The 57,671-nt window shown below is 70.5% G+C and carries 42 protein-coding genes (1 of these 42 running past the window's edge); 14 read left to right on the top strand and 28 right to left on the bottom strand.

Annotated elements, in window-relative coordinates:
* From uca to ahcY, 3 genes are all read left to right on the top strand, one after another.
* Positions 1–1,249: the end of an urea carboxylase gene (gene uca, locus ACFQO7_RS24465; protein WP_376808552.1), read on the top strand. 2,318 nt of this gene lie to the left of the window's left edge; 1,249 of the gene's 3,567 nt are visible here — the last part of the coding sequence; its start codon lies off the left edge, out of view; it ends in the stop codon at positions 1,247–1,249.
* Positions 1,246–2,913: an allophanate hydrolase gene (atzF, locus tag ACFQO7_RS24460; protein ID WP_376808551.1), complete on the top strand. Its 1,668-nt coding sequence runs from the start codon at positions 1,246–1,248 to the stop codon at positions 2,911–2,913. The genes uca and atzF overlap by 4 nt, the downstream gene beginning before the upstream one ends.
* Before the next feature lie 256 nt (positions 2,914–3,169).
* Entirely contained in the window at positions 3,170–4,630 is a 1,461-nt protein-coding gene (gene ahcY / locus ACFQO7_RS24455) for an adenosylhomocysteinase (RefSeq protein ID WP_376808550.1), read from the top strand.
* 74 nt (positions 4,631–4,704) lie between these two features.
* Here the strand turns inward: ahcY and ACFQO7_RS24450 are convergent, their stop codons facing one another.
* The 3 genes from ACFQO7_RS24450 to ACFQO7_RS24440 all read right to left on the bottom strand — a co-directional run bounded on the left by ACFQO7_RS24450 (position 4,705) and on the right by ACFQO7_RS24440 (position 6,722).
* Positions 4,705–5,298, bottom strand: a complete 594-nt coding sequence (locus tag ACFQO7_RS24450) for a P-loop nucleotide/nucleoside kinase family protein (protein ID WP_376808549.1) — start codon at positions 5,296–5,298, stop codon at positions 4,705–4,707.
* 120 nt (positions 5,299–5,418) lie between these two features.
* Entirely contained in the window at positions 5,419–6,102 is a 684-nt protein-coding gene (locus ACFQO7_RS24445; protein ID WP_376808548.1) for a putative Ig domain-containing protein, read from the bottom strand.
* 59 nt (positions 6,103–6,161) lie between these two features.
* Positions 6,162–6,722 (bottom strand): TetR/AcrR family transcriptional regulator, encoded by a 561-nt coding sequence (locus tag ACFQO7_RS24440; RefSeq protein WP_376808547.1) that lies wholly within the window; start codon positions 6,720–6,722, stop codon positions 6,162–6,164.
* A gap of 213 nt (positions 6,723–6,935) precedes the next feature.
* Here ACFQO7_RS24440 and ACFQO7_RS24435 point away from each other — a divergent pair, with 213 nt between their 5' ends.
* Together ACFQO7_RS24435 and ACFQO7_RS24430 are read left to right on the top strand one after the other, a co-directional pair.
* Positions 6,936–9,245, top strand: coding sequence for an MMPL family transporter (locus ACFQO7_RS24435; protein WP_376808546.1), 2,310 nt, complete (start codon positions 6,936–6,938; stop codon positions 9,243–9,245).
* A gap of 95 nt (positions 9,246–9,340) precedes the next feature.
* Positions 9,341–10,690 carry a hypothetical protein gene (locus tag ACFQO7_RS24430; protein ID WP_376808545.1) on the top strand — a complete coding sequence of 450 codons (1,350 nt, stop codon included), beginning with the start codon at positions 9,341–9,343 and terminating at the stop codon, positions 10,688–10,690.
* Positions 10,691–10,747: 57 nt separating this feature from the next.
* Here ACFQO7_RS24430 and ACFQO7_RS24425 read toward each other — a convergent pair whose 3' ends face one another.
* The 10 genes from ACFQO7_RS24425 to kduI form a co-directional block, all read right to left on the bottom strand.
* Positions 10,748–11,125: a hypothetical protein gene (locus tag ACFQO7_RS24425; RefSeq protein WP_376808544.1), complete on the bottom strand. Its 378-nt coding sequence runs from the start codon at positions 11,123–11,125 to the stop codon at positions 10,748–10,750.
* 114 nt (positions 11,126–11,239) lie between these two features.
* On the bottom strand, positions 11,240–11,851 hold the full coding sequence (locus ACFQO7_RS24420; RefSeq protein WP_376808543.1) for a hypothetical protein: 612 nt from the start codon (positions 11,849–11,851) through the stop codon (positions 11,240–11,242).
* A gap of 159 nt (positions 11,852–12,010) precedes the next feature.
* Entirely contained in the window at positions 12,011–16,312 is a 4,302-nt protein-coding gene (locus ACFQO7_RS24415; protein WP_376808542.1) for a LamG-like jellyroll fold domain-containing protein, read from the bottom strand.
* Between the two features lie 370 nt (positions 16,313–16,682).
* Positions 16,683–18,176 carry an aldehyde dehydrogenase family protein gene (locus tag ACFQO7_RS24410; RefSeq protein WP_376808541.1) on the bottom strand — a complete coding sequence of 498 codons (1,494 nt, stop codon included), beginning with the start codon at positions 18,174–18,176 and terminating at the stop codon, positions 16,683–16,685.
* 53 nt (positions 18,177–18,229) lie between these two features.
* Entirely contained in the window at positions 18,230–19,225 is a 996-nt protein-coding gene (locus ACFQO7_RS24405) for an ABC transporter permease (protein ID WP_376808540.1), read from the bottom strand.
* On the bottom strand, positions 19,222–20,775 hold the full coding sequence (locus ACFQO7_RS24400) for a sugar ABC transporter ATP-binding protein (RefSeq protein ID WP_376808539.1): 1,554 nt from the start codon (positions 20,773–20,775) through the stop codon (positions 19,222–19,224). Before ACFQO7_RS24400 ends, ACFQO7_RS24405 begins: the two co-directional genes overlap by 4 nt.
* Complete coding sequence (locus ACFQO7_RS24395; RefSeq protein WP_376808538.1) at positions 20,772–21,671, bottom strand: ABC transporter permease; 900 nt, start codon at positions 21,669–21,671, stop codon at positions 20,772–20,774. The genes ACFQO7_RS24400 and ACFQO7_RS24395 overlap by 4 nt, the downstream gene beginning before the upstream one ends.
* A gap of 95 nt (positions 21,672–21,766) precedes the next feature.
* Positions 21,767–22,813 carry a sugar ABC transporter substrate-binding protein gene (locus ACFQO7_RS24390; protein WP_376808537.1) on the bottom strand — a complete coding sequence of 349 codons (1,047 nt, stop codon included), beginning with the start codon at positions 22,811–22,813 and terminating at the stop codon, positions 21,767–21,769.
* Positions 22,814–22,988: 175 nt separating this feature from the next.
* Positions 22,989–23,768: a 2-dehydro-3-deoxy-D-gluconate 5-dehydrogenase KduD gene (gene kduD, locus ACFQO7_RS24385; RefSeq protein WP_376808536.1), complete on the bottom strand. Its 780-nt coding sequence runs from the start codon at positions 23,766–23,768 to the stop codon at positions 22,989–22,991.
* Complete coding sequence (gene kduI, locus ACFQO7_RS24380; protein WP_376808535.1) at positions 23,765–24,544, bottom strand: 5-dehydro-4-deoxy-D-glucuronate isomerase; 780 nt, start codon at positions 24,542–24,544, stop codon at positions 23,765–23,767. The genes kduD and kduI overlap by 4 nt, the downstream gene beginning before the upstream one ends.
* A gap of 202 nt (positions 24,545–24,746) precedes the next feature.
* Between kduI and ACFQO7_RS24375 the strand changes: the two genes are divergently transcribed.
* Positions 24,747–25,538 carry an IclR family transcriptional regulator gene (locus ACFQO7_RS24375; protein WP_376808534.1) on the top strand — a complete coding sequence of 264 codons (792 nt, stop codon included), beginning with the start codon at positions 24,747–24,749 and terminating at the stop codon, positions 25,536–25,538.
* A gap of 147 nt (positions 25,539–25,685) precedes the next feature.
* Here the strand turns inward: ACFQO7_RS24375 and ACFQO7_RS24370 are convergent, their stop codons facing one another.
* Positions 25,686–25,910, bottom strand: coding sequence for a tautomerase family protein (locus ACFQO7_RS24370; RefSeq protein WP_360527108.1), 225 nt, complete (start codon positions 25,908–25,910; stop codon positions 25,686–25,688).
* A gap of 213 nt (positions 25,911–26,123) precedes the next feature.
* On the opposite strand from ACFQO7_RS24370, the gene ACFQO7_RS24365 reads away from it, so the two are divergent.
* The 4 genes from ACFQO7_RS24365 (at position 26,124) to ACFQO7_RS24350 (ending at position 29,741) form a co-directional block, all read left to right on the top strand.
* Positions 26,124–26,894 (top strand): YcnI family copper-binding membrane protein, encoded by a 771-nt coding sequence (locus ACFQO7_RS24365; protein WP_376808533.1) that lies wholly within the window; start codon positions 26,124–26,126, stop codon positions 26,892–26,894.
* Positions 26,891–28,564, top strand: coding sequence for a copper resistance CopC/CopD family protein (locus ACFQO7_RS24360; RefSeq protein WP_376808532.1), 1,674 nt, complete (start codon positions 26,891–26,893; stop codon positions 28,562–28,564). The genes ACFQO7_RS24365 and ACFQO7_RS24360 overlap by 4 nt, the downstream gene beginning before the upstream one ends.
* Before the next feature lie 120 nt (positions 28,565–28,684).
* Positions 28,685–29,344: a hypothetical protein gene (locus ACFQO7_RS24355; RefSeq protein ID WP_376808531.1), complete on the top strand. Its 660-nt coding sequence runs from the start codon at positions 28,685–28,687 to the stop codon at positions 29,342–29,344.
* A 43-nt stretch (positions 29,345–29,387) separates the two neighbouring features.
* Positions 29,388–29,741, top strand: a complete 354-nt coding sequence (locus tag ACFQO7_RS24350; RefSeq protein WP_376808530.1) for a hypothetical protein — start codon at positions 29,388–29,390, stop codon at positions 29,739–29,741.
* Between the two features lie 65 nt (positions 29,742–29,806).
* On the opposite strand, the gene ACFQO7_RS24345 is transcribed toward ACFQO7_RS24350, so the two are convergent.
* The 3 genes from ACFQO7_RS24345 to ACFQO7_RS24335 form a co-directional block, all read right to left on the bottom strand.
* Positions 29,807–33,685, bottom strand: coding sequence for a ThuA domain-containing protein (locus tag ACFQO7_RS24345; protein ID WP_376808529.1), 3,879 nt, complete (start codon positions 33,683–33,685; stop codon positions 29,807–29,809).
* 328 nt (positions 33,686–34,013) lie between these two features.
* The gene (locus tag ACFQO7_RS24340; protein WP_376808528.1) at positions 34,014–35,534 is read right to left on the bottom strand and encodes an arabinofuranosidase catalytic domain-containing protein; all 1,521 of its coding nucleotides are present in this window, start codon (positions 35,532–35,534) and stop codon (positions 34,014–34,016) included.
* Between the two features lie 40 nt (positions 35,535–35,574).
* A complete protein-coding gene (locus ACFQO7_RS24335) occupies positions 35,575–38,445 on the bottom strand; it encodes a PQQ-dependent sugar dehydrogenase (protein ID WP_376808527.1) in 2,871 nt (956 codons plus the stop codon).
* 708 nt (positions 38,446–39,153) lie between these two features.
* Between ACFQO7_RS24335 and ACFQO7_RS24330 the strand changes: the two genes are divergently transcribed.
* Together ACFQO7_RS24330 and ACFQO7_RS24325 are read left to right on the top strand one after the other, a co-directional pair.
* Positions 39,154–40,926 carry a family 43 glycosylhydrolase gene (locus ACFQO7_RS24330; protein ID WP_376808578.1) on the top strand — a complete coding sequence of 591 codons (1,773 nt, stop codon included), beginning with the start codon at positions 39,154–39,156 and terminating at the stop codon, positions 40,924–40,926.
* Between the two features lie 366 nt (positions 40,927–41,292).
* Complete coding sequence (locus tag ACFQO7_RS24325) at positions 41,293–43,599, top strand: RICIN domain-containing protein (protein ID WP_376808526.1); 2,307 nt, start codon at positions 41,293–41,295, stop codon at positions 43,597–43,599.
* Between the two features lie 83 nt (positions 43,600–43,682).
* Here the strand turns inward: ACFQO7_RS24325 and ACFQO7_RS24320 are convergent, their stop codons facing one another.
* From ACFQO7_RS24320 to ACFQO7_RS24305, 4 genes are read right to left on the bottom strand one after another with little or no spacing between them, the layout of a single operon-like run.
* Positions 43,683–44,654, bottom strand: a complete 972-nt coding sequence (locus ACFQO7_RS24320; protein WP_376808525.1) for an aldo/keto reductase — start codon at positions 44,652–44,654, stop codon at positions 43,683–43,685.
* Between the two features lie 35 nt (positions 44,655–44,689).
* Entirely contained in the window at positions 44,690–44,992 is a 303-nt protein-coding gene (locus tag ACFQO7_RS24315; RefSeq protein ID WP_360527143.1) for an L-rhamnose mutarotase, read from the bottom strand.
* Positions 44,993–45,023: 31 nt separating this feature from the next.
* A complete protein-coding gene (locus ACFQO7_RS24310; RefSeq protein ID WP_376808524.1) occupies positions 45,024–45,791 on the bottom strand; it encodes an SDR family oxidoreductase in 768 nt (255 codons plus the stop codon).
* Positions 45,788–46,780, bottom strand: a complete 993-nt coding sequence (locus tag ACFQO7_RS24305; protein ID WP_376808523.1) for a zinc-dependent alcohol dehydrogenase — start codon at positions 46,778–46,780, stop codon at positions 45,788–45,790. Before ACFQO7_RS24305 ends, ACFQO7_RS24310 begins: the two co-directional genes overlap by 4 nt.
* Positions 46,781–46,955: 175 nt before the next feature.
* On the opposite strand from ACFQO7_RS24305, the gene ACFQO7_RS24300 reads away from it, so the two are divergent.
* Positions 46,956–47,846: an amidohydrolase family protein gene (locus ACFQO7_RS24300; RefSeq protein ID WP_376808522.1), complete on the top strand. Its 891-nt coding sequence runs from the start codon at positions 46,956–46,958 to the stop codon at positions 47,844–47,846.
* A 68-nt stretch (positions 47,847–47,914) separates the two neighbouring features.
* On the opposite strand, the gene ACFQO7_RS24295 is transcribed toward ACFQO7_RS24300, so the two are convergent.
* From ACFQO7_RS24295 to ACFQO7_RS24270, 6 genes are all read right to left on the bottom strand, one after another.
* A complete protein-coding gene (locus ACFQO7_RS24295) occupies positions 47,915–48,766 on the bottom strand; it encodes an amidohydrolase family protein (RefSeq protein ID WP_376808521.1) in 852 nt (283 codons plus the stop codon).
* A 418-nt stretch (positions 48,767–49,184) separates the two neighbouring features.
* Complete coding sequence (locus tag ACFQO7_RS24290) at positions 49,185–49,994, bottom strand: FadR/GntR family transcriptional regulator (RefSeq protein WP_376808520.1); 810 nt, start codon at positions 49,992–49,994, stop codon at positions 49,185–49,187.
* Between the two features lie 313 nt (positions 49,995–50,307).
* On the bottom strand, positions 50,308–51,456 hold the full coding sequence (locus tag ACFQO7_RS24285; RefSeq protein ID WP_376808519.1) for a mandelate racemase/muconate lactonizing enzyme family protein: 1,149 nt from the start codon (positions 51,454–51,456) through the stop codon (positions 50,308–50,310).
* 1 nt (position 51,457) lies between these two features.
* Positions 51,458–52,285, bottom strand: a complete 828-nt coding sequence (locus ACFQO7_RS24280) for a carbohydrate ABC transporter permease (RefSeq protein ID WP_360527164.1) — start codon at positions 52,283–52,285, stop codon at positions 51,458–51,460.
* Positions 52,285–53,247: a carbohydrate ABC transporter permease gene (locus tag ACFQO7_RS24275; protein ID WP_376808518.1), complete on the bottom strand. Its 963-nt coding sequence runs from the start codon at positions 53,245–53,247 to the stop codon at positions 52,285–52,287. The genes ACFQO7_RS24280 and ACFQO7_RS24275 overlap by 1 nt, the downstream gene beginning before the upstream one ends.
* 5 nt (positions 53,248–53,252) lie before the next feature.
* Entirely contained in the window at positions 53,253–54,512 is a 1,260-nt protein-coding gene (locus ACFQO7_RS24270) for an ABC transporter substrate-binding protein (RefSeq protein ID WP_376808517.1), read from the bottom strand.
* A 531-nt stretch (positions 54,513–55,043) separates the two neighbouring features.
* Between ACFQO7_RS24270 and ACFQO7_RS24265 the strand changes: the two genes are divergently transcribed.
* A complete protein-coding gene (locus ACFQO7_RS24265; RefSeq protein WP_376808516.1) occupies positions 55,044–56,684 on the top strand; it encodes a glycoside hydrolase family 27 protein in 1,641 nt (546 codons plus the stop codon).
* 376 nt (positions 56,685–57,060) lie between these two features.
* On the opposite strand, the gene ACFQO7_RS24260 is transcribed toward ACFQO7_RS24265, so the two are convergent.
* Positions 57,061–57,671: RICIN domain-containing protein (locus ACFQO7_RS24260; RefSeq protein WP_376808515.1), on the bottom strand; the 611-nt coding region annotated here is incomplete at its 5' end.

Here is a 57,671-nt window from a genome sequence, read left to right as displayed (position 1 = left end):
CCGCCGGGAGCCGACCGGCACCGGACCCGCCGTCACCTACCGGCGCAGCGGCGACGACAACCTGCTCGTCGAGTACGGCCCGATGACCCTCGACCTGGGCCTGCGGCTGCGCGCCCACGCGCTCATGGATCGGCTGCGGGCCGAGCGGCTGCCCGGCGTCGTGGACCTGACCCCCGGCATCCGCTCGCTGCAGGTCCACGTCGACCCGGACGTGCTGCCCGTACGGCGGCTGCTCGACGTGGCCCGCAGCGTGGAGGACGCGCTGCCCGCGACCTCCACGCTGCAGGTGCCCAGCCGGGTCGTGCACCTGCCGCTGTCCTGGGACGACCCGGCCACCCGGGAGGCGATCGCCCGCTACATGGCCGGGGTGCGCGACGACGCGCCGTGGTGCCCGTGGAACATCGAGTTCATCCGTCGCGCCAACGGGCTGGACAGCGTCGACGACGTGTACCGCACCGTCTACGACGCCAGCTACCTCGTGCTCGGCCTCGGCGACGTGTATCTCGGCGCGCCGGTCGCCACGCCGCTGGACCCCCGGCACCGCCTGGTCACCACGAAGTACAACCCGGCCCGCACCTGGACCCCGGAGAACGCCGTCGGCATCGGCGGGGCCTACCTGTGCATCTACGGCATGGAAGGGCCTGGCGGCTACCAGTTCGTCGGACGCACCGTGCAGGTGTGGTCGCGGTGGCGGCAGTCCGGCGGCTTCGAACCCGGCTCGCCGTGGCTGCTGCGCCACTTCGACCGGATCTCCTGGTATCCGGTCGGTGCAGAGGAACTGCTCGACCTGCGCGCCGACGTCGCCGCCGGACGCCACGACCTGCGTATCGACGACGGCGTGTTCCGGCTGGCCGACCACGAGACGTTCCTGGCCGACAACGCGGCGTCCATCGCGGACTTCCGCGCCCGGCAGGCCACGGCGTTCACCGCCGAACGCGACGCCTGGGCCGCCGCCGGCGAGTTCGACCCCCGGCCCGAGCCCGAGGCCCCGGCCGCCGCGGCGAACGTCGCGGTGCCCGACGGCGGCGCCCTGGTCGAGGCGCCGATGCTGTCCAGCGTATGGCGGGTCGACGTGCGCCCCGGCGACCGCGTCCGCGCCGGGCAGCCGTTGCTGGCGCTGGAGGCCATGAAGCTCGAAACGGTGATCGTCGCCCCGCAGGACGGCCAGGTCACCGACATCCTCGTCACCCCCGGGTCCCAGGTGGCCCCGGGCAGCCCGCTGCTCGTACTCACCGGGAGTAACCGATGACCCCGCAGGACCGCGTACACGACGCGTACGCCCGGCTCGCCCGCGGCGAGCGCCCCGAAGCGTGGATCACGCTGCGTGCCGAGGAGGACGTCCTGGCCGACGCGGCCGCCCTGGAGCAGCGGCTGGCGGCGGGTGAGCTGCTGCCGCTGGCCGGGTCGCTGCTGGCGGTCAAGGACAACATCGACGTCGCCGGGCTGCCCACCACCGCGGCCTGCCCGGAGTACGCGTACCTGCCCGAGCGCAGCGCCCCGGCCGTGCGGCGGCTGGTCGACGCGGGAGCGCTCGTGCTCGGCAAGACCAATCTGGACCAGTTCGCCACCGGCCTGGTCGGCACCCGCAGCCCGTACGGCGCGGTCCGCGACGTGCGCGATCCGGCGCGGGTGTCCGGCGGGTCGAGTTCGGGCTCGGCCGTGGTGGTGGCGCTGGGCATCGCCGATCTGGCGCTCGGCACCGACACCGCCGGGTCGGGGCGGGTGCCCGCCGCGTACCAGGGCGTCGTCGGGGTGAAACCGACCCGGGGCCTGGTCCCGACCGACGGCGTGGTGCCCGCCTGCCGCAGCTTCGACTGCGTCACCGTCTTCGCCCGCACGCTCGGCGACGCCCGGCAGGCGATGTCGATCATGAGCGAGCCCGCGGGGCGGCCCTGGCCTGCGGATGCGCCGCTGGCCGCGCCGCCCGCGCCCGTCGTCGCGGTGCCCGACCGCGACGAGCTGGTCGGCATGTCCGGGCCATGGCTCGACGCCTTCGAGCAGGCCGCCCAGGCGCTGGTCAAGGCCGGGGCGCGGCTGCGGCCGATCCGGCTGGCGCCGTTCCTGGCCGCGGCGAAGCTGCTCTACGGCGGCGGGTTCGTCGCCGAGCGGTACGCGGCGGTCGGCGCCTTCCTCGACGGGCATCCGGCCACCGCCGATCCGACCGTCGCCGGGATCATCACCGCCGCCCGGGACGTGCCCGCGCATGTGCTGGTCGCCGACACCGAGCGCCTGGAGCGGCTGCGTGAGCAGGCGATGGCCGAGTGGGGCGACGCCGACGCGCTGCTGCTGCCGACCGCCCCGGTCCATCCCACGATCGCGCAGGTCGCCGCCGACCCGGTGGGCGTCAACGCGCTGGTGGGCACGTACACCAATTTCTGCAACCTGTTCGACCTCGCGGCGGTCGCCGTTCCGGCCGGGGAGGTCGAGGGCGGGCATTTCGGCGTACAGGTGATCGCCCGTGGTTTCGCCGACGCCGTCGCCGCCGACGTCGCGGCGCTGATCCTGGACGAGCCCGCGCCCGCCCCGCCGACGGGTGGGCTGCCGCTGCTGGTCATCGGCGCGCACCTGACCGGCCAGCCGCTCAACGTGCAGCTCACCTCGGCCGGCGGCCGGTGCGCCGCCCAGGTCCGCACGGCAGCGGAGTACCGCCTGTACGCGCTGCCGACGCAGCCGGCGAAGCCGGGCCTGGTCCGCGTCGGCTCCGGCGGAGGCAGCATCGACGGTGAGGTGTGGCTGCTGCCCCCGGCGGCGCTCGGCCGGTTGCTGGCGGCGCTGCCCGAGCCGATGACGCTCGGCAAGGTCCGCCTGGCCGACGGCAGCCTCGTGACCGGTTTCCTCTGCGAGTCGGCGGCCACCGAGGACGCCCCCGACATCACCGAGCACGGCGGCTGGAGGTCCTATCTGGCGTCCTGACCCGTGGCGAAGCCTCGCGGCCCGGTCGTGTCGTATAGTTGAACCGCGCGTATTCGCGCGGTCGAGGTCGAGAGGCGCTGCGACGGACCGGCGGTCTTCGGGCCGCGGCCCGCCACGCTCGGCCTCGGCTTCTCCCCAAGGGCGCCTCCGAACGCGGAGGTGCCCTTCTTGCTGTGCTCGACCGGCTCTCGCCACGGGCTCACGCACCTCACCTCCGCTCGGGACCGACCGTCGATCCTTTCCTGAGGGAGGAACCATGCACGCGAAACCGCAGCACCGCAATGGCATCGACTTCGCCGTCGCGGACCTGTCGCTGGCCGAGGCGGGCCGCCACCAGATCCGGCTGGCCGAGCACGAGATGCCCGGCCTGATGGCCGTGCGCCGCGAGTTCGCGGCCGCCCAGCCGCTGCGCGGGGCCCGCGTCGCGGGCTCGCTGCACATGACGATCCAGACCGCCGTCCTCATCGAGACGCTGGTCGCCCTCGGCGCGGAGGTGCGCTGGGTGTCCTGCAACATCTTCTCCACCCAGGACGACGCCGCGGCCGCCGTGGTCGTCGGCCCGACCGGCACCGTCGCGCAGCCGTCCGGCATCCCGGTCTTCGCCTGGAAGGGCGAGTCGCTGGAGGACTACTGGTGGTGCACCATGCGGCTGTTCGACTTCGGTGACGGCCAGGGACCGAACATGATCGTCGACGACGGCGGCGACGTCACCATGCTCGTGCACCTGGGAGCCGAGTTCGAAGCCGCGGGTGCGGTCCCGCCGCCCGCCGACGACGACCACCCCGAGTATCGGCTGATGCTGCAGACGCTGCGGGCGAGCATGGACGCCGACGGCAAGCGCTTCACCCGGATCGCGGCACAGCTGCGCGGCGTCAGCGAGGAGACCACCATCGGCGTCACCCGCCTGGCCAAGCTCGCTCGGGAAGGCCGCCTGCTGTTCCCGGCGATCAACGTCAACGACTCGGTCACCAAGTCCAAGTTCGACAACAAGTACGGCATCAGGCACTCCCTGGCCGACGGCCTGAACCGCGCCACCGACGTCATGATCGGCGGCAAGCTGGCCGTCGTCTGCGGTTATGGAGACGTCGGCAAGGGCGCGGTCGAGGCCCTGCGCGGTCAGGGCGCCCGGGTGGTCGTCACCGAGGTCGACCCGATCTGCGCGCTGCAGGCCGCGATGGAGGGCCTGCAGGTGGTCCGGCTCGACGACGTCGCCGCCACGGGCGACATCTTCATCACCACCACCGGGGGCACGGACATCATCACGGTCGAGCAGCTGGCCAGGATGAAGCACAACGCGATCGTCGGCAACGTCGGGCACTTCGACGACGAGATCGACATGGCCGGGCTGGGCCGGGTGCCCGGCATCGTCAAGGTCGAGATCAAGCCGCAGGTGCACGAGTGGCGTTTCCCCGACGGCCATTCGATCATCGTGCTGTCCGAGGGCCGCCTGTTCAACCTCGGCAACGCCACCGGCCACCCGAGCTTCGTGATGTCGAACTCCTTCACCAACCAGGCCATCGCGCAGATCGAGCTGTTCACCCGGCCCGAGATGTACGAGCGGCGCGTTCACATGCTGCCCAAGCACCTCGACGAGAAGGTAGCCCGGCTGCACCTCGACGCGCTCGGGGTGCAGCTGACCACCCTGACCAAGAAGCAGGCCGACTACCTGGGCGTCGACGTCGAGGGTCCGTACAAGCCGGACCACTACCGGTACTGAGCAAACGGCTGGGGCCGGCCGGCCGGCAAGGCCTGGCCCCAGCCGTTACGAAACCCATGGGAGCACCACGTCGACTATCTGTCGCGACTCGACGCGGTACGCCTCACCCAGGCGGCGAGCTGCTGCGCAGTCTGAGCCGGGGTATCCGTTCCGGTGTGCAGGACGGTCGGGATGGTGCGGCGCAGGTGCGCGGCGAAGAGCAGGTGCTCGTCGACTGCGTGCTCCCGCCATGACGGCCTGGCCTGAAGCCGGGTGCGGCGCTGCTCGTCCGTGCAGTCCAGGACGGCGAAGTGAATCGGTCCGATCCAGCGCCGCGACGGCAGGTCCGCCAACTGCTCAGGCATCAGCGGCCCGAGCAGGACAGTGCTGCGGCCTCCCTGCGCGATCCCGTGCGCGACACTCAGCCAGGCATCGCGGAACGCGTCCCAGTCGACCGATCCGTCGGTCTTCATCGGGTCGATCAGCCAATCCACATCGAATACGACGCACTCGGGCAGCGCAGCGGCCAGCGGGGTGAAGATCGCCGACTTTCCGGCACCGGAGGCTCCGGTGACGACGTACAGCGGCTCGCGGCGTGCGGGTTCGGTCCAGCCGCAGTGTGCGCAGACCGCGGCATCCGCGGCCGGTTCGAGAACGACCGCAGGTTCACAACGCTGGCAGAAGTGCATCCCGCGACTCTCCTCGACCGCGTGACTCGACGTAAAGCGGAATACCGCGAGGCCTCGGGCACGTTCGGCTGCTCACCGAACGGCTTGCCGGAGACCTCGCGGTCTGTTCAAAGCGATGGGTCAGTATGCCGGGAAGATGAACCAGTAGAAGGTGGCCTTGGCGGTCCGGCCCGCCGCGTCGGTCACGGTGACCGTGGGATTGGCGTTCTGCCAGGTCGTCGGGGTGCCGGAGACGACCCCGGTGGACTGGTTGATGCTCAGTCCGCTGGGCAGCCCGGTCGCGGTGAACCGGTACGGCGTAGTGCCGCCCGAGGCTGCGATCGGGAGGCTGACGGGCCGTCCTACGTAGGAGGTCTGTACGCCGGGATTGGTGATCGTCAGGATGCCGGGCGTGCCGCCGCCCTGGACGGTGAGGGTGAGAGTGGTCTGGGCGCTGGACGTGCCGTCGTTGCCGGTCACGGTGATGGCGTACGTCCCGGCGGGGGTGCCGGCGGTGGTCGCCACCGACAGCGTCGACGAGCCGCCCACATCGATCGACCCCGGGGCGAACGAAGCCGTGGCCCCGCTCGGCAGACCGCTCGCGCTGAGGGTGATGTCGCCGGCCGGTGGCGGCTCGTTGCCGCCGGGCAGGTGCGGGGCGATGTCGGCGGCGTAGGCCGACACCCGTGTGTAGACCGCGTACCAGTCACAGGCCGTCGACATCCAGGAGAAGACACCGACGACGGTGCCGCCGACCAGGAACGGCCCGCCCGAGTCGCCCTGGCAGGCGGCGGCGTGGCCGTCGGCGTACCCGGTGCAGATCATCGCGGGGGTCTTGTACTGCAGCTCCCCGAGTGACCTGAGACACGGGCAGTCGCCGGGCGTCAGTCGCGTTGCAGGAGGCGGCGGCCGCATTCGAGCAGGGTCTGCCGCCGGGTGCGGTCGTCCAGGTCTGCCATCGCCGGGTCGCGGCTGGCGCCGACCAGGCCGCTGATGAACATGGCCAGGCCGATCCGGGTCTGCGGGTCCGGGTCCGGCCCGAGCATCAGGGCGCTGGTCTCGTCCCACCACTGGCGCATGGATTCCTGCTGGCCGAGCAGCCGGGTGAGGTACGGGTCCTGCATCAGCACCACGAAGCCGGAGTGCTCGTGCAGCGCGATCTCGATCAGCCCGCCGAGGACCTCGTCGACTCGGGCAGCCCGGGTGCGGTGCGCCTCGGCGCGGCGAGTGACGGCGGGCAGGGCGTCGAGCAGGGGCTTGAGCACGTCGAGGACGATCTCGTCCTTGGTCTTGTAGTGGTAGTAGAGCCCTGCCTTGGTCACCCCGGCCTCGTCGGCGATGCCCTGCAGCGAGGTCGCCTGGATGCCGTCACGGGCGAACAGCCGAAGCGCGACGGCCAGGAGCTGGTCGCGCCCGCCGCGGCGGCGCTGCGGCATGGCGCTCATTGCGGTCGGCCTCCTCGCCAGTCATCGAAAGGCCGCCACCCAGGGCCGTGAGCTGCGAGTATGCGTCGCCTCGGACGGGACTGCCATCAGAATGTGGGGTATACCTCTCGGGTAACCAAATGTTAGCCGCTCGGCTTAGTCGGCTTCTATCGTTCCTGGTCAACCAGTCGGCACACCCCCGCTGCCGCCCCCGGACACGGCAAGGAACTGATCATGGCGACGCTGCTTTACCGACTGGGACGGTTCTCCTTCCGGCGCCGCGGGCTGGTCACCGCCCTGTGGCTGGTGCTGCTGGCTGCCCTCGGCACCGGGGCGGCGACCCTGTCCGGGCCGACCAGCAACGCGTTCTCCATCCCCGGCACCGAGTCCTCCGAGGCTCTCACCGTGCTACGCGAGAAGATGGGGGTCGGCGCGGACGACGCAGCCGCCCAGGTGGTGTTCACCGCCCCGGACCAGGCGACGCTGACCGGCCCGACCCAGCAGGCCGCGATCGCCGAAGCGGTGTCGGCGCTGCGTGCCGCGCCGCACGTGGCGCAGGTCAGCGACCCGTTCCAGAGCCAGACGGTGTCGCCCGACCAGCGCACCGCGTTCGCGTCGGTCTCCTACGCGGTGCCCGCGGGCGATCTGACCGACGCCGACCGGCAGGCCCTGTACGCCGCCGGCCGCACGGCCGAGCAGGCCGACCTCGGGGTCGAGTTCGGCGGCACGGCCACCCAGCAGCAGTCCGCGGGCGGCGCAGCCGAGGCGATCGGCATCGCCGTGGCCGCGTTCATCCTGCTCATCACCTTCGGTTCGCTGGTCGCGGCCGGTCTGCCGCTGCTGACCGCGGTGCTGGGCGTCGGTTTCGGCATGGCCGGCATCCAGGTCGCCACCGGCTTCTTCGACCTGTCGTCGTCGACCTCGGCCCTGGCGACCATGCTGGGCCTGGCCGTGGCCATCGACTACGCGCTGTTCGTCGTCTCGCGGTTCCGCAACGAGCTGGCAGACGGCCACGAACCCGAGCAGGCCGCCGGACGGGCCGTCGGCACCGCCGGGTCGGCGGTCGTGTTCGCCGGCCTCACCGTCATCATCGCGCTGGTCGCCCTGTCGGTCACCGGCATCCCGTTCCTCACCGCGATGGGCGTGGCCGCCGCCGGCACCGTGGCGGTCGCGGTCGCGATCACGCTGAGCCTGGTGCCCGCGCTGCTCGGCTTCGCCGGACCCAGGATCCTCACCAGGGACAACCGCCGGGGTATCGGCCGCCACCGCTCCCCCGGCACGATGCCGATGGGTGGGCACTGGGCGCGCGGAGTGCTGCGCCGCCGCATCCCGGCGCTGCTGCTGTCCCTGGGCGTGGCCGGTGTCATGGCCATCCCGGCCCTCGACCTGAACCTCGCCCTGCCCGACGACAGCACCGCCGCCGCCGACTCCACCCAGCGCCGCGCCTACGACCAGCTCAGCGAAGGCTTCGGCGCCGGCTTCAACGGCCCCCTGCTGCTGGTCGTCGAGGACAACCTCGGCGACGTCGGCACCGCCGCCCAGCAGTCCCAGCAGATCGTCTCCCAGCTGCCCGACGTCGTCATGGTCACCCCACCGACGATCAACGCCGCCCGCGACACGGCCATGCTGACCGTGATCCCGCGCAGCGGACCCGGCACCCAGCAGACCAAGGACCTGGTGGCCGCGATCCGCGACCACGCTCCCGAGGTGACCGCGTCGACCGGAGGAGACCTGGCCGTCACCGGCACCGCCGCGCTCAACATCGACGTGTCCGACAAGCTGACCGCGGCCCTCGGCCCCTACCTGGCGATCGTCGTCGGGTTGGCGTTCGTGCTGCTCATGCTGGTTTTCCGCAGCGTGCTGGTGCCGCTGAAGGCCACCCTCGGCTTCCTGATCAGCGTCGCGGCCGCGTTCGGCGCCCTGGTCGCGGTCTTCCAGTGGGGCTGGCTCGCCGACCTGTTCGGGGTCGAGTCCACCGGACCGATCGTCAGCGTCATGCCGATCTTCCTCATCGGCGTGCTGTTCGGCCTGGCCATGGACTACGAGGTCTTCCTGGTGACCCGTGCCCGCGAGGAGTACGTCCACGGCGCGACACCCGACGAGGCGATCGTCACCGGCACCCGCCACGGCGCCCGCGTCGTCACCGCCGCCGCCCTCATCATGATCTCGGTGTTCGCCGGGTTCATCCTCACCGACGACACCATCGTCAAGTCCCTCGGCTTCGCGCTGGCCGTCGGCGTGGCCGTCGACGCGTTCCTGGTGCGTATGACGATCGTGCCCGCCGTCATGTCGCTGCTGGGCAAGGCCGCCTGGTGGCTGCCCGCCTGGCTCGACCGGCTCCTGCCCGATATCGACGTCGAAGGCGAGCAGCTCGCCCGCCGACTGGCCGCCGAGCAGGCACCCGCCGGTCCGGTGCCTGCCGAGGCGGGGTCGCCTGCGCCCCCCGTCGCCGGTATCGACGAGCGGGCTGCGGGCTGCGACAGCGACAGCGGATGCGGTGCCTGCGCTGGGCTCGCCGAGCCGCGGCAACTCGTCGCTGTCTGACCGGCGGGACGGCAGGGCGGGTGCCGAGTAGGTTGGCGGCAGTCCAGGAGAGGGGTCGCCCGGTGTGGGCTGAGATCCACGTGTTCGAGGGTCGTATGTACGTCACCCGGCAATGGGGATCGACGGGCGTACGCGTCGACGACGACGCCTCCGATGAAGACCTGGGGCAGGCAATCCTTGACTGTCTGAGCGGTCCCGCCCTTTCCGGCCTGGCCGCACTGGTGCCCGCGGACGGGGGGCGCACACCGTGGCAGATCTTCTGTGAGGACGTCGCGGGCGTCTCGACGAGCCGCTTCCGCCCCGAGAAACGCGTACGAGCGTTAAGGGTCGGCGACGGATGGCGGGTGGACGCCGTGCCGTATGCCATCGACTCCATGGCCACGAATGTCCCCGACACCGAAGGTCTGCGCGGACTGGGCACCGCGGTGCGCCGCGAACTGGCCTCGTTCCAACCGCGCTGGCCCGCGATCCGGCAAACCACGGTCATGACCACGGCGACACGCCGACTGGTCGTCATGCCGGACCTCGACGGCCACCTCGTCGGGCCGGCACGCGTCCTCGGCCCGGACGCCACGGCGGCAGAACTCTGCGACGCCGTCCGGGCAGCCGTCCCCGACGCCATCACCCACCGCGCGAGCGTGGACGCGTATCCGAGCGCGCTGTCGGCTGTCGGGGTCGACCAGCGGTGGCTCGACGGCGGCGCTCAGGTGACGGTCTCGGAGCTGTCCGATGGCACGGTCCGGTTGACCGGCCACGGCACCTCCGGCAACAGACTCACGGACGAACAGACGTGGCTTGGCCGAGTCGATGACATGGCGGCGGCCTGCGGGGTGGCATTGAAGATGATCCGAAGGCTGCCGACCCAGCACCTCCCGCCGGACACGCCCACCGGCGTCTCGTTCGGTTACAAGTGCTGCTGGCTCGCTGTGCGCAGCAGCGACTCGGCCGAGGTCGCCGACGCCGTCCGGCTTGCCGACGAGCGTACGGTCGACTGGGGCGCAGGTGTGCACGCCGCCTACGCCGGCGAGGTGTTCGTCTCGCCGCCGACCCGGGAATGGGTGTTCGTCGTCAGCGCGATGCTGCCGTTCGACGGGCTATCCGTCGCGGCGTTGAGTGCCCAACTCGCCACGGAGGTGCAGTACTTCGGCACCCACCGGATATCGGATTGTCACGAATGGGCGTACGCCAACGGCGGCTCACTTGTCCGGCGGATGGTGTGCGACGGGTCCAGCGGCGTCTTCGAGCAGCGAGGCACGCCCACCCAGGTGGAGATCGAGTTGGGTATCCCGGCGATGAACCTGGACTACTGGCAGGTCAGCGAGGATGACGTCATGCAGGTCGCGGCCGCCTGGAGCTTGGACCCGACCACGTTGCATCTCGTCGAGTCAAGCGCACCAACCGGTGTCCGCGGCACGGTCCGGAGAAGGCCGTGGGCCGAGCGGTGATCGCCACGGCGGGTACGGGCGTGGGAGACGGCGACCTGTGCTGCCCCACCACCGCGGTCACCGGGTTGACGGTGCGCCTTCGGGGACCACTCTCTTCATGAGAGCGAAGGCAGGGTGGCGTTTGCGCCACCACACCGCCGCGAACATGATGAGGCCGACAGCCAGCGCGGCCCGGCTGATGTCCTTGCCAGTCCACCTGGCGTCGGTGACGCAGGCTTCCTCGGTCTGGCAATAAAACACCGAGCCGACCCGGGGTTGTTGGACCTGGCAGGAGTCAGGGACATTGCAGTTGTAGGTGGGACCTGTCGATCGCTGACCGACTGCGGCAGGCCGGGGCGGCTGGGGGCGTTCGCCGAGCGTCAAGAAGACTTCGGCTGACAGCAAGGCACCGGTCAACAGCGACGCTCCGATCAGCGCCACTTTGCGAAGGATCATCGCCGAACTCCACCCCGTCGAAGGTCCGCGAAACTATGGACTGCCCGACCATGCGAAGTCAAGGTCGTCCCGTCGCCGTGCGGAACATGTCGCCGGAGCCGCGCAACGCGCCGATCACCCTGAAGCTGGTGGCAGCGAACGTGGGGCCGGGCGGATTCTCAGCCGTAATGCGCAGTCGTGTACCAGGAGGTCCGGGCGTTCCATCGCCCAGGCTTTGGCCACCGCTCCGACGCGATACCTCCGCAAGGGCTTGCCGGTCTCGGTTTCGATGTGCGGCGACGTGACCTTCTGCAACGCCTTCCAGGCCTGGCCGGCCAGGATGGCGAAGTCTCGCCGTACGCAATCGGGTTCCTCCCCGGGGAACCACTTGAAGGCCAGCCGGCCCGGCGACAGAGCTTCGGGCCGTTCGGGCGTCGCCCGGTACCACCCTCCGGTGGCGGCGAGCACGGTGTCGTCCGTGGTCACCACGGACGTGCGTAGATACTGGATGAGAGGTCCCACGGTGCCGCCGTCACGGCCGAGCAGCCGTAGGAATGCCTGGGTTCTGTCGTGCTGCATCGCCGCGGGTAGCGACTCATGCAGCGTGACGGTCCGGGCCCGCTGGTCGTGGGTCTCCCATCGCGCGAGGTCGGCGATCAACGGTGCCAGCGCCTTGCCGAACGCCGTCTCGTCCTCGGGCAGCATGAAGGTGCCGACCTGCTTGGAAGACGAACCTGTCTCGAACACCCGGCCATGATCGCAGAAGCCGCGGCGCCTCACCGACCTGAATGACGCCCCACGGCGAGCGTGGGCCCCGGAGGATTCTCCGGGGCCCACGTCGTCATGTCATCCACCAGGTGCCGGATCGATCAGCAGCCGGTGTGGATGATCTGGCAAAGCGTCACCTCATCGGCGACCCTGATACACCTGCGTCACCTGGTCGGCGGTGAGCTCGTAACCGTAGAGCCGGAAGTCGTCGATCAACCCGTCGAAACGGGAATCCCCCCAGCTCGTGCCGCCGATGAAGTTGGCCGTGGTGGTGCCGCCCACGCCGACGTCACCGATGCCGATGGTGAAATCGGTGCGGGTGGCCCGCAGGACGCCGTCGAAGTAGATCTTCCCGGTCGAGCCGTTCATCGTGAACACCACGTGCGTCCACGCGTTGAGCGGCAGGTCGTTGCCCGCACCGAGCAGAAGCCGTTCCTGCGTGGCTACTCCGGCCGCCTTGAACGTCGCCCCGAATCCGGTGGTCGTGCCGTTCGTGGACGACTGGAGCAGGAAGAACGTGTCCGTGCTGCTGCCGATCTGGACCAGTGGGACCCAGCTCGGCAGCGTGTCCGGACGCGCCCAGAAGGACACGGTGAACTGCTCGTCCAGTCCGGACGCGATGTTGTCGGCCATCTTGACGTGGTTGTTCGTGCTCGCGGCACCGCCCGGCAGCGACACCGCGCTGCCGTACTTGCCGGCTGCGTTCCAGCCGGTCGTACCCAGGAAGGAGGCCGCGCCGATCGACGACTTCGCGCCGGTGTTCGCGGCGGTGGTCCCCGTGTTCTCGTCGAAGGTGTAGCGGACGGCGACGCCTTCGTTGTACGCCTTGGCGATGTCCGCCGCGGTCAGGGTGGACGTGTACAGGCGCACGTCGTCGATGAGACCGTCGAACGCCGCGTCCCCGTAGCCGTTGCGGCCCAGCCAGTTGTTGGCCGTCGGGCCGACCTCGGTCATGCCGACGGTGAGGTCGGTCCGGGTCGCGATCACCACGCCGTTGAGGTACAGCGTGCCGATCGGGCCCTGCCGGGTGAAGGCCACGTGGTTCCACTGGTTGACGGCCACGTCCTGCGCCGGGGTGGCGAAGACGCGCTCCTCGGGGCCGGTCTTGCCCTTGAAGGTGACGGCGAGTCCGGTGCTGCCACTGGCCTGGGTCTGCATCTGGATCTGGTAGTAGCTCCCGGCTGAGCCGAGTCCGTCACCGATGTGGAACAGGCCGGTCCAGTTGGACTTCGTGTCGGGGCGGACCCACAGGCTGGTGGAGAAGTTCGCCGCGCCCTGCAGCAGGTTGTCCGGCAGGTCCACCGCGTTCGCGGTGCTGCCGCCGGGCAGGTTGACGGCCTTGCCGAGCACGCCGTTGACGGACCAGCTGGTGGTGCCGGTCAGGACGGCGGACCCGATCGAGCCGACGGAGCCGGTGTTGGCGGCGGTGGTGCCGGTTCCCTCCTCGAACTCGTACCGCACCGGGATGCCCGTGGCGGGCGGCGGGGCGTTGTCGCCGACGATGACCAGGTCGTCGATCATCAGGCTGGCGCCACCGGTCCCTGCCAGCGTGAGCGCCTGCGAGGCGGTCGCGGCGGTGAAGGTGCCGGAGTAGGTGCCGTAGGCGGCTGTCGACGGCTGGGCTGTCGTGGCGGTGAGCGTGGTGCTCAGGCTGCCGATCGACAGGCTGGCCGTCGCGGCGGCGGTCCCGGAGGACCGGGCGTCGCGGGCGTAGCGCAGCGATATCCGGTAGGTGGCTCCGGGGGTGAGGTCGCTGACGGTGCGCCTGATGTTGCCCGCGGTGCCCAGCGACAGCTGGTAGCCGGTGAAGCCGAGGCCGCCCTGGCCGGTGGCGTTGCCACGCACCAGCTGGACCTGGCTCTGGACGGTCCACGGCACCATCCGGCTGTTGCCGGCGGCGACGTCGACCGTCGCGGGCGGGTTGTTGGTGCGCCACTCGGCGGGCAGGCGCGGGTACTCGAACTGGTCGACGACCCGAGGGTTGAGCTGCGTCATGATGACCGCGGGGTCGATCTTGATGATCTTCGCGACCGACGGGGTGCCGGCGGCGTCGAAGACGAACAGCATGTAGGCGCCGGCCGGGGCGTAGTTGCCGTTGAGCGGCGAGTTGATGGTCACCGTGCCGCCGGACTGGGTGAACGCCAGGTTCTGGAAGTTCTGGTCGTTGTTGAACCCGTGCGTCACCGAACCGTTGCGGACCAGCGCGACCTTGGAGACGGTGCCCGTCGCGGTGATCTGGAAGGTGCCGTTGTAGCCGATCTTCGCCGGCGCGGTGTTGATCACCGGGCGAGGGGCGGCGTTGTTGCCGTCGAACAGGTACGACGGGGAGTAGTACTCCACATCGGTGTAGTTGCGCGGGCCGGGCGCGCCGCCGCCGCCGATCATGACCCGGCCGTCGGGCAGGAGCAGGGCGGTCGAGTGGTAGAGCCGGGCGTGCTCGGCCGGGATGACGACCTCGGTCCAGGCGCCGGTGTCCGGGTTCCAGATCTCGGGGTTGGTGACGTAGCCGCTGTTGCCGTTGTTCTCCCGGCCACCGCCGGTGACCAGCACGCGGCCGTCGGGCAGCAGCGTCGAGGTCGCCCAGTGGCGCTGGTACTTCATCGGCTGGGTCGCCGTGACGACCGGGTTGGCGGTGCCGCCGGTGATGTCGACGACGAAGCCCGCGCGGGCGCCGTCGGGGCCGCCGCCGTTGCCCCACCAGCCGCCGCCGACCTGCAGGATCTTGCCAGGGCGGAACATCGTGGCGGTGGAGGTGGCACCGACCGGGTTGCCGTTGGCGCCCTGGTTGGAGATGTTGGTGGGCAGGGTGCCGCGCAGCGTCAGCTGCCCGGTGCCGCTGTTGCCGTACGGGTTGAGCTCGTACATCTGCGTGCCGGTGATGTTGAACAGGGTCCCGGTGGTCGGGGAGACGAACGCACGCGGGTACCACCAGCGGTTCTCGTCAGCGCCGGCGTGGTCGGACCCGCCGTCACCGTACGCGGCCGAGTTCGTGGCCCCGGTGAGCTTCTTCCAGCCCGAGCCCTGCTCCGGGGTGTAGATCTCCGGGGTGAGCACACCGCGCCCGCCCGGTCCACCGGTGAGGCTGCCACCCTGCACGACGACGTCGCCGTTCGGCATGGTGGTGCCGGTCGGGTACCAGCGGGGGTAGTTCATGGGCGCTTCGTTCTGCAGCCCGTTGTTGGTGGTGTAGCTGGTGACGCCGATCGCGCCGTCGTTCGGGGCGTTGCCACCCATGCCGTCGTCGCCGCCGACCGTCATGGTGGAGTGGTCGTGCGGGGACTGCACCTGCATGGCACAGAACAGGTCCGTGTATGTCGTGTTCGGCAGAATGCCGTTGCGCACGTTCGCCAGGGTCCGTGGCGTGGCCGGGTCCCAGAGGTCGACCTCCATCTGGCCGCCCTGCGTGACCCCGTCGTTGCCGGTCCAGTCGTACGGCGTGGTGTCGTTGGCCCAGCCGCCGACGCTGCCGAAGGACTGCACGCGCCCGTCGGAGGTCAGCGCCATGTTGATCGGGACCAGCGGCCACGGGGTGACGCCGCTCCAGGAGCCGGCCTGGTCCTTGACCGGCGGCGAGCAGTCGCCGGCCAGCAGCTTCGCGGCGTAGGCGAGGCCGTTCTTCATCTGGGCGAGCATGTAGGACTCGCTGTACGCGGTGCCCTCGTGGCCCATGGAGGTGTACCAGGACCGGCCGGAGTCGATCGTCTGGCACCAGGTGACCGGGTGCATGGAGCCCTGGCGGCCCATGCCGTAGGAGGACTCGTCGGCCTGGATGAGGGTGCGCACCCACGGGGCCGGGTTGACCACCCAGTCATACCACTCGTCGCTGCGGGTGAGGCTGGCCGTCACGCCCTGGGTGAGCGGGTGGCTGGTGTTCGTCACGAACACGCGGCCCGGCCGCACGCCCGGGTTCTCCGGGTGTCCCTCGGAGACGGCGCCGACGAGGCGGGCGTAGAACGGGTTGACGTCGTGCTCGCTCTCGCCGACCGACCATCCGGTGTAGTGCAGGCCCATGAAGCCGCCGCCACCGCGGATGTAGGTCTCCAGCGCGGATCGCTGCGAAGCGTTGAACAGGACGCCACCGGTCTGGGCGAAGACGACCGTGTCGCGGATGGCGAGGTTGGCGGTGTTGAACGCCGCCGGGTCGTCGGTCTCCTGGATGTCCACCGGCTGGCCGTACTGCGTGCCGAGCTGGGCGGCCAGGTCACGCACGGCCTGGCGGGCCTGCACGTTGGAGGCGTGGAAGTTGGCCTTGTAGAACAGCAGGATGCTGAGCCGGCCGTCGTTGTCGGGGGCTGCGTGGGCCGCGGTGGGGCCGGTCAGCAACCCGGCGATCGTGGCCAGCGCGACGAACGCCGCAGCGGCCCGACCGGACAGTCCGCGGAACCGTCGGTCGAGTTGTGCGAATAGGAGGGTGCGGGCAGACCTGCGGGGCACTTTCATAAGGCATCCCTTGAGGTTCGGCGGGCGTGGCGGCGAGGACGGCCGCCGCCACGGGAGCCTGAACGTAAGACACCCGTGAATAGCCTGTCAAGAATCGTGTCCACGTACGTGAACCGAGTTTTAACAGCGTTCTCATATGCGAACCACAACTCGTTCTATCACGGCCGTCTGTCGTAACCGGATGGATGCATGGGGTGGAGCGGCTACATCGATTTTGATGTGCTCACATCAAAAAAGATGTAGCCACAGACCCGGCACTGTCGCCCAGGACATCACCCAGAGTGCAGACACGGAGGTGGGCCCGCCGGATCTTCCGGCGGGCCCACCTCGTCAGGTCACGCACATGGCTCACCTCTGCGGTGAGCTGAGCTCATCGCAGCTCGGCGATGACGGTCTTGAGCTCGGTGTAGTCGTCCAGGCCGAACGAGCCGAGCTCGCGCCCCCAGCCCGACTGCTTGAAGCCGCCGCGCGGCAGGGTGACGTCGTCGGCGTGCCACGTGTTGAGCCACACCGTGCCGGCCCGCAGGCGGGCGCCGACGCGGTGGGCGGTGCCGATGTCGCGCGACCAGACACCCGCGGCGAGCCCGTACACCGTGTTGTTCGCGGCCGCGACGACCTCGTCCTCGGTGTCGAACGGGATCGCCGTCACGACCGGGCCGAAGATCTCGTCGGTCTGCACGGCCATCCGCTCGTTGACGGCCGTGATGAGCGTCGGCTGCACGAAGAAGCCGCGATCGCCGACCGCGTCGGCGCTGCCCGCGTTGAGCACCGCGCCCTCGGCGACCGCGCCCCGGATGTAGCCCAGCACCTTCTCGTGCTGCTCCTTGGAGACCAGCGGGCCCATGTGCGAGGTCGGGTCGAAGCCGTCGCCCACCTTGATGGCGCGCGCGGCCGCGGCCACCCCCTCGACGACCTGGTCGAAGACGTCGCGCTGGACGTAGAGGCGCGAGCCGTTGACGCAGCACTGCCCCTCGTTGAAGTAACCGCCCAGCACCGCCCCGGCGATGGCTGCCTCGATGTCGGCGTCGTTGAAGATGATGTTGGGTGCCTTGCCGCCGAGCTCCAGGGAGACCTTCTTGAGGTTGCCCGAGGCCGCGGCGGCGATCTTCTTGCCGACCTCGGTGCTGCCGGTGAAGGCGACCTTGTCGACGCCGTGGTGGTCGACCAGCGCCGCCCCGGTGTCGCCGAAGCCGGGCAGGATGTTCACGACGCCCGCGGGCAGGCCGGCCTCCAGCAGGAGCTCGCCGAGGCGCAGCGCGGTCAGCGGGGTCTGCTCGGCCGGCTTGAGGATGACGGTGTTGCCCGCGGTGATCGCCGGGATGATCTTGAAACAGGCCATCAGCAGCGGGAAGTTCCACGGCACGATGCCCGCGACGACGCCGACCGGCTCGCGGCGGGTGTACGCGTGGAACTCGCGCCCCGGCACGGACATCGGGATGGTCGTGCCCTCCATCTTGGTCGCCCAGCCGGCGAAGTAGCGGAAGAGCTCGGCGGAGGTCGCGACGTCACCGTCGCGGGCCGCCTCGACGCGCTTGCCGTTGTCGAGGGCTTCCAGCTGCGCGAACTCGTCGGCGTGGGCGTCGATCAGGTCGCCGATGCGCCACAGCAGGTGGGAGCGGTCGCGCGGGGTCATCCTCGCCCACGGGCCGGACTCGAACGCCGTACGCGCCGCCACGACCGCACGGTCCACGTCGACAGCGGACGCGTACGCGACCTGGACCAGCACCTCCTCGGTCGACGGGTTGACGGTGTCGAACGTCCTGCCGTCCTTCGCGTCCACCCACTCGCCGCCGATGAGCAGCTGCTTGGGCGAGGACAGGAACGATCGGACGGCGGGCAGGAGTGCGGAGTTCTCGTTGGACATGGTGGCCTTCCCTATGTGCGAATACCGTGGTCGTGACACCGGAGCGGCATCGGTTACTTGATGATCGACACTTTCGACCAGTCGAGGGTGAGTGCGACGGCGACGACGATGATCACGCCGTACAGGATCTGCTCGTAGGCGGACGGCACGCCGACGATCGGCAGGCCGACCCGCAGCAACGTCACCACGAGCGCCCCGGCGAGGCTCCGCCAGAGGCTGCCGTGGCCGCCGGTGATGGCGGTGCCGCCGACGACGATCGCCGCGACCGCCGGCAGCAGCAGGTTGTCGGCCATGGTCGGTCCGCCGCTGTACTGGCGGGAGACCAGCATGACCGCCGCGAACCCGGCGCAGGCGCCGGAGACGCAGAACGCGCCGATCTTGACCAGGTCGACGGGCGTTCCGGCGAGCCGCGCGGCCGACTCGGAGTAGCCGGTGGCCGAGATCCAGCTCTGCAGCGGGGTCGCCTTCAGGACGGCGGCGATCAGGGCCACGACGAGCAGCGCCATCGCGGCCGACATCGGCACGTAGCCGCCGAGGTAGAGCTCGAGCCACGCGACCGGGGTGTCGTCGACCACCCGCACGGTGCCGGCGCCGGAGACGACGAGGGCGACCGCGGACAGGATGCTCATCCCGCCCAGCGTGACGATGAACGACGGGATCCGTAGCAGCACGTGCGCCAGTCCCTGCACAGCGCCGATCGCCGCCGCGACGGCGATGACGACCGGCGTGGCCAGGCCGCCGAGGTGCGGTAGCCAGAGGGCCAGCAGGACGGTCGTCAGCGAGGCCAGCGCGGCGATGGACAGGTCGATGCCACCGCACAGGACGATGAGCGTCGCCCCCGCGGCGAGCACGATGAGCGGCGCGGCGGTCCGCGCCACCGCGGTCAGGCTCCGCGCGGTCAGGAAGTCCGGGTCGGCGACGGCGAGTGCGGCCACCAGCGCCACCAGGGCGATGAGCGGCATGAACCCGGTGAGTCGCTGGGCTGCGCGGGGGCCGTTCCGGCCGGTCGCGGGTTCGGCGACCGGCTGCATGGCGACGGGAGTGCTCATACCATCTCTTTCACGAGGTCCAGAGGGCTCGGCTTGCCGCCGTTGGGGCAGGCGACCTCGGCCACCACCCGGCCGTCGTTCATGACCAGGATGCGGTCGGCCATGCCGATGGCCTCTTCAAGGCTGTCGGCCAGCAGCACGGTGGCGACCCCGTTCGCCGCGAGCTCGCGCATCAGGCGGTAGACCTCCGAGCGGGCGCCGATGTCCAGGCCGCGCGTCGGGTGGTCCAGCAGCAGCAGCCGGATGTCGCCGCCGACCAGCCAGCGGGCCAGGACCACCTTCTGCTGGTTGCCGCCGGACAGCCGCTGGATGGGGGTGTCGCGGCCCGGCGTGCGGATGGACAGCCGCTCGATCCAGCGGTCGACCAGTCCGGCCTGTTTCCCGGGTGCCACGAACGGGCCGGAGCAGCGCGCCTTCTGCTTGGTCAGGGTCATGTTGTCGGCCACCGACATCGGGCCGACCATGCCTTCCGTCTTGCGTTCGGCCGGCACGTAGCCGATTCCGGCGGCGCACGCGGCGCGGGTGTTCGGCAGGCTGATCTTCTTGCCGTCCATCCGGATCTCGCCCGCGGTCGTCGGCTCCGCGCCGAACAGGGCGCGGCAGACGTCCTCCCGGCCGGATCCGTGCACACCGACGATCGCCACGATCTCGCCTGCCGCGACGTCGAGGTCGATGTCGCGGAAGGTCTGGCCCGACAGGCCGCGTACGGACAGCCGGGGCTGCTCGGCCTCGACGGCCGTGGCGGCGTTCTCGTGGTAGTGGTCGTCGGACCCGGTGGATCCGATCATCATCCGGTGCAGCTCGCGCGGGACGGCCCCGGCGGTGGCGACCTCGCCGACCGACTGGCCGTTGCGCAGCACCGCGACCCGGTCGCACACGTCGAGCACCTCGTCGAGGCGGTGCGAGACGAACACGACCGAGGCGAACTCGCGCAGCCGGCGGATCTGCGCGAACAGGGTCTCGATCTCCTTGGACTCCAGGACCGAGGTCGGTTCGTCCAGGATGATGACCGGCGGGTGCTGGCTGCGCTGCTCGATGCGCAGCACCTTCGCGATCTCGACCATCTGCCGGTCGGCGAAGGACAGCGAGTCGGTGCGGGCCAGCGGGTCGATCTTCGAGCCGATCTTGTCGAGCTGCTCCTGGGCCAGGCGGCGCATGACGTCCCAGCGGTAGACGCCGCGACGGACCGCGCCCCCTTCGCCGCCGAGCAGGATGTTCTCCGCGGCGGTGAGGTTGGGCACCAGCGACTGCTCCTGGAACACCATGCCGATGCCGTGGTCGGCGGCGTCGACGACGCTGCGCAGCTTGACGGCCTCGCCGCGGACGTAGATCTCGCCGGCGTCGGGGGTGACCAGGCCGACCAGCGCTTTGAGCAACGTGGACTTGCCCGCGCCGTTCTCGCCGGCCAGGCCCAGCACCTCGTGCTGGTGGACGACCAGGTCGACGCCGTCGAGTGCCTTCACGCCCGGGTAGTGTTTGACGAGGCCGCGAACCTCCAGCGCCGGCACCGGCGCGGACGTGGTGGGCTCCCGTTCGGCTGGGACGCTCACTTGACCACCTGGTTTCTGCGACGCTGGGGGATGACCGCGGCGGCGACCGCGGCCACGACGATGAGCCCCTCGACCCCACCCTGCCAGTACGGGCTGACGCCGATCTGCACGAGACCGTTCGTGAGCACCATGACCAGCACGACGCCCACCGCGGAGTGCAGGACGCCGCCGCGGCCCCCGGTGAGCAGGGTGCCGCCGACGACCGCGGCGGTGATGGCCGAGAAGTCGTATCCGTTGCCGGCCTGCACGAGACCGGCGCCGAGCTGACTGGTCACCATGACCCCGCCCAGCCCGTAGAAAGCGCCGGCCAGGGCGAACACCGCGACCTTGTACGGCTTCACCTTGACGCCCGACAGCGTCAGCACCTCCTCGGCGCCGCCGATCGCGAAGGCGTACCGGCCGAGCCGGGTGTAGCGCTGGATGAGCCAGCCGACCAGGATGCACGCGGCGGCGATCCAGGTGAGGTAGGACAAGCCCAGGAAGCGTTCGATCGCCCAGCTCTTGAGCATGGCGTCGGTGATGTTGGGCTGGACGCCGGCGAACAGGAGGGTCGCGACACCGAGCCCGATCGCCGACACCCCGAGCGTGGCCATGAACGAAGGCACCTTCAGCAGCACCAGCGCGAGCCCGCTCAGGCAGCCGAACGCGCAGCCCAGCGCGACGGCGACCGCGATCCCGAGCAGCCCGAAGTCGTTGTCGTTGCGGTTGTTGGCCACCAGCAGCGACACGGTCAGGGCGGAAGCGCCCATCACGCCGGCGGACGACAGGTCGATGGACCCCATCATCAGCACGAACGTGATGCCGCAGGTGACCACGGCGAGCACCGCGGCGGCGTCCACGATGTTCTGGACGTTCTCAATGCTGCGGAACTGCGGGCTCAGGGCCGCGAAGATCAAGAAGAGGACGACCAGCGCGACCGGAGGCCCGGCGTCTCGAAACGCCGCGCCCCGCCGGAAGACCCGGCGAGACGCGGCGGTCCCGGATGTGACCGTCACTTCAGGGGCCCGGCCACACGCTTGAAGACGTTGGCGCAGTCGAAGTCCGCCGGGTCCGTCTTCGGCTGGGCGAAGTCGGCGGCGTTCTCCTTGGTGATGAGGAACTGCTCGGCGAAGAACGCCCGGTTGTCCGCGGCGATGTCCTTGACCTGCAGCTTGCCGGTGGCGACGCAGAAGCCGATCGCCAGGCCGATGCCGCCCTGCCACGTGCCGTCGCTGGAGACGGTGGCGGTCATGGAGCCGTTCTGCACCGCCGTGACGGCGTCGGGCACGGCGTCGATGCCGACGACGGCGACCTTGCCGGCCTTACCCGCCTGCTGCAGTGCCTCCAGGGCGCCGAGCGCCATGTCGTCGTTGGCGGCCCAAATGCCCTTGACCTTGTCACCGTGCTTGGTCAGCAGCGTCTTGGTGACCGTCAGCGCCTCGGCGCGCGAGAAGTTGGCGGTCTGCTGGTCGAGCAGCTGGACACCGGAGTTCGCCTTGAGCGACTCCTGCAGGCCGGCGAACCGGTCCTTGGCCGCCGCGGTGTCCAGCACGCCCTGCAGCGCGATGATGCCGCCCGAGCCGCCGATCGACTTGGCCAGCGCGTCACCGATCTGCTTGCCGGACTCGACGCCGTTGTAGGTGATGTGGCTGATCCACGTCTGGTAGTCGGCCGGCTTCAGGTCGGCCGGCTTGTTCCACTGGGTGACGAGGAACGCGCCGGCCTTGTCGGCGCCCTTGACGATCGGCGCGGTGTCCGAGTCGCCGTTGGGGAGCACGTTCATGACCAGGCACTTGGTGTCCCCGGCGAGCAGCTGGCTGATCTGCTCCTGCTGCTTGGTGGAGTCACCGCCGTAGGTGAGGCGCTGCTGGGTGAGGCCGACGGTCTTGGCGAAGGCGTCACCGCCGGCCAGCCACGAGGCCTCGTAGGGGTTGGACTCGTTGCGGACCTGGCCGACGAGCTTGACGTCGGCCGGCTTGCAGGCGCCCGCACCGGCGGGGCCGTTCTCCCCGGCGGGGGCCTCGCTGCAGGCGGCCAGGCCTGCGGCTGCCAGGGACAAGGTCAATAAGACTGCGGTGGGACGGAACGCGATCTTCACGGTTTGTCCTCGATCTCTTCAGTGCCGGAGGATCCGGCGGTGGGTGGCACAAACAGAGAGCGAAAGCTGCCGCCGGGTGGGCTTGGTGGCGACAGTGTCGTTGTATGGTGCGGTTTTGGTGCGCTGGAGGCCAGGGTCAGCGGGCCATCCAGCCTCCGTCGACGACCAGGACATGGCCGTTGACGTAGTCGGCGGCGGCGGAACTCAGGAAGACGGCCGCTCCGGCGATGTCGGAGGCGTCTCCCCAGCGGCCCGCCGGGATGCGCTCGAGGATGGCCCGGGAGCGGTCCGGGTCCGCCCGCAGCGCGGTCGTGTTGTCGGTGTTCATGTAGCCGGGTGCGATGGCGTTGACCTGCACGCCGAGCGGAGCCCACTCGTTGGCCAGGGCCTTGGTGACGCCGGCGACGCCGTGCTTGCTGGCGGCGTACGCCGCCACGCGCAGCCCGCCCTGGAAGGACAGCAGGCTGGCCACGTTGACGATCTTGCCGTGCCCGCGTTCGGTCATCGGGCCCCCGAACTGCTGGCAGAGCAGGAACAGAGCGTTGAGGTTGACGTCCACCACGCGGTTCCACGACTGGCGGCTCACGTCCACCGAGTCGGCCCGGTCGATGATCCCGGCGTTGTTGACCAGGATGTCGACCTGGCGGTCGCTGTTCACCTGCGCCGCGACCCGCTCGACGGCCTCGTGGTCGCTGACGTCGAGGTCGACGGTCTCCACCTTGGCGCCGAAGACGGACAGCCGGTCCCGGGTGGCCGACTGGCTGCCCGGCCGGCCCAGCAGGACCAGGTCGGCACCCGCCTGGGCGAGCCCGACGGCGATGGCCTGTCCCAGGCCGCGGCCCGCGCCGGTCACCACGGCGCAGCGGCCGGTCAGGTCGAACGGCGAGCGGAGGTGTGCGGCGGGCTGGGCGGTCACAGGTCCTCCAGCGCCACCGGCTGCAGGTCGGTGTAGTCGTTGTTCTCGCCGCCCATGGCCCAGATGAAGGCGTAGGAGCCGGTGCCGACGCCCGAGTGGATCGACCACGGCGGGGAGATGACGGCCTCGCGGTCGCGCACGACCAGGTGGCGGGCGGCCCCGGGCTGGCCCATCAGGTGGAAGATCCGGTCCTTCTCGTCGAGGTCGACGTACATGTAGACCTCGGTGCGCCGGTCGTGCAGGTGCGGCGGGAAGGTGTTCCAGACCGAGCCGTCGGCGATGACGGTCACGCCGAACTGGAGCACCGAGGTCTGCAGCTCCTGACCCCAGGCGTAGCGGTAGAGGCTGCGCTCGCTCGCGCCCTGCGGCGTGCCCAGCTTGACCGGCTCGATCGCCGCGTGGCTCAGCAGGGCGGTGGGGTAGGTCGCGTGCGCCGGGGCGGAGACGAAGTAGAACGCGGCGTCCTCACCGGCGAACACGACTTCGTTGCCCCGGCCGACGAACAGCCCGTCCAGGTGGCGCAGCTCGAGCTTCTCGTCGTTGACGAGCACGTGCCCGGCCTGGCCGACGTTGACGATGCCGAGCTCGCGGCGGGTCAGGTGCGTGGTCGCGCCGAGCACGTCCCAGGCCGGCAGCTCGAGCTGTCCGGCGCCGGGCACCGCTCCGCCGACGACCAGCCGGTCGTCGTGGGTGTAGACCCCGCGGACCTCGCCGGTGCGGAACAGGCTCTCGACGAGAAAGTTCTTTCGCAGGTCCGCATTCGTTGCCGTCTCCACGCTGGACGGCGATGCAGAGTGCCTTACCTCGATCAAAACTTCTCCTCGTTTGTGAACCCGGTTCCGCTATGTGAACTGAGCGCGACGATACCTGTGGTTCCGATCACGGGTCAAGGGGCCGAAATCAGTCCCTCTATGTGAACTGTGGTTTAGTGTGGTACGCGTAGTACCTGCACCACGGTTGATTGATGAGGAGGCGTCGGTGGACGCGGACAGAACGGCCAACAGCAGCTCCGCCAACTCGCAGGTGAAGTCCGCCGCGCGTGTCCTCGACGTCCTGGACGACATAGCCGCCAACGGCCCCGGCACCCAGCTGCAGCTGGCCACGCGCCTCGGCATCCCGAAGAGCAGCCTGCACGCGCTGCTGCGCACCATGTGCGCCCGCGGCTGGCTGGACACCGACCAGACCGGCAGCATCTACCGGCTCGGCGTGCACACGCTGACGGTCAGCTCCGCCTACATCGACGGCGACCCGGTGCTGTCGCGCGCCAGCGCCGTCATGGACGAGATCGCGGCGGCCACCGAGGAGACGGTGCACCTGGGCCGCCTTGAAGGCGCGGAGATCATCTACACCGCCAAGCGCGAGTCCAAGTACCCGCTGCGGATGTACTCGGCCGTCGGCCGGCGCCTTCCCGTCTACAGCACGGCCCTGGGCCGGGCGATGCTCGCCGAGATGCCCGAGGACGTCCGCGCGACGCTCGTGCCCCACCAGATCAAGGCCATCACCGCCCAGACGATCACGGACCGCGACGCCTTGCTGGCGATCATCGACAAGGCCACCCAGGTCGGCTACGCCGAGGAGAGCGAGGAGTCGTGCCTGGGCGTGCGCTGCTTCGGCGTCGCGCTGCCGTTCTCCCGCCGCTCGGTCGACGCGCTGAGCGTCGCCGTCCCGATCAGCCGCCTCAAGCAGGGCCGGGAGGACCTCATCATCGAGACCCTGCTGAGCGTGAAGGCGCGACTGTCCGCGATGCGCGACAACCGGCTGGCGCGCTGACCCGCCACGTACCGGCCGCCGAGGCCGCACCTCGAACGACGAAAAGGGGCCGACCACGGGTCGGCCCCTTTTCCATACCCGCATGGACCCTCGACCAGCCAGGCCGAGCCGGTGCGGCCCATCGACTTGCGCGCCTGAACAGCGACCTCAGTCCTTGGCGAGCGCGGCCACCACCCCGGCACGGCTGGCGTCCTCACTGGCCAGCACGCCTCCGTTGGCCACGACATCGGCGGTGATCTCGGTGAACACCATCCGGACGTCCTGCTCACGGGCTCCGAGGATCTCGACGGCACTGTCGGTCACGGCCCGGGCGAAGGCCCTGCGCTGCTCCAAGGACCGGCCCGCGAGCAGTTCGACGGTGATGTTGGGCATGGCGCCCCTCCTTTGCCGGCTGTCCATCATACGGACTTCAGTTCACTGACGTGAACGAACGCTACCGGGCTGTCCTGGACAGCGCAACGGAGCCCTCCGCGCTGAGTTCACATACTTGACATCGGTTCGGCCTGTTGGTCGAATCATGCGACCCCCCCCTCGGCGGACCGCACACCGGCGAGCCGACTCGTCCCACCGGCGCGAGGATGCGACATGCCGCGTTATGACATCGGATCCGCACAGCGCCGGGCCGACCGGCACGACCGCCGTCCGGCTCGGACGCGGGCCCGGCGCATCGCGCAGACCGGTGCCGCCGCGCTGATCGCCGGCGCGTTCGGTTTCGCGTCACCGGCGAGCGCCCACGTCACCGTCACCCCGTCCACGACCGCGGCCGGCGCCCACGCCGTGCTGCAGTTCAGCGTCGGGCACGGCTGCGGGGACTCGCCCACCACCAAGATCATGATCCAGATCCCGGCGCAGATCACCTCGGTGACCCCCACCCGGACGGCACTGTGGACCATCGCCAAGCAGACCGAGACGGTCGACCCGCCCGCAGTCGACGCCCACGGCAACAAGATCGTGCAACGGGTCGCCTCGGTCACCTTCAGCACGCAGTCCCCGCTCCCGGACGGCTACCGCGAGGTCTTCGAACTCACGGTCCAGCTGCCGCAGGCCGCGGGCACCAAACTCGTCTTCCCGACCATCCAGACCTGCGCGCAGGGCGAATCCGCCTGGATCGAGGTCGCGCAGGACGGACAGGACGTCCAAGAGCTCCAGTTGCCCGCCCCGAGCTTCGTCACCTCCGAACCCGCCGGGGGCACGGCCCACCACCCGGGCACCGGCGAGGAGCACGCCACCCACTCCGCCGACGCAGGGCCCGCGCCGACGACCGACCGCGCGTTGACGATCGCCGCCCTGGCGGCCGGCCTCCTCGGCTCGGTCCTCGGCGGTCTGGCGCTCGTCCGACAGCGCCGCCAGCCATGATCGACCGGCGGACGCGACGCGGCCGGGCGACGGCGCTGCTGATCCTGGTCTTCGTACCCGCGATCCTGCTCGGCCTCCCCCGGCCGGCGTACGCCCACGCGAACCTCACCAGCACCGACCCGGCCGAGGGCGCGGTGCTGCAGACCGCACCCGACCGGATCCTGTTCACGTTCGACGAGGCCGTACGCGGCGTCCCGGGCGGTGTCCAGGTCTTCGGTCCGCAGGGCGAGCCGGTGGCCGCGACGCCGACCGTCGAGGGCCGCGAGCTCGCAGTCGTGCTGACGGCGCCCCTGGGCAACGGCACAACGGTGATCACCTGGCGGGTCGTCTCCGACGACGGGCATCCCATCAGCGGCGCGCTCACCTTCTCCGTCGGCGCGCCCAGCCCTGTCACCACTCCCCCGCCGAGCGACCAGAACAGCATCCCGGAGGTCCCCTGGACGCTGACCCTGGTCCGCGTCGTGGGCTACGCGGGCCTGCTGCTCGCCACCGGGCTCGTCGTGTTCGCCGCCCTGTTCCTGCCCGCCGACGGCGTCGATCGCCCACGCCGCCGCCTGGCCGCCCTCGCCCGCACGGCAGCGGCCGTCGCCGCAACGGCCTGGCTCGCCACGTTGCCCATCACCGTGATCTACCTGCTCGGCGGCGGACCGGCGCTGCTCGGCGAGGCAGCGACGTGGTCCTCGCTGCCGCCGACCGAGTACGCGGTCGCCGCGACCGTCGTCGGTGGACTGGCACTGGCCGTGGCCCTGCTCGGTCCCGCGTCGGCATCGCGTCGGCGACGGCTCACCGCGGCGGCGGCCGCAGCGCTCGCGGTCACGGCCCCCGCGCTGGTCGGGCACACCCGCGCGGCGAGCCCCGAACTTCTCGTCATCGGCGCGGACGCGCTGCACCTGCTCGCGGGCGGCATCTGGCTCGGCGGACTCGCCGGCCTGGCCCTGACCCTGCCGGCCCTGTCCGGTCACGGCACCGCCGCGGCCGAGACGCTCGCCCGGTTCTCCACCGCCGCCGGCGGCGTCCTGGCGGCCCTGGTCGCCACCGGCTCGCTGCTCGCCTGGCGGATCCTCGGATCCTGGACAGGTCTGGTCGACACCGGCTACGGCCGGCTGGTGCTGGCGAAGATCGCCCTCGTGCTGGCGGCTGTCGCCATCGCGGCGTGGAACAGGTGGTCGCTGCTGCCGCGGCTGCAGCGGGCGGCGAACAGGACCGGCCGGCAAACACACTCCCTACCGGTGGTACGAGCCACCGTGATCGAGGGCGCGATCCTCGCCGTCGTCCTGATCGTCACCGGCTTCCTCGTGGACACGAGCCCCGAGGGCGGCACCCGGCCCGCGAGCGCCTCGGCGCAGGCCAATCCCGACAGCCATACGACGACACTGGGCGACATCACGGTGCGGGCGTCGCTCACGCCGCTCACGCGCGGCTCCAACACCATCACCCTGCGGCTGAGCACGGCGGCCGGTGAACCCACCGAGGGTGTCGCACCGCCGGTGGTCCGGCTGACCTCGGACGGGGCGGCGCTCGGCGACATCCCGCTGACCCAGGTGTCGGCAGGCTTCTACACGGCGCAGGTCATGCTCCCGGTGGCCGCGACGTGGCGGATGCAGGTGTCGCTGCGGGTCAGCCAGTTCGCCAACCCGGTGGGTGAGCTGGAGTTCGTCGTCGGAGGATGAGCCCGCCGCGCCGGGACCGCGACCGGGTATGGACGCCGACCGTCACCGTCGCTACTGTCGTCGCGGATGATCGTGCGGCGACGATCGGTGACCTGTCCTGCCTTCGCCAAGGAGCGTCCGATGTCACGTAAGACCGGTAAGCCGTCCTACACCAGGCCCCCCGGGTCGCCCGGCCGTCCGCCCGCGCAGGTGCTGCGGATCCTGGCCGGGTTGGCGGTGGCGGTGCTGGTCGGGGTGTTGATCGGGACGCAGACCGCCGCGCCGGGGGCCGCGGACAGCGCGGTGGAGCAGCTGCGGGAGCAGGAGGCCAGCCGGGACAAGACCCAGATCGGCGAGCTCACCACGCGCGCGCGAGCCACCGCCGGCGTGATCACGCCGATCGTCGAAGGACTCGCCGAACCCGGCAAGGTCGACGACAAGCAACTCGCGCAGTGGAAGCAGGCGATGGGGCCGGAACTCGCCTGGTATGCCACGACCGTGTCGGGGACGACGGCCACCAACGTCGCCCGGGGTTCGCTGCGCAACGCGGTCGAGCAGCTGGCCGCCGCGGTGGACACGCTGGCCGCGGCGCAGGCCCTGCCCGAGTCTTCGCGCGCGCCGGTGGTGGCGGCGGCGGGGCGACAGCGCGAGCTGGCGGTGGCGGCCTGGTCGGTGGCGGCGACGCAGCTCGACCAGATCAACGTCGACGCGGGCAACGGCCACCAGCACGTCTACCTGAACACCACCGGCGTCGACGGGCTGATGGCCGGCGACGGCCTGCCGGAGGGCACCGGCAAGTGACGGTCGGCCCGGCCGGGCCGGTTCAGCGGCGATTCTGTTCACGGTGGTGCCGCCGGGGCAGCTCGACGACCAGACCCGCATGGCGTACGGCCACATCGCGCGTCGCGGCGTCACCGTCACCGCGTACGGCCCGGACCTGCCGCCTCGGCCCGCGCCGGGCGTGCACGGCGTCGCCGTGCCCGCGGACGACCCGCTGGCGGGCGAGCAGGCCGTCATCGTCATCGGCAACTACTTCGCCGCCGGGTTCATCGCCCGCGCCGATGAGCCGGTCTCTCCCGACGAGCCGCGGTATGAGGCCGTGCTGACCTACGACCGGATTCTGATCACCCAGGCGGTGCGCACCCTCATCGACCGGATTCCCCCGCTGCCCTACGACTTCGCCGGCACCCCCGCCTGACGGCGGACCGGGCGCGGCGGACCTGCACGGCCCGCCGCGCCCGGCTACCTGCCGGGCCTACGCGGTCAGCTGTAGACCTCGAACTCGAACAGCGAGTACCCGTACGCGGTGCCCCGGGCCGTGCCGTTGATCCGCACGTACCGGCCGGTGGCCCCGAGCGCCGTGTTGTCGTCGACGCCGCCGTTGCCGCCGGTCACCGAGCGCACCGTGGTCCAGGTCGTACCGTTGGCCGAGGTCTGGATCTGGTACGCCGAACCGTACGCCGCCTCCCAGGTGAGCTTCACCCGGTTGATCGCGTACGACTGACCGAGATCCACCTGGATCCACTGCGGATCGGCGAACGCGCTGCCCCACCGAGTCGTCAGCGAACCGTCCACCGCCGCCGTGGCCACGAACGCGCCTTCCACGCTGGACGCGGTGGCGGGCTTGTTCAGCGCGAGGTTGGTCGTCGTCGGCGGCGTGCCGCTGTCGCCGTACACCTCGAACTCGAACAGCGAGTAGCCCCACGCGGTGCCGCGGGCCGTGCCGTTGATCCGCACGTACCGGCCGGTGGCGGTGAGCCCGGTGTTGTCGTCGACGCCGCCGTCACCACCGGTGACCGAACGCGCCGTCGTCCAGGTCGTGCCGTCGGTCGACGTCTGGATCTGGTACGCCGAACCGTACGCCGCCTCCCAGGTGAGCTTCACCCGGTTGATCGCGTACGACTGACCCAGGTCGACCTGGATCCACTGCGGATCGGCGAACGCGCTGCCCCACCGGGTGGTCAGCGAACCGTCCACCGCCGCCGCCGCCGTGTAGGCGCCCTCGACACTCGACGCCGTTGCGGGACGGTTCAACGCCAGGTTCGTGCCGGTCGGCGGCTGGGTGCCGCCGGCGGTGAACGTGAAGTCGTCGATGTCGAACAGCGAGCCGGTGGCCGCGCCGGTGAACACCAGGTACAGCTGCTGGGTTCCGCTGGGCACGGTCACCGTGCCGGTGACGTCGACCCAGGTCTCCCAGCCGCCGGTCGGGGCGACGGCCACCGTCGACACGACCGTGCCGGTGGGCGAGCCGGCCCGCACGGTCAGCGTGCCGCCGACGCCGGCCGAGGCGACCCGCGCCTTGAACCCGGTGACGCCGGTCAGGTTGTAGGGCGTGAACGAGATCCAGTCGCCGTTCTCGATGTAGCCGACGGCGTTGCCGCCGTGCGCGCTCGCCTTGGCGGCGATCGTGACACCGTTCATGGTGCTGTAGTGCTCGGCCTGCCGGGTCCGGGGCTGCAGCTGGTGCTGGGCCTGGACGGCGACGCCGGTCGGCGGGGTGTAGACCGCGGCGAGCACCCCGAAGATGTTCGCGGCCGCGTCGTGCTCACCGTCGACCGTGGTCTGGATCGAGCCGGTGCAGCCGGTCTTGCTGGTGATGGGGTGTCCGTGGCTGTCGTGGCCGAGGACGTAGTTGAGCACGACCCGGTTGCAGTCCACGGTGCCGACGTTCGGGTCGGTGACCCGGATCTCGTAGGGCACCAGGTCGCCGAACTGGAACACCGTGCCGTTGCCGGGCACGATGATCTGGATTCCGGGCCGGCCGACGCCGACGACGATGCTGGCCGTCGAGATCTTGCCGCCGGTGTCGCGCACCGTCAGCGTCGCGGTGTATTCGCCGTTGGCCGCGTAGGTGAACGTCGGGTTGGCCGCGGTCGAGTCGGTGCTGCCGTTGCTGGTGAAGTCCCAGGCGTAGGTGATGGCGTCACCGTCGGGGTCGTTGCTGCCCGCCGAGCTGAACTGCACGGTGAGCGGCGCGGCCCCGGTGGACGGGTTCGCCGACGCCTGCGCGATCGGCGCCCGGTTGCCGCCGCTGTTGTACTCGATGCGGTAGACGGCCGAGTTGGCGTCGCCGCCGAACCAGGTCGTGCCGTAGTCGAGCACGTACAGGGCGCCGTCCGGCCCGAACTCCATGTCCATGATCGCGGTGCCGGACCACGGCACGGAGTCGATCGCGCCGGCCGTGCCGTTGGCGTTGATCGTCGCCGCCTTGATCCAGCGGCTGGTGAACTCGCCGAGCATGACCTTGCCGTTGTACGAGGCCGGCCACTTCACGTCGGAGACCAGCGCCGAGTTGAACTGGTAGACCGGGCCGCCCATCGGGCCGCCGCCGCCCAGCTCGGGCCGCCAGGGTCCCGCCCCGCCGTACGGCAGCCACGCGGCCTGCGACGGCGGGAGGGTGGTGATGCCCGTGTTGTTGCGCGAGTTGTTCGTCGGACCGCCGGCGCAGTTGAACAGGCCGGTCGACGGTCCGCTGGGGAACGTGTACTCGTGGTAGGGGGTGTTGTAGTTGGAGCAGTACGGCCAGCCGAAATTGCCCGGTGCCGTGATCCGCTCGAACGACACCGTGCCCGCGGGTCCGCGGTTCGGGTCGGCGCCGCCGTCGGGGCCGTAGTCGCCCAGGTAGACGACGCCGGTGGCCTTGTCGACGCTCATCCGGAACGGGTTGCGGAAGCCCATGGCGTACACCTCGGGCCTGGTGTTGGGCGTGCCCGGCGCGAACATGTTGCCGGCCGGGATGGTGTAGCCGCCGGTCGCTCCCGGCTTGATCCTCAGCACCTTGCCGCGCAGGTCGTTGCTGTTGCTCGCGGTGCGCTGCGCGTCGAAGGCCGGGTTGCGGTCGGCGCGCTCGTCGATCGGCGCGGAGCCGCCGGAGTCGAACGGGTTGGTGTCGTCGCCGGTGGACAGGTACAGGTTGCCGGCCGCGTCGAAGTCGATGTCACCGCCGACGTGGCAGCACTGCCCGCGGCTGGTCGGCACGTCGAGGATGGTGACCTGCGACGCCGGGTCGATGGTGTTGTCGTCGCGGACGGTGAACCGGGCCAGCTTGTTGGAGCCGTTGAACGGGGCGAACTGCGCCGCCGTGCCGGTCGCCGGGGCGTCGCCGCCGGGGGTGCTCAGCGGGGGCGCGTAGTAGAGGTACACCCACCGGTTGGCGGCGAAGTTCGGGTCGGCCTTGATGCTCTGCAGGCCCTCCTCGTCATGGGTGTACACCTGCAGGGTCATCGCGACCTTGGTGTTGCCGTTGACGTCGGTGTACCGGACGACGCCGTCGCGGGAGGTGTGCAGCACACCCCGGTTCGGCAGCACCGTCAGGCCCATCGGCTCGCCGGTCTCGGCCACGCCCTTGGCCAGCGTCACCTGGCTGAACGTGCCGACGGGCGGGGTCCCGACCGTGCAGCTGCCGGTGCCCTGGGCCGCGTACCGGATGCCGCCGAGCAGGTGGGTGCGGAAGTTGGCCTCGTTGAAGCTCTCCTGGGTGTGGCCGAGGCCGGTGTACCAGGAGCGGCCGCCGTCGTAGGCGCGGCACCACGAGATCGGGTGATCGGCCCCCATGCTGCCGCCGGTGTAGGTGGACTCGTCCAGGTTGGCCAGCACGTGCACCGACGCACGAGGGTTGGTGCGGTAGTTGTAGAGCTCGTCGGTGCGGTTCCAGTTCGCCGGCAGGCCGGCCGTGGACGGGTGGGCCGTGTCCTCGATGCGCACCGTGACCGGCTGGATCGCCGGGTGGCTGGCGAAGTACGCGCCGACCAGGCTGCCGTACCAGGCCCAGTCGTACTCGGTGTCGGACGCGGCGTGCACGCCGACGTACCCGCCGCCCGCGCGCACGTAGCGCTCGAACGCGGCCTGCTGGGTGGCGTCGAGCACGTCGCCGGTGGTGGACAGCCAGATCACGGCTTTGAAGCGGGCCAGGTTGGTGTCGTTGATCTGGGTGGCGTCCTCGGTCGCCTCGACGGCGAAGTTGTTGGCCGTGCCGAGCTGCTGGATCGCGGTGATGCCCACCGGGATCGAGTCGTGTCGGAACCCTGCCGTCTTACTGAAGACCAGCACTGAGAAGTCGGGAGCGGCCTGCGCAGGGGGGACGTTGAAGCCGACCCCGGCCAGCACGACGGCGGCACAGAGCAGCACTCTGCGAAGGAACATGATCGGTATGCACCTCTCGGGTAGAGAGAACAATGAAGACGTGCGCCGATCACGTCTGTCGGTGAGCTGTCAGCCGCACCGTGACACGGTGGGCCTCAGTGGAGCGTGCGAGCATTCACCTCCTTCTACCCCGGCCACACGGGAGAGCGCTCTCCGGCCGAGGTGGAGACAGTTAAGCAGACTCCCCCGCCGTTGTGAAGGCTCATCCCGTGCCGACCGTCCACGGTGGAGCCACTGGCTGCCGACGTCGGGGGTCGGACATGCCGGTGGTGCCGCCGCTGGATCGCGGCGGCACCACCGGTGCGGTCAGGGCCGGCGGCCGGTCAGGTCACCGGTAGCCCGCCGCGACGATGTTCGCCTGGACGGCGTTCTCGACCGCGTCGGACGGGTAGCCCGCGACCATCGCCCCCTCGTAGAACGTGCCCGCACTGGCGTTGGCTCCGCCGTCGGGCTTGCAGCAGTCACCGCCGCTGCCGAGCACGATGGCGCCCTGCTTCTTCATCGGGCTGTACCCGCTGGGGAGCGCGCCGTCCCACAGCGTGTACAGGCTGCCCGACTGGGCGTTGCTGCCCTTGATCGCGAATCGCGAGACGCCGTTGTTCTTCAGCGTCGCCGTGACGAACTTGCTGGTGAACGCCCGCTGGTTCGGGTTCCAGGTGCTGCTGCCGCCCGGGAACAGGCCCCATTCGAGATCGGCCTGCACCCAGGGTCCGGAGCCGGAGCAGCCGCCGAACCAGCAGCTCGTGCCGAAGTAGATCGCGTCCATGGCGCCGGCCGCGTCGGCCTTGCGGGTGGTCTCGCTGTTGCCGTAGTCGAAGCAGCAGCCGCTGTTGACGTGGGTGCCGCTGGTGACCATGTACATGCCCTCGGGCGCGCTGCCGGTCGGGACACCGGTCAGGTGGCCGTCGCGCCAGTAGCTGTTGCCGGGGTTGATGTACAGCGAGTAGGCCTTGCTGCCGCCGACCGTCAGCGACTCGGTCGTCGCCACGGCCGGACGGCTCTGCGGTGACCCGGGGACCACGCTGGAGCCCTGGTACCACAGGTCGTTGCCGCGCCCGGACTGGTCGAACAGCACCGTGATGACGCAGGTGGTGTTGGCGCAGAACGAGTCCTGCGCCGCCGCGTTGGCGACACCGCCGGTGCTCAGCACGCCGATGTTGCGGGTGGTGCTGTCCGAGGCACGCCTGACCTGGTACAGGTTGCCGCTGTAGGCCTGGTACAGGGCCCGGGTGGTGCTGTGCGCCGCGATGCAGGGCGTGCCGCCCGCACCGTAGATGTCGCACGGGCCGCCGCCCGGGGGGGGCGCCGAGGTCGTCGGGGTCGGGCTCGGCGAGCCCGGGACCGACTGCGCCCACTGCTGGTTGGCCCCGCCGTGGCAGGCCCAGAGCAGGATCTTCGTGCCGTTGGCGGTCGCCGCGGCGTTGGCGTCCAGGCACAGGCCCGACTGGACCCCGGTGATGGTGCCGTTGGTGTTGACGTTCCACTGCTGGTTGTTCTGGCCGTTGCAGTCCCAGATGATGACCTGCGTGCCGTTGGCGGTGCCCCGCCCGGAGGCGTCGAGGCACTTGTTGCCGTAGACCGTCAGCTGGCCCGACGTGGTCAGTGTCCAGGCCTGGCCGGCGGAGTTGTTGCAGTCCCACAGCTGGGTCTGCAGGCCGTTGCTGGTGCTGGAGTTGGGCACCTCCAGGCAACGGCCGGACGGGCCGCCGACGATCCGGGTGGGCGTGCCGACCGTCGCCGCCTGCGCGACTTCGGCCTGCACGGCGACTACCGCGCCCGCCGACACCAGGGCCAGGGCCAGGGTGGCGGCCGCCGCCCACCGGGAGCGGCCTCTGCTCAGCTGAACCATCGGGTCACCTCACACAGCTCGGGTACGGATCGGGGCCGCATCAGGGCAGGGTCCACTTCTGGTTGTTGCCGCCGTTGCACGTCCACAGGGCCACGACGGTGCCGTCGGCGGAGTTGTTGCCGGACACGTCCAGGCACTTGCCCGACTGCGGGTTGCGCAGCGTCTGGTCCGACGACTGGTAGGTCCAGTTCTGCGCCGCGCCGCCGGTGCACGTCCACAGCTGGATCTTCGTGCCGTTGGCGGTCCCGCCCCCGCTGACGTCCAGGCACTTGCCCAGCGCCCGCAGCGTCGAACCCGACACCGTCCACGTCTGCGGGGCGCCGCCGTTGCACGTGTACAGCTGGATCTGCGTGCCGTCGGCGGTCGCCCCGCCGCGCACGTCCAGGCACTTGCCCGCCAGGCCCTTGACCGGACCTGTGCCCGTGGAGGGGGTGCCGGTGGCCAGGGTGAACGAGTCGACGTCGTACAGGAACCCGGTGCCCGACCCGGCGAAGGTCAGGTACAGGGTGGTGGTGCCGCTCGGCGGGCTGGTGATCGAGCCGGTGACGGTGGCGAAGGTTTCCCACCCGCCGGTGACCGGCACGGTCGCCGAGCCGAGCACGGTGCCGGTGGCCGAGCCGGCCCGGATCTGCAGCGTGCCGCCGCTGCCCGCCGAGGAGACGCGGGCGCTGAAGCCGGTCACGTTGCTGATCCGGTACGGCTGGAACGCGATCCAGTCCCCGTTGTTGATGTCACCGACGGTCTTGCCGCCCTCGGCGGCGCTCTTGTCGAAGGTGGCGACCCCGGACGAGGTCTTGAAGTGCTCGGCCTGGCGCTTGCGCGGCTGCAGGGTGTGCTGGGTGTGCGTGGTCAGGCCGCCCGCGTCGGTGTACTCGGCGTCGAAGACCCCGAAGATGTTCGCGGCGTCGTCGTGCTCGCCGTCGACGGGGACCGCGATCGACCCGCTGCAGCCGTTCTGCGAGGTGATCTGGTGGCCGTGGCTGTCGTGGCCGAGCACGTAGGTCATCTTGACCCTGGTGCAGTCGATGGTGCCGTCCTCGGGGTCGGACACCGTGATGCTGAACGGCACGCTCTCCCCGAAGCTGAACAGCTGCCCGTTGGCGGGGCTGTTGATGGTGACCGTCGGAGCGGTGTTGCCGACACCGATCTGCACGCTCGCCGAGCCGGTCGCGCCCTGCGGGTCACGGACCGTCAGCGTGGCGTTGTACGTGCCGTTGGCGCTGTAGGTCTTGCTCGGGTTGGCGGACGTGGAGGTCGTGCCGTCGCCGAACGCCCAGGAGTAGGTCAGCGTCCCGCCCTCGGGGTCCGACGATCCCGACGAGGAGAAGTTGACCGTCAGCGGGGCCGCGCCGGAGGTCCGATCGGCGCCGGCCACGGCGGTCGGGGCCCGGTTGCCGCTGCCCACGTAGTCGTAGCGGTACAGCGCCGAGTTGGCGTCGCCGTTGTAGTAGCCGGTGCCGTAGTCCAGCACGTACAGCGCGCCGTCGGGCCCGAAGGCCATGTCCATGACCTGCTTGCCGTTCCACGGGAACGTCTCGATGTTGCCGCGGCTGCCGTCGGAGTTGACGTGGATCGGCTTGACCCAGCCCCGGCCGAACTCGCCGGCGAAGAACTGCCCGTCGAAACCCTGCGGGAACTTGGTGCTCGACGACGATGAGGCGTCGTAGCGGTAGACGGGGCCGCCCATCGGCGACTCCGAGCCACTGCCGAACTCCGACGGACTTCCCGAGTCGCCAGCGTACCGGATCCAGGCCGTCTTGGCCGCCGGCAGGGTGGGCAGGCCGGTGTTGCGGAAGCTGTTGTTGGTCGGGCCGCCGCTGCAGTTGTACTTCGATCCGGCGCTGTTACTCGCGAAGTCCCACTCGGCGTAGGTCTCGCTGGAGCTGTTGGCGCCGGTGCAGTACGGCCAGCCGTAGAAACCCGGCCCGGTGACCCGGTTGAACTCGACCTGCCCGCTCGGGCCGCGGCTGGTGGTGCTGCCGGAGTCCGGGCCGTAGTCGCCGACGTAGACCACGCCGGTGGCCTTGTCGACGCTGATCCGGAACGGGTTGCGGAAACCCATCGCGTAGATCTCGGGCCGGGTCCGGCTGTCGGAGTCGACGAACATGTTGCCGTCGGGGATGGAGTACGACCCGTTCGCGTTCACCTTGATCCGCAGGATCTTGCCGCGCAGGTCGTTGGTGTTGGCCGCGGAGCGCTGGGCGTCGTAGGCGGGGTTGCGGTTGGTGCGCTCGTCGAGCGGGGCGAACCCGGCGGACTCGAACGGGTTGGTGTCGTCGCCGGTGGACAGGTACAGGTTGCCCGCCGCGTCGAAGTCGATGTCGCCGCCGGTGTGGCAGCAGATGCCCCGGTCCGCGGCGACGTCCAGGATGTCGACCTTGCTGGACTGGTTGACGGTGAAGTCGGAGTTCAGCGTGAACCGGGACAGCCGGTTGACGCCCTGCCACGCCGACCAGTTGCTGCCGGTGCTGGGCGCGTCGCCGCTCGGGGTCGACAGCGGCGGGGCGTAGTACAGGTAGATGAACCGGTTGCTGGCGAAGTTGGGGTCGACCCCGACGCCCTGCAGGCCCTCCTCGTCATGGCTGTAGACCGAGATGGTGCCGACCACGGCCGTGTTGCCGGACGCGTCGGTGCGGCGCAGCGTGCCGTTGCGGGCGGTGTGCAGGACCGAGCGGTCGGGCAGCACGGCGAGCGTCATCGGCTCGCCCATCTCGGACACTCCCTTGGCGAGGGTGACCTGCTGGTAGTCGGTACTGACAATGGTGTGCGCCTGCGCCGGCGCGGGGCCGCCTAGCTCCGCGGGGGCGGTGGCGAGGATGGCGGTGGCGCCGGACGTGGCCAGCAGCAGCGTCAGCGCTGCGGGAAACCATCGTCTGGCGCGGTGCGGGGGGAGGCCGTCCCTGGTGGACATGTGGACCCTTCCTGACGAGTGAAGGCCAGGGCGGGCACGAGCCGCCGTGGCGGAGATGCTCCTGCCGGCCCGCCGCGCCCGACAGGTGGCGACCCATGACGGCGGAATGGAGCCGTCACGGATCGCCGGTCGATGGGTCCCGCGCCGCCGGTACACCCTCGACGAAACAAGTTGCCGAACCTGCTGATCTCGCTGTCACATGCTGGTGACGGCCAGGTCATATGACGTGTTATCAGGAAGTCGGCTCGGTCGATGTTATCGGTCACATCATGCTTGTCAACCCACCTGCATGCATCGATCTTCTCCAGTTGATCGGATCTGCTGTGGAGGGTCCACCTGACCTGCGCACACGCGAAACCTCTTCGTCACATCTTGACTCAAGCCCTGTTATCGTTCACATTCGACTGACCGCGGGATGGTCGGCACCTTCATCCGCAACGGCTGGCAGGGCACCGATCGCGCACCTCAGGCGACCGGGCCAGGTGTGCGGCGTGCTCAGACGTCATACAGCGCACTTCACGTTCCGCAGACAAGTCGACCTCCGGCGTAGTCCTCCCCCGCCGCGGCCTCGCGCACGCGGCGGCCGGGCGTCGCTGAGCACGTTTCCGGACAGGACGTCGCCCGGGGTCGGCGACTTCCGAAGGAGACCTCGTGACACACCCACGGACCCGGCACGGCCTGCGACGGCTCGCCGCCGCCGGCGTCGGCGTGCTGCTCGCGCTCACGCTCGCGCCGGCCGGCGCCGACGCGGACAACCCGATCGTCCAGACGATCTACACCGCCGATCCCGCCCCGCTGGTCCACAACGGCCGGGTGTACCTGTACACCGGCCACGACGAGGACGGGTCCACCTACTTCACGATGAAGGAGTGGCGGGTCTACTCGTCGGCGGACATGGTGAACTGGACCGACCACGGCGTGCCGATGAACCTGTCCACCTTCAGCTGGGCCAGCGCCGACGCCTGGGCCGGGCACGTCGCCTACCGCAACGGCAAGTTCTACTGGTACGTCCCGGTGAAGAACCGGGCGACCGGCGGCATGGCCATCGGCGTGGGCGTGTCCAGCAGCCCCACCGGCCCCTTCACCGACGCCCTCGGCCGGCCACTGGTGGAGAACGGCGAGATCGACCCCAACGTGCTCATCGACGACGACGGCCAGGCCTACCTGTACTGGGGCAACCCGCGCCTGTGGTACGTCCGGCTGAACACCGACATGATCTCGTACTCGGGCAGCCCGACCCAGATCCCGCTGACCACCAGCGGCTACGGCACCCGCACCGGCAACGCCAACCGCCCGACGCTGTACGAGGAAGGCCCCTGGGTCTACAAGCGCAACGGCCTGTACTACAACGTGTTCGCGGCCGAATGCTGCTCGGAGTTCATCGGCTACTCCACCGCGACGGGCCCGACCGGGCCGTGGACCTACCGCGGGACCGTCATGCCGCGCCAGGGCTCCAGCTTCACCAACCACGCCGGCGTCATCGACTTCAGCGGCGGCTCGTACTTCTTCTACCACAACGGCGCGCTGCCCGGCGGTGGCGGCTACGCCCGGTCGGTCGCGGTCGAGAAGTTCACCTACAACAGCAACGGCACCATCCCGACGATCAACATGACGAGCTCCGGCGCACCGCAGATCGGCACCCTCAACCCGTACGTGCGCCAGGAGGCCGAGACCATCGCCTGGGAGAGCGGCGTCGAGACCGAGCCCGCCAGCGAGGGCACCCTCGACGTCGGCTGGATCGACAACGGCGACTACATCAAGGTCAAGGGCGTCGCCTTCGGCTCCGGCGCGACCTCCTTCACCGCCCGGGTCGCCTCCGCCGGGGCGGGTGGCAACATCGAGCTGCGGCTGGACAGCACCAGCGGCCCTGTCGTGGGAACGTGCGGGGTGTCCGGCACGGGCGGTTACCAGACCTGGGCGTCGGTCACCTGCGCGGTGTCCGGGGCGACCGGCACCCGTGACCTGTACCTGCGGTTCACCGGCAGCGGCGGTGGCCTGTTCAACGTGAACTGGTGGCAGTTCGGCGGCGGCTCCTCCAGCGGCAACCAGCTGACCAACGGCGACACGGAGTCGGGCACGACCGGGTGGGCGGTGTTCGGCAGCGGCACCCTGGCCTCGAACACGTCGGTGGTGCACGGCGGTAGCCGGTCGCTGCTGCTCACCGGCCGCACCGCGTCGTGGAACGGCATCCGCCAGGACGTCACCGGTAAGCTCGTCAACGGCAAGAGCTACACCACCAGCGTCTGGGTACGCACCCAGAGCGGCACCCCGTCGGCGAAGGTCACCCTCGCCGTGACCGCCAACGGCTCGACGAGTTACGTGCAGCTCACCCCGGCCGCGACGGTCAACTCCAGCGGCTGGACCCAGCTGACCGGCACCGCCACCGTCTCCTGGACCGGAACCCTGACGGGCGCGAGCCTCTACGTCGAGACGGCCGCGGGCACCGACGGCTACTACCTCGACGACGCGTCCTTCCAGTGACCGTCCTGCCCTGACGGTCACCGAACCGGCCGGTGGCGGTCCACCGGCCGGTTCGGACGAGACGGCGCGCCGCGGGCACCGGAAAGACGCCCGCGGCTCGCGCTGTCGCGCATCCCCACTCCACACGCCCCGGCTCCCATCGACCTCAATATTGCTATGACGTCATACATGTGATGTGATGCACGCCATCGGTTACGCCAGCGTTTCCCGCTGATGACGGCTCACCGCTGCCTGCCGTGCCCCCGCCGGCGGCTCAACTCGTGGAAGGACGCCACTGTGGCTTCTGCACTCCGCCACGCCCGACGACAGACGAAACACCGATCCCGACTGACATCTCTCTGCGCCGCTCTCATCGTCGCCGCGTCGATGCTGGCCGCCACTCCGGCGACGGCCGCGGTCATGACGACCCTCTACGTGTCCCCCACCGGATCCGGCACGGCGTGCTCCACGGCGCAACCGTGCTCGCTGACCCAGGCCCAGTCGTCGGTGCGCGGCCTCGCGCCGACGATGAGCGGCGACATCGTGGTCCAGCTCGCCGGCGGCACCTATGCCCTTTCCGCACCGCTGACGTTCACGTCCGCTGACTCCGGCGCCAACGGTTACACCGTGTTCTGGCAGGCCGCGTCGGGCGCCCAGCCGGTCATCTCCGGCGGACAGCGGGTCACGGGCTGGACGCAGGTGGACGCCGCGCAGAACATCTGGCGCGCCGCCGCGAGCGCCGGTTTCGACACCCGCCAGCTCTACGTCAACGGCCGCATCGCGACTCGGGCCCGCACACAGGTCAACCGCGGCGACTTCACCATGACGACCAGTGGCATGACGTTCACCAGCAGCGCGCTGTCGTATCTGAACAACGTCGCCGCCGAGGACCGCGTCGAGCTGGAGTCGGTGAACTCGTTCACCGACCGGTACGTGCCGGTGCAGTCGATCAGCGGCAACACGATCACCATGGAACAGCCTGCCTGGAGCAACAACACCTTCGGCTACGACACGCTGAGCAGCCCGTTCCGGGCCGGGCCGATGTACCTGGTCAACGCGCGGGAGTTCCTCGACGCCGCCGGCGAGTGGTATCTGGACACCTCCGCCGGTCAGCTCTACTACAAGCCGCTGAGCGGCGAGAACATGGCCACCGCCGACGTGCAGCTGCCGCGGCTGGAGTCGCTGCTGCGGGTGGGCGGCACCTACGCGGCGCCGGCCCACCACCTGTCCTTCTCCGGCCTGCAGTTCTCGTACACCAGCTGGCTGCAGCCCAACAGCAGCCAGGGCTACGCCGACCAGCAGACCGGCGCGTACATCTACGGCACCTGGTCCCGGCCGTCGAACTGGCTGAGTTCGTGCCAGTCGGGCTGCCCGCAGTTCGAGGCGACCCGGCCCAACTGGCGTCAGATGCCCGCGGCGGTGCAGGTGTCGGCCGCGAACGCGATCAGGTTCACCGGCAACCGGTTCACCAGCCTCGGCCAGGTCGGGCTCGGCATCGGCAACGACGCCAACGCCCACGCCACCGGCGTCGGCCTCGGCGCGGCCGACATCGACGTGATCGGCAACACCTTCGAGCAGATCGCGGCCGGCGCCGTCATCGCCGGCGGCGTGCAGGCCGACGCGCACCACCCCAGCGACTCCCGGATGGTCAACCGCGACATCGTCTACAGCAACAACTCCGTCCACGACGTGGCCATCGACTACCGCAGCCACGTCGGGCTGCTCATCACCTACGCCGCCGACTCGGCCATGACCAACAACGAGGTCTACAACCTGCCCTACACCGGCATCTCGATCGGCTACGGCTGGGGCGCCAACGACGCCGGCGGCTCCCAGGACTACATCGACCGCGGGCTCTACAACTACCAGCCCCGGTACACGACCGCGACGATCGCGGCGAACTACCGCGTGCAGGCCAACCACGTCCACGACGTCATGCGCCAGATGACCGACGGCGCGGCGTTCTACGCGCTGTCCGCGCTGCCGGGCTCGACGATCAGCCAGAACTGGTTCCGCAACACCAACGGCTGGCTCGGGCTTTACTTCGACGAGGGGGCGCGTTATCTGACGGCGTCGAACAACGTGTTCGACAACATCGGCCAGTGGGCGTACGGGCAGCACTGGGCCAACAACAACACCGGCAACCTGACCCTGACCAACAACTGGACCACCAGCACCAACACCAACATCACCAGCGGGTCGCGGGGCAACACCAACACCGGCACCGTGGTCGTCAGCGGCGGGAACTGGCCGACGGCGGCACGCGCGGTCATGGCGTCGGCGGGCGTGCAGACCGGAGCCCAGCAGGGCGTCACCATCGTCGGCGGACAGTCGGGACGCTGCGTCGACGTGCCGAACGCCAGCTCTGCCAACGGCACCCAGGTGCAGTTGTGGGACTGCGCGGGCGGCACGGGCCAGCGGTGGACCTATACCGCGAGCAAGCAGCTGACGGTATACGGCAACAAGTGCCTGGACGCCACCGGCCAGGGCACCACCAACGGCACCCGCCTGGTCATCTGGGACTGCAACGGGCAGGCCAACCAGCAGTGGAACGTCAACTCCAACGGCACGATCACCGGCGTGCAGTCGAACCTGTGCGTGGACGCGAGCGGCAACGCCACCGCCAACGGGACGCTGCTGCACCTGTGGGGCTGCCACGGCGGCACGAACCAGCAGTGGACCCTGCGCAGCTGATCGGCGAGCGCACTGCATGACACGTTCGGCGGGTCCAGACGTGGACGTCTGGACCCCGCCGAACGTGTTCCGGTGCGAGCGGATCAGCCCGCCGCCTGCCACAGACCGGCCGGCACCGGCGTCCGCATTCCTGCCACGGCGGCATCGACGTGCTCGGCCGATCTCATGCCGGAGACGACCGCCGCCACAGCGGGGTGGCGCAGGGGGAACTGCAGCGCGGCGACGGGCAGCGCGGTCTCGTGCTCCCGGCACGTCTCGGCGAGCCGGCGAGCCTGCCAGAGCACCCGGTCCGATGCCGGCGCGTAGTTGAAGTTGCCGCCCTCGACGGGCCATGGCCTGGCAAGGATGCCCGAGTTGAAGGGCGCGGCCGCGACCACGGCCACTCCCCTGCGCTCGCACTCGTCGAGCAGGTGCTCGCCCGACCGGTCGAGCAGGGTGTACCGGCCCGCCAGCATGACGACGTCGAGGTCGGTCTCCAGGACCATGCGCAGCGGCGCCTGCCACTGGTTCATGCCGACGCCGACAGCGCGGATCACACCCTGCTCGCGTAGCGCGATCAGGGCTGGAATCGCCTGGCTGACCGCCTCGTCGACGGCGTCGTCGGGGTCGTGGACGTAGACGATGTCGATACGGTCGACGCCCAGCCTGGTCAGGCTCTCCTCGATGCTGCGGGCGACGCCGGCGGCGGTGAAGTCCCATACGCGCACCAGGTCATCGGGGACGTCGAAGCCGCCGGCCGCCAGATCCGAGCCGGTCGGCGCGGGATGCGGGCGCAGCAGCCGCCCGACCTTGGTGGACAGGACGTAGGCGTCGCGCGGGTGGGCACGCAGTGCCGCGCCCAGCCGCCGCTCGGACAGGCCGAGCCCGTAGTGGGGCGCGGTGTCGAAGTGCCGGATCCCCGCCTCCCACGCGACGTCCACGGCCCGCGCGGCGGCGAGGTCGGATCCGGCGTAGCCGAGGTTGCCGATCCCGGCCGCGCCGAACCCGAGCGTGGACACGTTCAGGCCGGTGCGGCCGAGCGGCCGGGTGGGCATCACGGCGGCGGGCGGGTTCACGGCGACTCCTCTTGGTTCCGGTCGAGGTCGGCTGGTCAGGGCAGTTGCCACACGAGGGGCAGCGGTCCGCGCTGGGACACCGTCATGTCCAGCATCGGGTGGATGACCTGGTGCCAGCGTTCGGTCAGCTCCAGTTTCGCCATCGCGGTCTCCATGCCGTCCCAGTCGTCGCACACCACGGTGTGGAACAGGTCGAGCCCGTCGCGCCAGATGTGCCACGAGTGGACCCCGCTGTCGCGCAGCGCCTGCTCGTGCTCGGGTGAGAGTTTGGCGTGGATGCGTTCATACTCGGCCTCCAGGCCGGGCCTGAGCCGCGTGTGCAGTGCGATCACCTGCATGAATGCTCCTTGCCGAGCGTCGTCGTTTCGGTCACCGGCCCAGCCAGCCGCCGTCGACGGGAACCAGCGCGCCGTGCACGTAGTCGGAGGCGGCCGAGGCGAGGAACACCGCCACCCCGGCGAGGTCGGCCGGGGTGCCCCACCGCCCGGCGGGGATGCGGTCGACGATGGCCGCGTTGCGTACGGGGTCGTCGCGCAGCGCCTGGTTGTTGTCGGTGGCGATGTAGCCCGGCACGATGGCGTTGACGTTGACGCCGTGCGCGGCCCACTCGTTGGCCAGCGCCTTGGTCAGCCCGGCCACGCCCGACTTGGCCGCGGTGTAGCCGGGCACGGTGATCCCGCCCTGGAAGCTGAGCAGCGACGCCGTAAAGATGATCTTCCCGGCACGCCGGTCCAGCATCGCCCGCCCGACCTCCCGGGCCAGGACGAACTGCGCGGTGAGGTCGACGGCGAGCACGTGGTCCCAGTCGTCGTCGCTGTGCCGCGCGGCCGGTGCGCGGGCGATCGTGCCGGCGTTGTTGACCAGGATGTCGACCGGCCGCTCCCGGCCGGCGAGGTCGGCGGCCAGCTCGGCGACCGCCTCGCGCCGGGCGAAGTCGACCGCGCGCACCTCGCAGCCACGGCCGTGGGCCGTCACCCGGCGGGCGACCTCGCTGCCGTCCGGTTCGAGCTGGGCGCTGACGGCGATGATGTCGGCGCCGGCGCCCGCGAGCGCGTCCGCGACGGCCAGGCCGATGCCGCGGCGGGCCCCGGTGACGACGGCGAGTTTGCCGGTGAGGTCGAACATGGCGGCGCTCACCGGGCGGACCCGCAGTCGAGCAGCACCTTCATGACACCGGCCCCGCCTTCCAGGGCGGCGAACGCGTCGCCGACGCGTGCCAGCGGCTCCACGTGGGTGATCAGCTGCGCGGCCGGGATGTGGCCGTCGGCCACCAGCTCGACGGCGGTCGCCATGTCGGGCCGGCTGTAGAGCCGGGCGCCCAGCATGGTCAGTTCGCGCCAGAAGAAGCGGTGCAGGTCGACCTCGCGTGGTGCGGCGTGGATCGCCACCATCACCAGCCGGCCGCGGGGGGCCAGGGCCTGCACGGCGGTGGCGACTCCGGCGGCCGCGCCGGAGACCTCGAAGCAGACCGCGGCTCCCTCGCCGCCGGTCCAGTCGCCGATCAGCGCGGTCGTGTCGGCGGTGGTGGGGTCCGCGGTCGTGAAGCCGAGCCGGTCGGCGACGGCCCGCCGCTGCGGGCTGGGCTCCAGGACCAGCACGTCGGCTCCGGTACGCCGGGCGACCACGGCGATGAGCAGACCCACCGGCCCGCCGCCGACCACGACGGCGCACTCGCCGGCGGTCAGGCCGCTGCGGCGTACGTCGTGCACCGCCACGGCGGTCGGTTCGGCGAGCGCGCCGTGGGCCAGGTCGAGGGTGTCGGGCAGGCGTACCAGTGCCCCGGCGGGCACGTTCCAGCGCTGCTGCATGGACCCGGCGCTGTCGATGCCGATGAAGGTGAGCCGCGGGCAGACGTGCCCGTGCCCGGCGGCGCACGTCACGCACGTGCCGCACGGCAGGACGGGCAGGACGGTGACCGGCTCGCCAGGCCTCCAGCCGTCCACGCCGGCACCGAGCCGGGCCACCGTTCCCGACATCTCGTGACCGAGCACCGCGGGCGTGGAGACCCGCCGGTCCATGTCGCCGTGCAGGATGTGCAGGTCCGTGCCGCAGATCCCGGTGAATGCGACGTCGATCTGCACCTGCCCTGGACCCGGTGCGGTCTCGGGCACGTCGACGACGCTCAAGCGCCGGTCACCTTCGTATACGGCTCGGTGCATGGCTTCCCTTTCGGCTGAGGCGCTTGCCCCCGTCTGTCCGGATCGGATCAAGCTCAGATATGACATCATATGTTTCGTCGAATGACAACGCCTCATCGCGCACCCGGCCGCCACCCGCTTCCACCGACCCCTGGAGCCGCACATGACCCACCCTCCCCACGAGACGATCATCGACGCGCACCTGCACGTATGGGACCCGTCCCGCGGCGTCTACCCCTGGCTCGGCCCCCACCTGGCCCCGATCGACCGCGCCATGGCACTGCCCGAGGTCACGCCCGCACTCGCCGACCACGGCGTCGGGGCCGCCGTGCTGGTGCAGTCCGCCGACGACGACTTCGACACCGAACTCATGCTGGAGACCGCCCGCGCCGACCGCCGGATCGTCGGCGTCGTCGGCTACGTGCCGCTGCATCAGCCGTCCGTCGCCGCCGACCGGCTGGCCCGCCTGCGCGACGATCCGCTGTTCGTCGGGGTGCGCAACCTGATCCACGAGCGCGACGACCCGGCCTGGATCCTGCGCCCCGACGTCGACGCCGGGCTCGGCATGCTGGAGGAAGCCGGGGTGCCGTTCGACTTCGTCGCCGCGGGCCCCGCGGCGCTGGGCACCGCCGCCGAGGTCGCCCGCCGCCACCCCGGACTGCACCTGGTCCTGGACCACCTCGGCGCACCTCCGCTGCGGACCGGACTGGACCACGCCGAGCAGTGGTCGCAACATCTGGAGTTCCTCGCCGGCTGTCCCCGGGTGTACGCCAAGCTCTCCGGGCTGTACCTGGGCGACGACCCGACCGGCGAGGCGCTGCGCCGGCTGGGCTCCCACCTGCGCACAGCGCTGCGGCTGTTCGGTTCCGAGCGGCTGATGTACGGCGGCGACTGGCCGATCTGCCTGCTCCACGAGTCCTACGGCCGAACCCTCGGCCTGGTCCGGCAGGTCCTGCCGGATCTGGACCCCGCGGCATGGCGTGACGTGCTCGCCGGAACCGCCACCCGGGTCTACGGCATCGATCCCGGCCGGGTCAAGGCGACCGGCTCCTGACCGCCGGAGGGCCCGGTACCGCCATCACGGCACCGGGCCCACTCGGCCGTGCGGACGGCAGGCCGCGATCAGGCCGGGCGAGCCAGCTCGCCGACGTCCAGGTGGTACGTGCTGACGGCGGTCGCCGCGAAGACGTCCGGGTGCAGGCCGCCGAACGGCCAGGAGATCGCCCGCAGTGCCTCCGCATAGGTCGCCGCCAGCCGGCACATCGGCCAGTCCGAGCCGAACATGAGCCGCCGCACGCCGAACACCTGCACCGCGTGCTCCACATAGGGCCGCAGGTCGTCCACCGACCACCGTTCCCAGTGCGCCAGCGTCACCAGGCCGCTGAGTTTGACCCGGACGTTGTCGCACGCGGCGACCGGCGCGATCTCCCACTGCCACTCGGTCAGGCCTTCGACGCCGCCGGCCACCCAGGGCGACCCGGCATGCTGGAGCACGATCCGGGCGTGCGGCATCGCCTGGGCCAGCCGCGCCACGGAAGGCAGCTGCTCGGCCCGCACCGCCAGCTCGATCGCCAGGCCGCACTCGGCCACTGTCGCCAGACCTGCCCGCACGGCCGGCCGGTCGAGAAAGTCCTCGGGCAATTCGTACACGCGCTCGTGCAGCGCGACGAGCCGGTGCCCGCCGGGTTCGGCCCGGTGCTTGCCGAGGATCTCACCGAGATCGGGGTCGGCCAGTGGGGCCCAGCCCACCACGCCCACCACCCACGGCGTCCAGGCCGCGACCTCCAGGCACCGGGTGGTCTCGGCCGAGGTGACGCCCGCGGCCTCGACCAGCACGCAGGCGTCGACCTCCGACTCGTTGAGCTGCGCCTTCAGCTCGCCGACGCCGTGGTCGCGCCGGATGGGGGCGTATTCGGCGGCGGCGAGCCGGCGGTTGTCCGCCGACCACAGCTGCACATGCGCGTCGACGATCACCTGTGCCGCCCGCGGTCACCCGTGGCGGGGCCGGCCGAATCCTGCTCCTGCACTGCGGTACTCCGTATCGTCGTGAAGAGCGGCGCTGGCCGGCCTTCAGTCCGGTCGGGTGGGACGCCGGCCCGCACGCGGCGGGGTGCGGGCCGGCGCCGTCTGGTGCTCGACGGGCTGAGACGGCACTATCCTTTGCGGACGGCGCGTATTTACCCGAGCGAAACACTCTGGCCGCAACCTCATCATACGTATGACGTCATAGCAAGACCTGATCGAAGAATTGTGGCTCGATCCGAATCAGAGGGTGCCGCTGTCGCGAGCGCCGGGGCCGGGAAGCACCTGCTCAGACGACGCGACCGACCTGCGGGCAGGTCGGTCGCGGGGCATGCGGGCAACGCCGGGAGCGCTCCGGCCGTGCCTTCGGTCAGCGGGCCGACTGGCGGCGTGGCGCCTGAGCCGAGGGCTCCGCATCGGTCTGCGGACGCCGGCGGCTCCACGAGCCGGTGATGTGCGCGCGCATCGCCGCGGCGGCGGCGGCCGGGTCCTTGGCCAGGATGGCGTCGTGGATCGCCTGGTGCTCGTCCAGGGTCTGGCGCACCACCGCTTCGTTGTACTCGCCGTGGTAGCGCATGCTGCCGCGAGCCTTGTCGTGGATGCTGTTGACGATCGCGCGGCCGAGCCGGTTGCGCGAGGCGGCCATGACCATGTCGTGGAAATGGGCGTCCGCGGCCGCGAACTCCGGCACGTTGTCCTTCTTCGAGCGCATGAGTTCGAGGGAGGCGCTGATGCGCAGCCTGTCCTCGGCGGTGTGGGCGGTCGCCGCGGCCGCGGCCATGTCCGCCTCCAGCGCCGTGCGCGTGGCCACGAGCTCGTCCAGGAAGGACAGGTTCGCGTCGTGGGCGATGATCGCGGTGAGCACCACGTCGTCGAGCAGGTTCCACTGCCGCGGGTCGGTGACCTGGGTGCCCCGGCCGTGCTCGATGCGGACCAGGCCCTTCTCCTGCACCACCTTGACGGATTCGCGGATCACGGTCCGGCTGACGCCGAACTGGTCGCACAGGTCCGCCTCCGGTGGCAGGGTCGAGCCCGGGGTGAGCACGCCGCGCACGATGTCGTTGACGATCTGCTGCACGACGTTGATGCCCAGCTTGGTGCCGCGGGCGCGGGGCGGGCCGGCGTCGCCGGCGGATGCATGAGGTATGCCGAACGGGTCGGCCAGAACCTGCCGCGTCAACGCGCCCTCCCGGAGCAGTGGTCGCCGGACCCAGACCCGACGACGTACGAGTGTACGGCACGCTGTTAAGACGTCACAGGTAAGATGTCATATGTCACTGTTCCGCTTCCGTACCACGAAGATTCTCGCACGAATGGTTATCTGCGCGCACCGGGCACGGTCGCATGGCGAGACCGCGTGAGGGTGAACCGCAGTGCTAGTGCGCACGCCGACGGCGCACTGGCACTGCGGCGGCCCGGGCGGGTGCGCTGCCCTCACGCCACCACACCCACCCGGACCAGGCCCGCGCCCCTGAGCGCGGGCCACCCCCCGTTCAGCCGGCGACGGCCAACAGCCGCCGGCCGGCCTGCTCGGGCCGCACACCCGGCCCGTCGAAGGACACCGTCGCGGGCTGGAGCACACAGGCGGCGATCGCCGCCTCGTCCATGCTGATCCCCAGACCGGGCGTGTCGCCGAGGACGAACGATCCGTCCTCGATCCGCAGGTCGATGTCGATTCCCACCGGTGGGTGCAGGGCCTGCAGCTCGCTGACGAGGTGGTTGGGCACCGACGTCGCCGCGTGCAGCAGGCCGACCGGGTTGGTGCCGATCGGGCTGACCGGCAGGTCGTACGCGTGGGCCAGGGCCGACACCCGCAGGAAGTGGGTCACGCCCCACACCGACGCCGTCTGCACGATGTCGAGCGCGCCCGCCGCCAGCAGGGGCCGGAACTGCTCCAGCCCGCTGAGGTTCTCGCCGCTGGCGACCGACGCCCGCAGACCCCGGCCCACCGCGGCGTGGCCCTCGGCGTCCCAGCGCCGCACGGGCTCCTCGACCCAGATCAGGTCGAGGGTGCGCTCCAGTTCGGCGACGTACCGCACCGCCTGCTTGCGGGTCCAGCACTCGTTCGCGTCGAGCATCAGGCCGGGCCGGGACCCGCCGCCCGCCTCGGCGAGCACGTCGTGGACCAGGGCCAGCCGGCGCCGGTCGCGCTCGACGTCCAGGCCGCCCTTGAGCTTGGCGGCCCGGATGCCGAGTTCGGCGTACGCCTTGTAGGTGGCGGCCAGGTCGTCGTCGTCGAGGCCGATGTCGAGGCCGGAGGCGTAGGCGGGCACCACGCGGTCGCGGCCGCCGAGCAGGCGCCACAGGGGCTGGCCCGCGACTTTGGCTTTGATGTCCCACAGGGCGGAGTCGAACGCCCCGATCGCCCCGAAGACGGCCCCGGCGTGCCCGGCCTTGAACGTCTGCCGCAGCATCCTGTCGTACAGCGCGGTCACCGCCCGCGGGTCCTCGCCGTCGATGGCGGCGAAGATCGCGTCCAGTTCCACGTGCGGGCCCATGCCGACGCCGGTGACACCCTCGTCGGTGGTCACCACGACGATCGGCACATCGGTGAGTCCGTCGGCGTATACGCCGTTGGCGTCGCCGACCGGCCGGCCCCAGTCCTGCACGGTGTTGAGGGCGCGATACCCAGTGATGCGCATGTCAGCCTTTCGTCGAACCAGCGGTGACAGCGTCGGCGATCCGGCGCTGGAAGAACAGGTAGACCGCCAGTACGGGCACGGCTGCGATCAGCACCCCCGAGGCGAACGTGGGGATGTCGGCCGAGTACTGACCGCGCAGCGACGTCACCCCGACCATCAGGGTGCGGTGCTCCGCGGACGGCATCATCAGCAGTGCGATGAGCACGTCGTTCCAGCAGAACAGCGCGTTGAGCACGCCGACCGACAGCAGCGCGGGCCGGCCCATCGGCAGCATGATCCTGCGGTACACGCCGTAGGTCGTGTTGCCGTCGATGCGCGCGGCGTCGACGATCTCGCTGGGGATGGCGCTGTAGTAGCTGGTCATCAGGTAGATCGTGAAGGGCAGGTACTGCGCCGTGTAGGCAAGGATCAGCCCCGGGTAGGTGTCGACGAGCCCGGTGTCGGCCATGGTCCGCACGAGCGGCACCATGATCACCTGGAAGGGCACGAACAGCGCCGCGAGACAGCCCAGGAACAGTGCCCGGGACCCGCGGAACCGCAGGTGGCTCAGCGCGAACCCGGCCATCGAGCCGAGCAGCAGCAGCAACGCCGACGCACCCGCGACCACGATCACCGAGTTGAGGAAGTAGCGCGCCGTGCCGGCACTGGTCCAGGCCGTGGCGATGTTGTCCCAGCGCAGGGTGTCGGCGAACGCGAAGCGGTCCAGGATGTAGTCGCGGCGGGTCTTCATCGCCGCGTTCGCGGTGAAGACCAGCGGGTAGATCGTCGCGAGCGCGAGCAGCGCCATGGGCAGGGCGATCAGCCACCGGCTGAAACGAGCGCCGCGCATCAGTCCTCCCTGCCGGTGCGGCGCAGGAAGCTGACCTGCGCGAGTCCTACGACGAGCATGACCAGGAACAGCACGGTGGAGGCCGCCGACGCGAACGCCGGGCGGTTCATCTGGCCCTGCTGGATCCAGATGTAGTACTCCGGCAGGTAGGTGGACCCGCCCGGGCCGCCGCTGGTCATCACGTAGATGAGACCGAACATCGAGGTCAGCATTCCGATCATGGTCGTCACGAACACGAACTGGATCGTCCGGGACAGGCCGGGAATGATCACGTGCCGGATCACCTGCGGCAGGCTGGCCCCGTCGGAGCGGGCGGCGTCGAGCAGGGCGGGGTCGAGTGTCGCGAAGCCGGACAGGAACACCACCAGCGACATGCCGAAGGTCGCCCACACGTGCACGCCGACGACGGTGAACATCGCGACGTCGGAGTCGCCGAGCCAGTCGACCGGGCCGAGGCCGGCCAGTTCGAGCAGGCTGTTGACCGGGCCGTCGAAGGACAGCAGCAGGTTGAAGATCGAGCCCACGATCACCGGTGACAGCACCGCGGGGAAGAAGTACACGCTGCGGTAGAACCGGTGGCCGGGCACCCGCAGGTAGATGAACGTCGCCAGCATCCCGGGGATCGCCACCGCGATGGGCAGCAGCAGCACCAGCCAGCCCACGTTGCGCAGCGCGCCCAGGAACAGTGGGTCGGCGAACAGTTCCGCGTAGTTGTCCAGCCCGACCGCCGCGCCGTTGCGCTCGCCGTCGCCGGTGAAGGAGAAGTTGACCCCCAGCAGCAGCGGCCACAGCCGGAACAGCACGATGACGGCGACGGCGGGGGCGATGAGCACGAACGGGGACAGCCGTTCCGAGGACAGCCTGCCGGTCCTGGGACGCCTGCGTGACGCGGTCGCCGGCCCGTCGGCCCGCCCCGCCCGAGCGGGGCGGGCCAACAGCGGCGTGAAATCACCGAGCGGCACTGTGGTCAGCTCCGGTCCGACTCGCCGAGCTGCTTGAGCGCGGCGTCGACGGTGACGGAACCGTCGAGGATCTGCTGCGACAGCCGGCCCATCAGTTCGATGGTCTTCGACGACAGCGCCACGTGCAGTGCGGGCTTGCCGGTCTTGAGGTCGGCGACCAGCGCGGTGACGGCCGGTTCGGCGGCCTTGACGGTGGTGTCGGAGACGACCGCGCCCGCGTTGGTGTAGAAGGCGGTCAGGGCGTCGGTCGAGGTCAGCGAGCGCACCAGGTCGGCGGCCAGGGCCGGGTCCTTGGTCCACTTGGCGACCGCGTAGCCGATGCCGCCGTCGAAGGGCAGGCTGGGCACGGCGCCCTCGGCGATGACCGGCGACTTCATCACTCCGACGTTCTCGGGGCCGAGGAACTCGTTGAAGTCCTTCCAGTGCCCGATGTCGGACATCAGGCCGATGATGTTGGTCGCCTTGCCCGCCTGGAAGATGCCGAAGGCGTCGGTGAACATCGTGGTCGAGTTGCCGCCCTTGTTGTTCAGGCCGCCGGCCTCGACGTCCTTCCACAGCTGGAAGAGCTGCTTGACGTGGGGGGAGTTCCAGTCGCGCTTGCCGGCGATCCAGTCGTCGTACTCCTGGGGCGAGAAGATTCCCGAACCGAGGGCCGACAGGAAGAACTGGATGCCCGCGCCCTCCTTGTTGCCCAGCGAGAAGCAGGTGGCCTTCGTCGCCCTGGTGATGGCGGCGCAGTCGGCGGTGAACCCGTTCCAGGTGGTCGCGGGCTTCTGCGGGTCGAGCCCGGCCTTCTTGTACAGGTCCTTGTTGAAGTAGATCGGGTGGCCCTGCAGGGTCACCGGCGCGGCGAACACCTTGCCGTCCTTGGTGAACGCGTCCCAGCCGGCCAGGCGCTCCTTGTCCGGGCCGAGGTACTGGTCCAACGGGATCAGTGCGTCGACCCGGTCGCGGATCTGGCCGCCGCCGTTGAACAGCATGACGTCGGGGCCCTTGCCCGCCTGGATCGCCGCGCCGAGGAGCGTGTAGTACTGGTCGAACGGCTGGGCGACGAACTCGACGGTCACGCCGGGGTGCTTCTTGGCGAAGTCGGCCTTCGCCTTCTCCACGTATGCGGTTGCGGTCTTGTCACCGGACTTCCAGTCCCACACCACGAGCTTGCCGCTCGCCGCGTCGGACGGGGATTCACTGCCCGTGGCGCTTCCACAGCCCGCCAAGGCCAGCATCGCCGCGACGGCGGCCGGCCAGAGTACTCGCTGCTTCATTGATTCTCATCTCGAGAATGGCCGGATCGGGCCGGCCGTCAGCTGGAATGCAGCAAAGCTAAGTCATATGATGTGTGATGTCAACGGAAACCTGGTGGAAACCGAAGGTCGCCACCGTCGGCTCCCGACACTCGACCGCGACCAGAGACACCCGCTCCGGGCCACGGATTGTTACCGATCACATGACTCCGGCCGGTGCCGTGCACTCTCATCCACAACGCGCAGACCACGCCGTGATGAGCCCGCTCGATCAACCGAAACATTTCGGCAACGTCTTGACGCGTTCCGATGTTATCGGTCACAGTCTATGGCGACGCCTCCCGACCCACAGGCGTTGCGCACGTCAGCGCCCGCCCGCTCCATCCCTTCCGGACAGAGCACTGCGCACACTGCGCCTCACCGCGTCCCGCGCCGTGAGGGGTTCGCGCTGCCTAAGTTCAGGTCGATCCGACGGTTCCGCCGACCGCGCCCGCGACCGGCGGACCGCGCATCGTCCGCTCCCCACCCGCCCGTCCCGACCAGAGGAGCACGATGAACCGTCCCCTCCGCAGGCGAAGCCTGGCCACCGCGCTGGCGGCAGCACTGCTGCTGACCGCCGCCGCGCTCGGCCTGCAGGCCCCCGCCGCGCACGCGCTCGACAACGGTGTCGCCCGCACGCCCCCGATGGGCTGGAACTCCTGGAACACGTTCGGCTGCAACATCAACGAGACCCTGATCCGCCAGCACGCCGACGCGATGGTCAGCAGCGGCATGCGCGACCTGGGCTACCAGTACGTCGTGGTCGACGACTGCTGGTTCAACCCCAACCGCGACTCGTCGGGCAACCTGCAAGGCGACCCGACCAGGTTCCCCAGCGGCATGAAGGCGCTCGGCGACTACCTGCACAGCCGCGGTCTCAAGTTCGGCATCTACCAGGTGCCCCTGGACAAGACCTGCGCCCAGTACTTCGGCTCGTACCCGGGCGCCACCGGCAGCCAGGGCCACGAGGCGCAGGACGCGCGGCAGTTCGCCGCCTGGGGCGTGGACTTCCTCAAGTACGACTGGTGCTCGCCCACCGGCAGCATCGACCAGCAGGTCGCCACGTTCGCCAAGATGCGCGACGCGCTCGCCGCCACCGGCCGCCCCATCGTCTACAGCATCAACCCCAACAGCATCCACGCCAAGACGGGACCGCTGCGCAACTGGGGCGACGTGGCCAACATGTGGCGGACCACCGAGGACATCACCAACGCCTGGGACACCGGGCAGACCAACGGCTACCCGATGGGCATCCAGAACATCGTCAACGTCACCGTCCCGCTGGCCTCCTACGCCCGGCCGGGTGGGTTCAACGACCCCGACATGATGGAGGTCGGCCGGGGCGGCATGACCGACACCGAGATGCGCAGCCACTTCGCGCTCTGGGCGGTCATGGCCTCGCCGCTGATCGCCGGCAACGACCTGCGCTCGATGTCCAGCGCGACGCAGGCCATCCTCAAGAACGCGAACCTGATCGCCATCAACCAGGACTCCCTGGGCCTGCAGGCGACTCAGGTCTCCCACGACGGCACCCGCCGCGTGCTCGCCAAGCGGCTGGCCAACGGCGACGTCGCGGTCGCCCTGTTCAACCAGGGGTCCTCGACCACGACGGTCTCCACCACGGCCGCGGCCGTCGGCAAGTCCGGCACGTCGTTCACCCTGCTGGACGCGTGGACCAGCGCGACCAGCTCCACCAGCGGCACCATCTCCGCCAGCGTCCCGGCGCACGGCACGGTGGTCTACCGCGTCAGCGGCGGCGGCACCACTCCCCCGCCGTCGACGACCACCTTCGTGAGCGCGGCCTCCGGGCGCTGCCTGGACGTCCCGCAGAGCAACACCGCCAACGGCACGCAGCCGGTGATCTGGGACTGCAACGGCCAGAGCAACCAGCAGTGGGCCGTCAACGGGGCCGCGCTGCAGGCCCTGGGCAAGTGCCTCGACGCGCCGCTCAACGCCACGGCAGGGGCCAAGGTGCAGCTGTGGGACTGCAACGGCGGCACCAACCAGCAGTGGAACCTCAACTCCGACGGCACGGTCAGCAGCCGGCAGTCGGGCCTGTGCGTCGACGTCAACGGCGCCGCCACCGCCAACGGCACCCTGGTGATCCTGTGGACCTGCACCGGCGCCGCCAACCAGCGCTGGACCCGCCGCTAGACCGCGGGCAAGGGTCGACATGACCGGAGCCCGCCGGGCGGATGTCCCCATCCGCCCGGCGGGCTCCGGTGTGCAACGGGCGCGGACCGCGGCGGCCTGGCTCCGGCACCGCGGTCCGCTGGCGGTTTGGGCCCCGCCGTGCGTCCATCATACGTCATATGTCAATACATCGATGCTGACTCCGGTTGGCGCGCCCGCAGGGAAACCGCATCCTGCCAGGCACGATCGCTAACCTACCCGCGATCTCAGTGCAGAGGCCGCGGGAACATCCGTCATTCATGAGGCTTTCGGCTGCTGTTTGTCATACGTCATACGCTGCGGTGAGGCGGCCGGGGGTGGCTGCTTGCACCCCCGGCCGCCTGCGGTCAGGACTTCACTAGGAGACGAGGCTGAACCGCTGGTTGGCCTGGCCGTTGCAGTCGTAGAGCTGGATCCGGGCGCCGTTGGCGGTGCTCCAGACGTCCAGGCACCGACCCGACTGGACACCGGTGATGGTGCCGTTGGAGTTGAGGTTCCACTGCTGGTTGGCCTGGCCGTTGCAGCTGTAGATCTGGATCTCCGCACCGTTGCCGGAGCCGGCCGCGTCCAGGCACTTGCTGCCGTACACGGTCAGCTGCTTGCCGGAGGTGTAGGTCCACTGCTGGTTGGACTGGGTGTGGCAGTCGTAGAGCTGGACCCGCGTGCCGTTGGTCTGCGACGCGTTGGGCACGTCGACGCACCGGCCCGACTGCGCGCCCACGATCCGGCCGACACCGCCGCCCGTCGGAGGCGTCGGGGAGGCGCTTGGGGCGGGCGAGGACGGCGGCGGCGAGGCGGGCGTCGACTGCGACGGCTGCGGCGTGGCGGCGTTGAGGGCGTTGAGCACCGAGGTGTACGCCGACTTCGCACCGCCACTGCTGTTGAACAGCAGCGGGCTCTCGCTGGAGCGCCACGAGTCGCTGTCGCGCACGCCCCACACGGTGATGCCGATGCAGCGCGGCACGTTCA

Source organism: Catellatospora aurea, from assembly GCF_042663325.1.
Taxonomy (GTDB): domain Bacteria; phylum Actinomycetota; class Actinomycetes; order Mycobacteriales; family Micromonosporaceae; genus Catellatospora; species Catellatospora aurea.
The sequence above is the reverse complement of the archived record's forward strand: the minus strand, read 5'-3'. Positions and strand labels throughout refer to the sequence as shown.

Coding starts and splice junctions, on each gene's coding strand:
- ACFQO7_RS24445 (WP_376808548.1), bottom strand. CDS start 6,102: ATGATCTGCACCGGGTACGCCGACGGCCACGCCGCCGCCTGCCAGGGC.
- ACFQO7_RS24325 (WP_376808526.1), top strand. CDS start 41,293: ATGCTGGCCGCCACTCCGGCGACGGCCGCGGTCATGACGACCCTCTAC.
- ACFQO7_RS24405 (WP_376808540.1), bottom strand. CDS start 19,225: ATGAGCACTCCCGTCGCCATGCAGCCGGTCGCCGAACCCGCGACCGGC.
- ACFQO7_RS24425 (WP_376808544.1), bottom strand. CDS start 11,125: ATGATCCTTCGCAAAGTGGCGCTGATCGGAGCGTCGCTGTTGACCGGT.
- ACFQO7_RS24285 (WP_376808519.1), bottom strand. CDS start 51,456: ATGCGCATCACTGGGTATCGCGCCCTCAACACCGTGCAGGACTGGGGC.
- atzF (WP_376808551.1), top strand. CDS start 1,246: ATGACCCCGCAGGACCGCGTACACGACGCGTACGCCCGGCTCGCCCGC.
- ACFQO7_RS24300 (WP_376808522.1), top strand. CDS start 46,956: ATGACCCACCCTCCCCACGAGACGATCATCGACGCGCACCTGCACGTA.
- ACFQO7_RS24430 (WP_376808545.1), top strand. CDS start 9,341: ATGTACGTCACCCGGCAATGGGGATCGACGGGCGTACGCGTCGACGAC.
- ACFQO7_RS24410 (WP_376808541.1), bottom strand. CDS start 18,176: ATGTCCAACGAGAACTCCGCACTCCTGCCCGCCGTCCGATCGTTCCTG.
- ACFQO7_RS24280 (WP_360527164.1), bottom strand. CDS start 52,285: ATGCGCGGCGCTCGTTTCAGCCGGTGGCTGATCGCCCTGCCCATGGCG.
- ACFQO7_RS24440 (WP_376808547.1), bottom strand. CDS start 6,722: ATGAGCGCCATGCCGCAGCGCCGCCGCGGCGGGCGCGACCAGCTCCTG.
- ACFQO7_RS24335 (WP_376808527.1), bottom strand. CDS start 38,445: ATGTCCACCAGGGACGGCCTCCCCCCGCACCGCGCCAGACGATGGTTT.
- ACFQO7_RS24265 (WP_376808516.1), top strand. CDS start 55,044: ATGAACCGTCCCCTCCGCAGGCGAAGCCTGGCCACCGCGCTGGCGGCA.
- ahcY (WP_376808550.1), top strand. CDS start 3,170: ATGCACGCGAAACCGCAGCACCGCAATGGCATCGACTTCGCCGTCGCG.
- ACFQO7_RS24365 (WP_376808533.1), top strand. CDS start 26,124: ATGCCGCGTTATGACATCGGATCCGCACAGCGCCGGGCCGACCGGCAC.
- ACFQO7_RS24355 (WP_376808531.1), top strand. CDS start 28,685: ATGTCACGTAAGACCGGTAAGCCGTCCTACACCAGGCCCCCCGGGTCG.
- ACFQO7_RS24435 (WP_376808546.1), top strand. CDS start 6,936: ATGGCGACGCTGCTTTACCGACTGGGACGGTTCTCCTTCCGGCGCCGC.
- ACFQO7_RS24450 (WP_376808549.1), bottom strand. CDS start 5,298: ATGCACTTCTGCCAGCGTTGTGAACCTGCGGTCGTTCTCGAACCGGCC.
- ACFQO7_RS24340 (WP_376808528.1), bottom strand. CDS start 35,534: ATGGTTCAGCTGAGCAGAGGCCGCTCCCGGTGGGCGGCGGCCGCCACC.
- ACFQO7_RS24370 (WP_360527108.1), bottom strand. CDS start 25,910: ATGCCCAACATCACCGTCGAACTGCTCGCGGGCCGGTCCTTGGAGCAG.
- ACFQO7_RS24415 (WP_376808542.1), bottom strand. CDS start 16,312: ATGAAAGTGCCCCGCAGGTCTGCCCGCACCCTCCTATTCGCACAACTC.
- ACFQO7_RS24345 (WP_376808529.1), bottom strand. CDS start 33,685: ATGTTCCTTCGCAGAGTGCTGCTCTGTGCCGCCGTCGTGCTGGCCGGG.
- ACFQO7_RS24360 (WP_376808532.1), top strand. CDS start 26,891: ATGATCGACCGGCGGACGCGACGCGGCCGGGCGACGGCGCTGCTGATC.
- ACFQO7_RS24270 (WP_376808517.1), bottom strand. CDS start 54,512: ATGAAGCAGCGAGTACTCTGGCCGGCCGCCGTCGCGGCGATGCTGGCC.
- ACFQO7_RS24315 (WP_360527143.1), bottom strand. CDS start 44,992: ATGCAGGTGATCGCACTGCACACGCGGCTCAGGCCCGGCCTGGAGGCC.